51 protein-coding genes (1 of these 51 running past the window's edge) are annotated in these 57,671 nt (G+C 69.9%); 25 read left to right on the top strand and 26 right to left on the bottom strand.

Features of this window, described 5'->3' with window-relative positions:
* From glgB to sppA, 4 genes are all read left to right on the top strand, one after another.
* Positions 1–716 carry the 3' portion of a 1,4-alpha-glucan branching protein GlgB gene (glgB, locus tag ACFY3V_RS26700; RefSeq protein ID WP_362899296.1) on the top strand. Its footprint begins 1,585 nt before the window's first position, so only the last 716 of its 2,301 coding nucleotides appear in the window; its start codon lies beyond the left edge, outside the window; its stop codon occupies positions 714–716.
* Positions 717–1,139: 423 nt separating this feature from the next.
* On the top strand, positions 1,140–2,741 hold the full coding sequence (locus tag ACFY3V_RS26695; RefSeq protein WP_389777229.1) for a glycosyl hydrolase family 18 protein: 1,602 nt from the start codon (positions 1,140–1,142) through the stop codon (positions 2,739–2,741).
* A 229-nt stretch (positions 2,742–2,970) separates the two neighbouring features.
* Positions 2,971–5,061, top strand: a complete 2,091-nt coding sequence (locus tag ACFY3V_RS26690; RefSeq protein WP_389777226.1) for a S8 family serine peptidase — start codon at positions 2,971–2,973, stop codon at positions 5,059–5,061.
* A 135-nt stretch (positions 5,062–5,196) separates the two neighbouring features.
* A complete protein-coding gene (sppA, locus tag ACFY3V_RS26685) occupies positions 5,197–6,900 on the top strand; it encodes a signal peptide peptidase SppA (protein WP_362899290.1) in 1,704 nt (567 codons plus the stop codon).
* A gap of 231 nt (positions 6,901–7,131) precedes the next feature.
* Here the strand turns inward: sppA and ACFY3V_RS26680 are convergent, their stop codons facing one another.
* On the bottom strand, positions 7,132–7,602 hold the full coding sequence (locus tag ACFY3V_RS26680; RefSeq protein WP_389777222.1) for a flavin reductase family protein: 471 nt from the start codon (positions 7,600–7,602) through the stop codon (positions 7,132–7,134).
* Between the two features lie 244 nt (positions 7,603–7,846).
* On the opposite strand from ACFY3V_RS26680, the gene ACFY3V_RS26675 reads away from it, so the two are divergent.
* The gene (locus ACFY3V_RS26675; RefSeq protein WP_389777219.1) at positions 7,847–8,581 is read left to right on the top strand and encodes an alpha/beta fold hydrolase; all 735 of its coding nucleotides are present in this window, start codon (positions 7,847–7,849) and stop codon (positions 8,579–8,581) included.
* Positions 8,582–9,094: 513 nt separating this feature from the next.
* Positions 9,095–9,400 (top strand): hypothetical protein, encoded by a 306-nt coding sequence (locus ACFY3V_RS26670; protein WP_389777216.1) that lies wholly within the window; start codon positions 9,095–9,097, stop codon positions 9,398–9,400.
* A 264-nt stretch (positions 9,401–9,664) separates the two neighbouring features.
* Here the strand turns inward: ACFY3V_RS26670 and ACFY3V_RS26665 are convergent, their stop codons facing one another.
* From ACFY3V_RS26665 to ACFY3V_RS26635, 7 genes are all read right to left on the bottom strand, one after another.
* The gene (locus ACFY3V_RS26665) at positions 9,665–10,888 is read right to left on the bottom strand and encodes a helix-turn-helix domain-containing protein (RefSeq protein WP_389777213.1); all 1,224 of its coding nucleotides are present in this window, start codon (positions 10,886–10,888) and stop codon (positions 9,665–9,667) included.
* Between the two features lie 264 nt (positions 10,889–11,152).
* Positions 11,153–12,178, bottom strand: coding sequence for a peptidase (locus ACFY3V_RS26660; RefSeq protein WP_389777209.1), 1,026 nt, complete (start codon positions 12,176–12,178; stop codon positions 11,153–11,155).
* Between the two features lie 18 nt (positions 12,179–12,196).
* A complete protein-coding gene (locus tag ACFY3V_RS26655) occupies positions 12,197–12,727 on the bottom strand; it encodes a hypothetical protein (protein ID WP_389777206.1) in 531 nt (176 codons plus the stop codon).
* A 370-nt stretch (positions 12,728–13,097) separates the two neighbouring features.
* Entirely contained in the window at positions 13,098–14,021 is a 924-nt protein-coding gene (locus tag ACFY3V_RS26650; RefSeq protein WP_389777203.1) for a glycine betaine ABC transporter substrate-binding protein, read from the bottom strand.
* 36 nt (positions 14,022–14,057) lie between these two features.
* Positions 14,058–14,729 (bottom strand): ABC transporter permease, encoded by a 672-nt coding sequence (locus ACFY3V_RS26645; RefSeq protein ID WP_350947516.1) that lies wholly within the window; start codon positions 14,727–14,729, stop codon positions 14,058–14,060.
* A 145-nt stretch (positions 14,730–14,874) separates the two neighbouring features.
* Positions 14,875–15,537 carry an ABC transporter permease gene (locus ACFY3V_RS26640; protein WP_350947515.1) on the bottom strand — a complete coding sequence of 221 codons (663 nt, stop codon included), beginning with the start codon at positions 15,535–15,537 and terminating at the stop codon, positions 14,875–14,877.
* Complete coding sequence (locus tag ACFY3V_RS26635; RefSeq protein ID WP_389777199.1) at positions 15,530–16,735, bottom strand: ABC transporter ATP-binding protein; 1,206 nt, start codon at positions 16,733–16,735, stop codon at positions 15,530–15,532. The genes ACFY3V_RS26640 and ACFY3V_RS26635 overlap by 8 nt, the downstream gene beginning before the upstream one ends.
* A 300-nt stretch (positions 16,736–17,035) precedes the next feature.
* Here ACFY3V_RS26635 and ACFY3V_RS26630 point away from each other — a divergent pair, with 300 nt between their 5' ends.
* The gene (locus ACFY3V_RS26630) at positions 17,036–19,492 is read left to right on the top strand and encodes an RNA polymerase sigma factor (protein ID WP_389777196.1); all 2,457 of its coding nucleotides are present in this window, start codon (positions 17,036–17,038) and stop codon (positions 19,490–19,492) included.
* 96 nt (positions 19,493–19,588) lie between these two features.
* On the opposite strand, the gene ACFY3V_RS26625 is transcribed toward ACFY3V_RS26630, so the two are convergent.
* On the bottom strand, positions 19,589–21,106 hold the full coding sequence (locus tag ACFY3V_RS26625) for an MFS transporter (protein WP_389777193.1): 1,518 nt from the start codon (positions 21,104–21,106) through the stop codon (positions 19,589–19,591).
* A gap of 238 nt (positions 21,107–21,344) precedes the next feature.
* On the opposite strand from ACFY3V_RS26625, the gene ACFY3V_RS26620 reads away from it, so the two are divergent.
* Together ACFY3V_RS26620 and ACFY3V_RS26615 are read left to right on the top strand one after the other, a co-directional pair.
* Positions 21,345–22,178 (top strand): hypothetical protein, encoded by an 834-nt coding sequence (locus tag ACFY3V_RS26620; protein WP_362899263.1) that lies wholly within the window; start codon positions 21,345–21,347, stop codon positions 22,176–22,178.
* Entirely contained in the window at positions 22,175–22,549 is a 375-nt protein-coding gene (locus tag ACFY3V_RS26615) for a GntR family transcriptional regulator (RefSeq protein WP_389777189.1), read from the top strand. Before ACFY3V_RS26620 ends, ACFY3V_RS26615 begins: the two co-directional genes overlap by 4 nt.
* Positions 22,550–22,792: 243 nt before the next feature.
* Here the strand turns inward: ACFY3V_RS26615 and ACFY3V_RS26610 are convergent, their stop codons facing one another.
* Positions 22,793–23,776, bottom strand: a complete 984-nt coding sequence (locus tag ACFY3V_RS26610) for a helix-turn-helix domain-containing protein (protein ID WP_362899259.1) — start codon at positions 23,774–23,776, stop codon at positions 22,793–22,795.
* Positions 23,777–24,256: 480 nt separating this feature from the next.
* Between ACFY3V_RS26610 and ACFY3V_RS26605 the strand changes: the two genes are divergently transcribed.
* Complete coding sequence (locus ACFY3V_RS26605) at positions 24,257–25,345, top strand: glycoside hydrolase family 19 protein (RefSeq protein WP_362899257.1); 1,089 nt, start codon at positions 24,257–24,259, stop codon at positions 25,343–25,345.
* 251 nt (positions 25,346–25,596) lie between these two features.
* Here the strand turns inward: ACFY3V_RS26605 and ACFY3V_RS26600 are convergent, their stop codons facing one another.
* From ACFY3V_RS26600 to ACFY3V_RS26565, 8 genes are all read right to left on the bottom strand, one after another.
* Positions 25,597–26,577, bottom strand: a complete 981-nt coding sequence (locus ACFY3V_RS26600) for an NAD(P)-dependent alcohol dehydrogenase (RefSeq protein ID WP_362899255.1) — start codon at positions 26,575–26,577, stop codon at positions 25,597–25,599.
* Positions 26,578–26,590: 13 nt separating this feature from the next.
* A complete protein-coding gene (locus ACFY3V_RS26595; protein ID WP_350950230.1) occupies positions 26,591–26,827 on the bottom strand; it encodes a helix-turn-helix transcriptional regulator in 237 nt (78 codons plus the stop codon).
* Between the two features lie 2 nt (positions 26,828–26,829).
* Positions 26,830–27,246: a hypothetical protein gene (locus ACFY3V_RS26590; RefSeq protein WP_362899253.1), complete on the bottom strand. Its 417-nt coding sequence runs from the start codon at positions 27,244–27,246 to the stop codon at positions 26,830–26,832.
* 121 nt (positions 27,247–27,367) lie between these two features.
* Positions 27,368–28,540, bottom strand: coding sequence for a lipid-transfer protein (locus ACFY3V_RS26585; RefSeq protein ID WP_362899251.1), 1,173 nt, complete (start codon positions 28,538–28,540; stop codon positions 27,368–27,370).
* A 149-nt stretch (positions 28,541–28,689) separates the two neighbouring features.
* Entirely contained in the window at positions 28,690–29,100 is a 411-nt protein-coding gene (locus ACFY3V_RS26580) for a MaoC/PaaZ C-terminal domain-containing protein (protein ID WP_362899248.1), read from the bottom strand.
* Positions 29,100–30,410, bottom strand: a complete 1,311-nt coding sequence (locus ACFY3V_RS26575) for a bifunctional MaoC family dehydratase N-terminal/OB-fold nucleic acid binding domain-containing protein (RefSeq protein WP_362899246.1) — start codon at positions 30,408–30,410, stop codon at positions 29,100–29,102. Before ACFY3V_RS26575 ends, ACFY3V_RS26580 begins: the two co-directional genes overlap by 1 nt.
* 113 nt (positions 30,411–30,523) lie before the next feature.
* Entirely contained in the window at positions 30,524–31,678 is a 1,155-nt protein-coding gene (locus ACFY3V_RS26570) for an acyl-CoA dehydrogenase family protein (RefSeq protein WP_362899244.1), read from the bottom strand.
* Positions 31,678–32,772 (bottom strand): acyl-CoA dehydrogenase family protein, encoded by a 1,095-nt coding sequence (locus tag ACFY3V_RS26565; protein ID WP_362899242.1) that lies wholly within the window; start codon positions 32,770–32,772, stop codon positions 31,678–31,680. Before ACFY3V_RS26565 ends, ACFY3V_RS26570 begins: the two co-directional genes overlap by 1 nt.
* A 298-nt stretch (positions 32,773–33,070) precedes the next feature.
* On the opposite strand from ACFY3V_RS26565, the gene ACFY3V_RS26560 reads away from it, so the two are divergent.
* The 4 genes from ACFY3V_RS26560 to ACFY3V_RS26545 all read left to right on the top strand — a co-directional run bounded on the left by ACFY3V_RS26560 (position 33,071) and on the right by ACFY3V_RS26545 (position 36,883).
* Complete coding sequence (locus tag ACFY3V_RS26560; protein ID WP_362508246.1) at positions 33,071–33,679, top strand: TetR family transcriptional regulator; 609 nt, start codon at positions 33,071–33,073, stop codon at positions 33,677–33,679.
* A 171-nt stretch (positions 33,680–33,850) separates the two neighbouring features.
* Complete coding sequence (locus tag ACFY3V_RS26555) at positions 33,851–35,008, top strand: steroid 3-ketoacyl-CoA thiolase (RefSeq protein WP_362899239.1); 1,158 nt, start codon at positions 33,851–33,853, stop codon at positions 35,006–35,008.
* A gap of 143 nt (positions 35,009–35,151) precedes the next feature.
* Positions 35,152–36,171 (top strand): MBL fold metallo-hydrolase, encoded by a 1,020-nt coding sequence (locus ACFY3V_RS26550; RefSeq protein WP_389777178.1) that lies wholly within the window; start codon positions 35,152–35,154, stop codon positions 36,169–36,171.
* A 37-nt stretch (positions 36,172–36,208) separates the two neighbouring features.
* Entirely contained in the window at positions 36,209–36,883 is a 675-nt protein-coding gene (locus ACFY3V_RS26545) for a FadR/GntR family transcriptional regulator (RefSeq protein WP_362920910.1), read from the top strand.
* Positions 36,884–37,016: 133 nt separating this feature from the next.
* Here the strand turns inward: ACFY3V_RS26545 and ACFY3V_RS26540 are convergent, their stop codons facing one another.
* The 5 genes from ACFY3V_RS26540 to ACFY3V_RS26520 all read right to left on the bottom strand — a co-directional run bounded on the left by ACFY3V_RS26540 (position 37,017) and on the right by ACFY3V_RS26520 (position 41,312).
* Positions 37,017–38,234, bottom strand: coding sequence for an RNA polymerase sigma factor (locus tag ACFY3V_RS26540; RefSeq protein WP_389777175.1), 1,218 nt, complete (start codon positions 38,232–38,234; stop codon positions 37,017–37,019).
* Positions 38,235–38,242: 8 nt separating this feature from the next.
* Positions 38,243–38,596 carry a YciI family protein gene (locus ACFY3V_RS26535; RefSeq protein WP_350950241.1) on the bottom strand — a complete coding sequence of 118 codons (354 nt, stop codon included), beginning with the start codon at positions 38,594–38,596 and terminating at the stop codon, positions 38,243–38,245.
* A gap of 118 nt (positions 38,597–38,714) precedes the next feature.
* The gene (locus ACFY3V_RS26530) at positions 38,715–39,650 is read right to left on the bottom strand and encodes an aldo/keto reductase (protein WP_362899232.1); all 936 of its coding nucleotides are present in this window, start codon (positions 39,648–39,650) and stop codon (positions 38,715–38,717) included.
* Between the two features lie 42 nt (positions 39,651–39,692).
* Positions 39,693–40,439 carry an SDR family oxidoreductase gene (locus tag ACFY3V_RS26525; protein ID WP_362899230.1) on the bottom strand — a complete coding sequence of 249 codons (747 nt, stop codon included), beginning with the start codon at positions 40,437–40,439 and terminating at the stop codon, positions 39,693–39,695.
* A 27-nt stretch (positions 40,440–40,466) separates the two neighbouring features.
* Positions 40,467–41,312 (bottom strand): fumarylacetoacetate hydrolase family protein, encoded by an 846-nt coding sequence (locus tag ACFY3V_RS26520; protein WP_362899228.1) that lies wholly within the window; start codon positions 41,310–41,312, stop codon positions 40,467–40,469.
* A gap of 159 nt (positions 41,313–41,471) precedes the next feature.
* Here ACFY3V_RS26520 and ACFY3V_RS26515 point away from each other — a divergent pair, with 159 nt between their 5' ends.
* From ACFY3V_RS26515 to ACFY3V_RS26505, 3 genes are all read left to right on the top strand, one after another.
* Positions 41,472–43,772: a glycoside hydrolase N-terminal domain-containing protein gene (locus ACFY3V_RS26515; protein ID WP_389777170.1), complete on the top strand. Its 2,301-nt coding sequence runs from the start codon at positions 41,472–41,474 to the stop codon at positions 43,770–43,772.
* 268 nt (positions 43,773–44,040) lie between these two features.
* Positions 44,041–45,246 carry a cytochrome P450 gene (locus ACFY3V_RS26510; RefSeq protein WP_362899224.1) on the top strand — a complete coding sequence of 402 codons (1,206 nt, stop codon included), beginning with the start codon at positions 44,041–44,043 and terminating at the stop codon, positions 45,244–45,246.
* Between the two features lie 375 nt (positions 45,247–45,621).
* Complete coding sequence (locus tag ACFY3V_RS26505; protein ID WP_350950247.1) at positions 45,622–46,062, top strand: DNA-binding protein; 441 nt, start codon at positions 45,622–45,624, stop codon at positions 46,060–46,062.
* Positions 46,063–46,141: 79 nt separating this feature from the next.
* Here ACFY3V_RS26505 and ACFY3V_RS26500 read toward each other — a convergent pair whose 3' ends face one another.
* Positions 46,142–47,323 (bottom strand): macrolide family glycosyltransferase, encoded by a 1,182-nt coding sequence (locus ACFY3V_RS26500; RefSeq protein WP_362899221.1) that lies wholly within the window; start codon positions 47,321–47,323, stop codon positions 46,142–46,144.
* A gap of 191 nt (positions 47,324–47,514) precedes the next feature.
* On the bottom strand, positions 47,515–48,543 hold the full coding sequence (locus tag ACFY3V_RS26495) for a GDP-mannose 4,6-dehydratase (RefSeq protein ID WP_350950249.1): 1,029 nt from the start codon (positions 48,541–48,543) through the stop codon (positions 47,515–47,517).
* Between the two features lie 296 nt (positions 48,544–48,839).
* Between ACFY3V_RS26495 and ACFY3V_RS26490 the strand changes: the two genes are divergently transcribed.
* The 5 genes from ACFY3V_RS26490 to ACFY3V_RS26470 all read left to right on the top strand — a co-directional run bounded on the left by ACFY3V_RS26490 (position 48,840) and on the right by ACFY3V_RS26470 (position 55,016).
* Complete coding sequence (locus ACFY3V_RS26490; protein ID WP_362899219.1) at positions 48,840–50,084, top strand: glycosyltransferase family 4 protein; 1,245 nt, start codon at positions 48,840–48,842, stop codon at positions 50,082–50,084.
* 66 nt (positions 50,085–50,150) lie between these two features.
* Positions 50,151–50,864 carry a methyltransferase domain-containing protein gene (locus tag ACFY3V_RS26485; RefSeq protein WP_350950251.1) on the top strand — a complete coding sequence of 238 codons (714 nt, stop codon included), beginning with the start codon at positions 50,151–50,153 and terminating at the stop codon, positions 50,862–50,864.
* A 29-nt stretch (positions 50,865–50,893) separates the two neighbouring features.
* Entirely contained in the window at positions 50,894–51,934 is a 1,041-nt protein-coding gene (locus tag ACFY3V_RS26480) for a prenyltransferase (RefSeq protein WP_389777594.1), read from the top strand.
* A 77-nt stretch (positions 51,935–52,011) separates the two neighbouring features.
* Complete coding sequence (locus tag ACFY3V_RS26475) at positions 52,012–54,027, top strand: CRTAC1 family protein (protein WP_389777163.1); 2,016 nt, start codon at positions 52,012–52,014, stop codon at positions 54,025–54,027.
* On the top strand, positions 54,024–55,016 hold the full coding sequence (locus tag ACFY3V_RS26470) for an enediyne biosynthesis protein UnbU (protein WP_389777160.1): 993 nt from the start codon (positions 54,024–54,026) through the stop codon (positions 55,014–55,016). The genes ACFY3V_RS26475 and ACFY3V_RS26470 overlap by 4 nt, the downstream gene beginning before the upstream one ends.
* On the opposite strand, the gene ACFY3V_RS26465 is transcribed toward ACFY3V_RS26470, so the two are convergent.
* Positions 54,952–55,599: a class I SAM-dependent methyltransferase gene (locus ACFY3V_RS26465; RefSeq protein WP_350950255.1), complete on the bottom strand. Its 648-nt coding sequence runs from the start codon at positions 55,597–55,599 to the stop codon at positions 54,952–54,954. The two genes, ACFY3V_RS26470 and ACFY3V_RS26465, sit on opposite strands and share 65 nt — an antisense overlap.
* Before the next feature lie 76 nt (positions 55,600–55,675).
* On the opposite strand from ACFY3V_RS26465, the gene ACFY3V_RS26460 reads away from it, so the two are divergent.
* From ACFY3V_RS26460 to ACFY3V_RS26450, 3 genes are read left to right on the top strand one after another with little or no spacing between them, the layout of a single operon-like run.
* Positions 55,676–56,140 carry a pyridoxamine 5'-phosphate oxidase family protein gene (locus ACFY3V_RS26460; RefSeq protein ID WP_350950256.1) on the top strand — a complete coding sequence of 155 codons (465 nt, stop codon included), beginning with the start codon at positions 55,676–55,678 and terminating at the stop codon, positions 56,138–56,140.
* Between the two features lie 9 nt (positions 56,141–56,149).
* Positions 56,150–56,344 (top strand): ferredoxin, encoded by a 195-nt coding sequence (locus ACFY3V_RS26455; RefSeq protein ID WP_350950257.1) that lies wholly within the window; start codon positions 56,150–56,152, stop codon positions 56,342–56,344.
* A gap of 11 nt (positions 56,345–56,355) precedes the next feature.
* Complete coding sequence (locus ACFY3V_RS26450; RefSeq protein WP_389777155.1) at positions 56,356–57,441, top strand: alcohol dehydrogenase catalytic domain-containing protein; 1,086 nt, start codon at positions 56,356–56,358, stop codon at positions 57,439–57,441.
* Positions 57,442–57,671 lie beyond the last annotated feature (230 nt).

Genomic DNA, 57,671 nt, shown 5'->3' with positions numbered 1-57,671 from the left:
AGATGCCCGGCGACGAGTGGCAGCGGTTCGCGAACCTGCGGGCGATGTTCGCCTTCATGTGGGCCCATCCCGGCAAGCAGCTGCTGTTCATGGGCGGCGAGTTCGGCCAGGGGTCGGAGTGGTCGGAGGAGCGCGGGCTCGACTGGTGGGTGCTCGACTTCGACGGGCACAAGGGGGTGCAGCGGCTGGTGCGCGACCTGAACCGGGTCTACAAGGAGTCTCCGGCCCTGTGGAGCGTGGACGCCTCCCCCGACGGCTTCCGCTGGATCGACGCCGACGACGCGCTGGGCAACGTCTTCTCCTTCCTGCGCTACGCCGAGGACGGCTCGGTGGTGGCGTGCGTGGCCAACTTCTCCGGCGCGCCGCACGACGACTACCGCCTCGGGCTGCCCTTCCCCGGCGCGTGGGAGGAGGTGCTCAACACCGACGCCTACGACTACGCGGGCAGCGGCGTGGGCAACCTCGGCGCCGTCCAGGCCACCGAGGAGCCGCGCCACGGTCTCCCGTACTCGGCCACGATGCGCGTCCCGCCGCTGGGTGCCCTCTGGCTGCGCCACCCCGGCGCGCTCGAACCCGCCGCGGACCAGCGCGCGGAGGAGATCGTCCAGGCCGCCGAGGAGGAGATCACGCGGGAGCGGCTTGAGGTCGTACGGGAGGCGGCCGAGGCCACCGAGCCCGAGGGACCCGAGGAGCGCCGGGAGGCCGAACCGGCCTGACCGGACCACTCCCCGGGCTCATCCGGAGCTCCCAGACTCCCCCGGGTTTCCCGGCGCACTCATCAGGAGTTCCCGGAACCCTCCGGGGTCTCCCCTGCGGACTCGTGCGGGAGCTTCCGGGGCTCTCCCCCATGGAACGGAGCCGCCAGGCTCCCCCGGTACAGAGCCGTCGGACTCCCCCTCCGCAGAGCCCAACAGACCAGGTGAGAACGGGCCGGTCGCGCGATTCGCGCGACCGGCCCGTTTTCGCGCTCTATGCTTCCGGCACCCTCGCCACGGCCCGTTCGGCCGAAAACCTTAAATCGGCCTTATATCAACGAACAAGGCATTGACCGTCGGCGTACGAGAACCTACGCTCTGGTAATTAATAGGAAACTTTCCTATGAATACGGGGACTCGGCACTCTCTGACCTGGAGCGACCCTTGCGACGAATTACCATCGGCTCCTTCATCGCGGCGGCGGCGCTGCTGGTTCCCCTGGGGATCGGCACCGCGACGGCCGCCACACCCGCCACCGCCACCTACACGACGACCTCGAACTGGGGATCAGGCTTCGAGGGCAAGGTCGTCGTGCAAGCCGGGACCAGTGCGCTGACCAGTTGGAAGGTCGAGTTCGACCTCCCCGCCGGGACCTCGATCACCACGTCCTGGGACGCCGACCTGACGAAGAGCGGCAACCACTACACCTTCGTCAACAAGTCGTGGAACGGCGCGCTCGCCGCGGGCGCCTCGACGAGCTTCGGTTTCAACGGCGCGCCCGGCGGGATCACCAGCGTACTGAACTGCAAGCTCAACGGCGCCGCCTGCAACGGCACCGGCCCCTCGCCGACCCCCACCCCGACGCCGACGGTCACCCCCACGCCGACCCCGACCCCCACCCCGACGGTCACCCCCACCCCGCCTCCCCCCGGCGGCAAGAAGATCGTCGGATACTTCACCCAGTGGGGCGTCTACGCCCGCAACTACCACGTGAAGAACCTGGTCACGAGCGGCTCCGCGTCGAAGCTCACCCACATCCTGTACGCCTTCGGCAACACCACCGGCGGCCGGTGCACCATCGGTGACTCCTACGCCGACTACGAGAAGGCCTATACCGCGGCCGACAGCGTCGACGGCGTCGCCGACACCTGGGACCAGCCGCTGCGCGGCAGCTTCAACCAGCTCCGCAAGCTGAAGAAGGCGTACCCGAACATCAAGGTCATTTGGTCCTTCGGCGGCTGGACCTGGTCCGGCGGCTTCACCCAGGCCGCGCAGAACCCGGCCGCGTTCGCCGACTCCTGCTACAACCTGGTCGAGGACCCGCGCTGGGCCGACGTGTTCGACGGCATCGACATCGACTGGGAGTACCCCAACGCCTGCGGCCTCACCTGTGACAACAGCGGCCCGAACGCCTTCAAGAACATCATCTCCGCACTGCGCACCAAGTTCGGCGCCAACGCCCTCGTCACCGCGGCGACCACGGCCGACGGCTCCAACGGCGGCAAGATCGACGCCGCCGACTACGCCGGCGCGATCAACAACCTGAACTGGCTCATGCCGATGACGTACGACTACTTCGGCGCGTTCAACCCGCAGGGCCCGACGGCTCCGCACTCGCCGCTCACCTCCTACACCGGCATCCCGCAGGCCGGGTTCAACTCCGACGCGGCGATCCAGAAGTTCAAGGCCAAGGGCATCCCGGCGAGCAAGCTGCTGCTGGGCATCGGCTTCTACGGCCGCGGCTGGACCGGCGTGACCCAGGCGGCTCCCGGCGGCTCCGCCACCGGCGCGGCCCAGGGCACCTACGAGGCGGGGATCGAGGACTACAAGGTCCTCAAGACCAAGTGCCCGCCCACCGGCACCGTCGGCGGCACCGCCTACGCCTACTGCAACGGCAACTGGTGGAGCTACGACACCCCCTCCACCATCACCGGGAAGATGACCTACGCCAAGAACCAGGGTCTGGGCGGGGCGTTCTTCTGGGAGACCAGCGGCGACACCACCAACGGTGAGCTGATCACCGCGATCTCCAACGGCCTCAAGTAATATTTCGACCACTCGGCCCTCCGAGCGCGTTACGCCGCGGGGGGCCGAGCTTTTCTCCACTCGGTCCCCCGGCGCGTCACGCCGCAGGGACCGATCGGCCTTCCGTGCGCGTCACGCCGCGGGGGCAGAGCTTTTCTCCGAAGATCCTCCAAATCTGGGGCAAAGTATTCACTTGGCGCATACGGCTGCTTAGACTCCGAAACGCCCTTTTGATCCCCCCGGAGGACGCGTGCGACTTCGAGCTGTCGTGGCCATGGCGTTGGTCTTCACCCTCTCGCCCGCCATACCCACCCTCGCCGAAGAAGTACCGGCGCCCCCGACGGCCTCCGCGAGCGAGAGCCCACCCGTGGCCCCGGGCGACGGATCCGGAGCCGGAGCCGAGGCCGGAGCAGGGGAGACGCGCGACGGAGCCGAGGGGACGGGCGGTCAGGAGACCCCCGCAGACACACCGATCTCACCCCCCGCCGACGCGACGCCCCCGCAGCCGAAACTGGAGGAGGGACTCGCCTCCGACACCGACGGCGCCCGGGTCATCGTCGAGCTGGCGGCCCCCGCCGAGGCGGCCCCGGTCGCCGGGGAGGCACGGCAGCTGCCCGACGCCGAGGTCGTCCTCGAACCCGCGGACACCTCGTTCATCGTGGTCGAGGGCACCGGCGAGTCGCTCGCGAAGCTCGCCGAGGACCCGCGCGTCCTCTCCATCCGCCGCGACCGCGTCTACTCCCCCACCGCGCTGGGCTCGCTGAGTTCCGGCTCGCTCGCCACGAGTCTGCAGGTGATCGGCGCGGACAAGGCGCACGCCACCGGGACCAAGGGCGCGGGCCAGACGATCGCGATCATCGACACCGGGATCGACGCCGGCCACCCCGACTTCGGGGGCAAGGTCGTGGAGCAGGCGTGCTTCTCCGCGACGGACGAGGGCGCGCAGTCCCTGTGCCCCAACGGGCAGACGAACGACCCCGGATCCGCCGACGCGAACACCCCCGCCTGCGTCCACGAGGGCGTCAACCTGTGCGACCACGGCACCCACGTGGCGGGGATCGCCCACGCCGTCGCGCCCGAGGCGGACATCGTGGCGATCCAGGTCTTCAGCAGGTTCAACGACTGCGACGACGAGGGCGGGGTCTGCCTGAGCGCGTTCGAGTCCACGCTCCTGCTCGCCCTGGAGCACGTCGCGAAGCTCAAGGACGGCGGCAGGAACATCGCCGCGGTGAACCTCAGCCTCGGCGGCGGCCTGTACGAGGGAACCTGCGACACCGAACCGGACCTGGCGGCGATGAAGAGCCGCGTCGACGACCTGCGCGCCAAGGGCGTGGCCGTCGTGGCCGCCGCCGGCAACGAGGGCGTGCCCGGCGCCGGGGCTCCCGGCTGCTTCTCCGCCCCGGTGACGGTCGGCGCGACGGGCGACGACGACACCGTCCCCTACTGGTCCAACTACGGTTCCGTACTCGACCTCTTCGCCCCCGGCCTGGAGATCGAGTCCGCGGTGCCGGGCGGCGGCCACCAGGTCTACAGCGGGACCTCGATGTCCACCCCGTTCGTCACCGGCGCCATGGCGCTGATGGCCCAGAAGACCCCCGGTACCCCGGACGCGCTGGAGGCAGCGCTGAAGACCGCGGGCCGGCAGGTCACCTACGGCGGCGTGACCACCCCCCGCCTCGACCTGAACGCCGCGATCGCCGGAGGCACCCCGGGTGACCCCGTCACTCCCCCCGGCCCCGAGGTTCCCAGCGACGATTCCGGCCCGGAGACCGGCACCGACCCGAGCCCGGACCCCAGCCCCGAACCCAGTCCCGGGCCCAGCTCCGCTCCCCCTCCGCCGGCCCCGCCGAACGACCCGGTGCCGACGCCGGTCCCGCTGCCCACGGTGACGGTCACCGTCACCGTGACCGTCCCCCCGCCGGCGACGGCCACGGTGTGCACGCGCGGCAAGTCCACCAAGACGCTGAGCGCCGCGCAGTGGGCGGTTGAGGTCACCCGGGGCAAGGGCACGATCAAGGACGCGACGGTGAGCTGCTACCTCGGCCTGGTGGCCAAGGCGAGCAAGGTCTTCTCCGAGGTCACGCCCGCCTCCACCCTGGGCGGCGCGTACAAGGTGCTCAAGCCCGCCAAGAAGACGGCGAGGGCCAAGCTGGAGAGCGAACTGCTCGCCGCCTGGCTGAACTGGGCGAACGGCGGCGTGAACTTCACCGCGAAGATCAAGGAGACGGCCACGCTGAAGACGGTCCTCACCTCGGTCGAGAAGGCACGCCTGAAGGGCTCCTCCCCCGCCGCGTCCACCACGATGCTCAAGAAGCAGGTGAACGCCCGCCGAGCCGCGTAGCCCCGCAGGCCGTGTAGCCCCGTAGCCCGCGCAGAGCCGGAAGGCACGCGGTCTACGGGGCTCGCTTGTGCCAGAAAACGGGCGAGAACCTGCCGAGCCGCATAAGCCCGGTATGTGTCGCTTAGGGTGAAGGACATGGACGCGACCAAGGTGATCATCGATAGTGTCGAACGGTTCAAGCAGCGGCGTACCGCTCCCCTGATCCTTGAGCTCGACCTCACCGAGGGCCTGACAGACGGCAGTCCTCCGGCCGACCCGCTGAGCGCCATCATGGCGATGCGCAAGACGAGCCTCACCGACGTGCTCGCCGGGCTCAAGCGCGCCAGGAAGGACGACCGGGTCAGGGCACTGATCGTCAAGATCGGCACCCAGCCGCTGGGCCTCGCGATCGTCCAGGAGCTCCGCCAGGCTGTGATCCACTTCCGGGCCTCGGGCAAACTGACCGTCGCGTTCGCCGAGACCTTCGGCGAGATCGGCGGGGGCACCGTCCCCTACTACCTGGGCAGCGCCTTCGAGCGGGTCTACCTCCAGCCCTCCGGCGACGTCGGCCTGACCGGTGTCGCGATGGAGCAGCGCTTCCTGCGGGGCGCCCTGGGCAAGATCGGCGTGGAGTACCAGATCGGCCAGCGGCACGAGTACAAGACGGCCGCCAACACCTTCACCCAGGACCACATGACCGAGGCCCACCGCGAGTCGATGAGCCGCATCACCGAATCGATCACCGAACAGGTCGTGGCGGGCATCGCCGAAGGACGCGGCCTGGAGCCGGCCAAGGTACGCGAGCTGATCGACCAGGGCCCGTTCATCGGCGCCGAGGCCGTCGAGGCCAAGCTCGTCGACCGGCTCGCCTACCGCGACGAGGTCTACGACGAGGTCAAGCAGTCCGTCGGCGACGGCGCGCTCCTGCTGTACGTCGGCCGCTACGCCAAGTCGCTGTCCGCGAAGAAGCTCCCGCACCCCGGCGAGCAGGTCGTCGCGCTCGTCCGCGGCAACGGCGCGATCCGGCTCGGCCGCAGCGGTCGCAGCCCGCTGGGCGGCGGTGGCGCGATGGGCTCCGACACCATCTGCGCCGCCCTGCGCGCGGCCCGCAACGACGACCATGTCAAGGCCGTCGTCTTCAGGGTCGACAGCCCCGGCGGCTCGTACACCGCCTCCGACGCCATCTGGCGCGAGGTCGTGCTCACCCGCAAGGCGGGCAAGCCCATCATCATCTCGATGGGCGATCTGGCCGCCTCCGGCGGCTACATGGTCTCGATGGCCGCCGACGTCATCGTGGCCCAGCCGGGCACGCTCACCGGCTCCATCGGCGTGTTCGGCGGCAAGGCGGTCATCGGCGGGCTGCTGGAGAAGATCGGCGTCACCTCCGAGACCGTCGGCGAGGGCGCCAACTCCGGGATGTTCTCCCCCACCAACGCCTTCTCCGAGGCGCAGTGGGCGCGGATCAACGCCTGGCTCGACCGCGTCTACGACGACTTCGTGAACAAGGTCGCCGAAGGCCGCGGCCTGTCGCGCGAGCGCGCCCACGAGCTGGCCAAGGGCCGGGTCTGGACCGGCGCCGACGCCCTGGAGGGCGGTCTCGTCGACGAACTCGGCGGCCTGGAGGACGCCCTCGCCATCGCCCGCAAGAAGGCGGGCCTCGCCGTCGACGCCCCCGTACGCGTCTACCCCAAGCTCAACCCCCTGGAGCGGCTGCGCCCCGCGGAGTCCAGCGAGGACAAGGCCGCCGCCCTGGCCAAGGTCCGCCTGGAGTCGTGGGGCCCCCTCGCCCACCTCGCCGGCGAGCTGGGCCTGCCCTCGTACGGCCCGCTCATCCTGCCGGGCACCTGGACGATCCGCTGACCTTCGTCGTACATCGCCGTGAGAGCCGTCCCGGTCGACCGGGGCGGCTCTCACGCCGTCCGGCGCCGAACGAACGGTCGCCCGGTGCGGCGTCCCTCGCGGCGTACGGAAAGGACAGGCCGCGCCCGCTGAGCGTCGAGCCGGACACGCCTCCCGTCGCGGCGACTCTCGCGCCCGCACGAAACCCGCAGGAGCGCCCGTACGGAACCCCTGAGAAAGGGTGAGCGGGATTCAGCGATAGCGGCTCCGGTAGCGCGCCAGCGGCAGCACCGACGCGTCGACGTACTCGACCCCCAGGACCTTCGCGATGAACAGCGTGTGATCCCCGGCCGGGACCACCTTGACAGTCTCGGCCTCCAACGCGGTGACACCACCGTCCACCACGAGGGCCTCGCTCAGCGCACCCCGGTGGTGCGGAGTCCCCGCGAGCAGCAACCTCGCCCCCGGACGGCCCGCCGTGGCGAACCGGCTCGCGATCGCCTTCTGCCCGGCCGACAGCACACTCGCGGCCCATCGGTCCTGCCTGAGCAGCAGCTCGTTGAGATATCCGGTGTTGTCCAGGCTCACCATCACCAGCCGAGGATCCAGCGACAGCGAGGTGAAGGTGGAGACCGTCACCCCCACGTCGTCACGATCGTCCTTCACGGTGACGATCGTCACCCCGGTCACCACCTGGGCCATCGCCTCGACGAACTCGTTCATCCGGCCATCATCCCGGACCCGAGCCGACCGCTTGGTCCGGCCCCGTGTCCTCCGAATCACCTCACCCCACGCCCTCGCCCCCGGCCCTCTCCAACCGCGAGACACCGACTGAACCGGCTGGGCCGAAGATGATGCCGCCACCCGGTACGAGAGCACCGGGCGGGCGCCTGATCGCCGCCGAGTCGGCCGGACGGCCACCCCCTGGCATCATGGTCATCGGCCGACGCGACGGGAGCAGCTTCACATGCATGTCGAGACACACGGTCCTGCCGACGCCCCGCCCGTGCTCCTGCTGCACGGTGGCGGTGTCGCCGGTTGGATGTGGGAGCCGGTGCGTGAGCGTCTCGCGCGCGACCACCGGCTGATCGTCCCGGACCTGCCCGGCCACGACCGCAGCGCGGACGAGACGTATCACTCCCATGCCCAGACCGCAGAAGCCCTGACGAAGCTCCTCCACGACGCGGGCGGTCGCGTCTCCGTCGTCGGATTCTCCCTGGGCGCGCAACTGGCGGTCCTGCTCGCCGCGCACCGGCCTGAGCTCGTAGAACGTGTGGTCGTGGTCAGCGCGCAGGCCAAGCCCATCGCGGCCACCGGCTTCACCCTCGGCCTGCTCGGCGCCACCGCCGGGCTCGCCCGGCAGCGGTGGTTCGCCAAACTGCAGGCCAAGCAGCTGTTCATCCCCGATCCGCTGCTCGATGACTACGTCCGCACGTCCGCGAGCATCTCGAAGCAGACCTTGCTCGCCGCGGTCGGCGAGAACCTGCGCTTCACGCCGCCGCCCGAGTGGTCGCGTTTCCCCCGCGAGGCGCTGATCCTCGCCGGCGAACGTGAACGGGCCCTGATGCGGGATTCGGCTCGCGTGCTGCACGAGGCCCTGCCGGGCAGCGAGCTGGAAATCGTGGCGGACTGCGGGCACGGCATCCCGCTACAACGACCCGACTGGTTCGCGGACCGCGTACGCGATCGGCTCGGCGCCTGACCCCTGCCGCGCCCGGCCTGATGTGCTCCGAATCACATCGCTCCACGACCTCCCCATCGCCGCCTCCCATCCGCGAGGAATCACCTCCAGCCACTCCAGCACCACCTTCGGCCCGCCCCAAAACCACGAATTCAAGCCCTCCCCTCCCCTCCCCTCCCCTCCCCTCGTGAGCATCGCGAGGACCGCGATATCCCGCCGCTCGTGAACCACGTTTTCTCAAAACTCAAATCCGGCAAGAAAGCTGTCTACTATCAATATTCAAATGACGAACACGGGAATCGGCATTGGAGTGGAAGCTCTAATGGTGTCGACAATCGGGGCAATCCTGTAGAGATTCCCTTGAATCATATCCCTATTCAGATCCGATAGAGGTAATGGTTGAGGTTCCTGGACGATAGTGGTCAATTTGGGTTGCTCGTAAGCCCCGCTCTTGGCCACCGCATGTTCCGGTTCCAACTGGTCGTAGACGGCCAACTGGTGGGCGATCAGGATGGATGCATCCTAGGATCGGTGATGACGCAGCTCAAAAATCGACCGAATATAGACGATAAAAGGCTCGATCTACTGGATGTCGATCCCGCCAAATTCATGGAGCTGCTTGCCGTCGACGAATTTCTCCACGACTCGACCATTATGTCGAGCGTAGAGTCACTGGACCGGTGGACAGTATACAGTTATGTGCGCGCTGGGCGGTTTATCATCGTGGCACAGGAAGTCACGAAAGAGAATGTTAGTCCAATTTTCGTCGCAGACGCCGATGAAGTCGAGTTCAACTCGATCGTTGACGCAGCTCGAAGGTATTGGCTGGAGTCTCAGTGACGCAGGAGGGGCTTTCGTCGATTCGGGTGGGTCGAGCAAACCGAGGATGGGAACCACTTCAGGCGCTGACGTACGCCCCCGTTACCGTCAAGCTGTAGGGCCTGCTGCAGGAAACCTACAACTGCTTTGAGATAGACAAATGCAAGGTGTCGTCGGTCGGGCATGCTGGTCTAATCGATGGTTTTCGCGAGGGTTAAGGCAAGCTTTCGCAGTGGCCGTTGAGACGATGTTGGCCTCCTGAGTGGATCACCCAACTCGCATGTTTCAAAGGATGTGCATGCGTACGCCGAGGCGGCGGATGCGTTCGCGGTAGCTGTAGCGCTCCAGGTCCAGAAGGGTCCGTACGGCCTGCTGGGCCATGGGGTGGTTGCGGATGAGCATGGGGGCGGACTTCTCGGCGCGTTCGAGTGCAGCCAGGGCGTCGTCGCGCTTGCCGCACCACAGCAGCCCTCGCGCATGGTCGAGGTGGTGGTAGCCGACACGGCTGGCCTGTAGGTCCTTGGGAAGGTGGACCGCCTGTGCTCGTTTCACGGCCTGTGGTCCGTCACCGAGTTCGACAGCGATGGCGACGCCGTGGATGTCGATGTTGGGCTGGTTGGTGGACAGCTCGTAGTAGTTGGTGCGCTGGCGTGAACCGAGCCGGGTGACCGCTTCGGCGGCGAGCCGGTGGCGTGACCACGCTTCCTCGGCGTCGTTCTTGCGGGCGGCCGTGATCGCGGCCCTCAGTTGGAGACCTCCCCAGAGTGCCAGCGCTTCGGGATGACCTGCGGTGTACTCGTCCTCGATGTTCGCGCAGGCCGTGTCGAGCACGGCGAGCGCGTCGTTCCACGAGGTGCTCGCCCACAGGTTCCGGCTGCGCAGATAGGCGAACAAGACTTCGTGATAAACGTCCCCCGCTCGTTCCCCTGCCCAGCGAATTCGGCTGGTGGCGATCACAGAGAGGTCGGCGTAGCCAAGGTTGTAGGCAACGGCGTCGGCAGCCCGGTAGGCGATCGCGAGCAGGCCGAATGCCGCACTTCGATCAGAGGCCGGGCAGAGATGGGTCGCCGCCTGAAGTTCGGCGATCAGTGACGGAGTCTCGTCGGCCAACTCGGCGTAGCGCGTCTCTCGCCGTAGCCACATCAGGCGCTCGGTCGCGGCCCGAAGCTCGGGGAGCAGACGTACCGCTCCGGTCCATTCGGGATCGAGGTCGTAGCGCTCCAACTGGCGGCGGATCTCAGGGATGGCCGAGTGTCCACGATCCTGGCTCGGGTTGTCACCTCGGTAGGGGCGCGCGGTGAGCTCGTTGGGGTGCATGCGCAGAGCGCGGGCGAGGACGTTGATCAGCGCGATGGAGTCCAGGGGAAGGCTGTCGTTCTCGACTCCCGACACCCAGGACTGGGCGCGACCGACGCGCCGCGCCAGTTCAGCCTGAGTGATGCCCGCGCGCTTACGAGCACGCCGTACACGGGTTCCCACACTCTCCGCCGCCGGGTCCAAGTAGGCCATGGGCTCACGGTAACCCGCCGTGACCTGCTTGACCTCCCCGCGCGCCAAAGTATCAGCGGCACTGATGTCAGCATCTCTCTGCGTTCATAGCGTCACCTTTCGTGAGAGACGACGGATGTGGGAGCGACAGGAGACACCCCTGCCCGCTGAGCACGCCGTTCACGACCTCGGCGGTCTTCAGGCAGGCGGCCCCCACCCACATCAGGGAAGCCGCCTTGGCCTGGAGGGCCTGCGGACATCAGGGCACACCTGCCGAAGGACGTGTCAAGCGTTGCTCGGCTCCCTGCGTGAACGGCGTTTCCGCTGGATCAGCAGGAACATGATCGCCGCGAGTACGGCGAGGAGGACACCGACGGCGAGTGCCACCATGAGGTAGGAGTCCGTGTCCATCTCCGCCTTGACCGCTCGCGCCGCGCCTGCGGCGGGAAACCGGATGGTCGCTTCGGCTGCGCGTTTCGTCAGCCCGCTCTCCAGGCGCATGCGGGCACGCCACGGGCCATCGGGCACCTGCTCGGTGAGGGTGGCGGTGACGGTTCCTGTGTCACCGGGAGCGAGCGTCGTGCCCGTTTGGACCTTGTACGGACCCGCGCTGTGGTGCTGGCTTCCGGAGCTGCTGGTCAGTTTCAGGTCGCCGCTCAGGTCGAGGGCGCGGCCTCCGGTGTTGTGCACCTGCGCCAGGACGGCCTGCTGACCGTCCGGTGAGCGCTGGGCCGTCAGCGAGTCGATGGTGAAGTCCGATGCCGGCGGGTTGCCGCGGCCGACGTCCAGGTAGAGCCGGATACCGACGCGGTTGATCTGGGCGACGCCTCCGGCGGGCGGCGCGGCCTTGGCCGTCTCGGCCCAGATCATGGCGTAGCGCTCTCCGGGGGCGGCGTCACCGGGCACGGCGATGGTCACGGTGACCGGCGCGCGGCCCTCTGGGGGCAAGATCACCTCATGCCGGTCCATGCTGGTCCAGGTGGACAGCTCATTGGCGGTGTGATCGGCGGCGAACTGGAATTTCCGGTCGCGGATCTGTGCCGCGGCCGGGTAGATCGAGAGCTGCTTGGGCGAACGGGTCGTGTTGAACACCTCGACCCGCCGGTGGATGACGGTACCCGGCGCGAGGTGGTCGACGATGTAGGCCCATGCCCGCTTGTCGGCTCGGGCCGCGACCGGCGCTTCGAGCAGGCGGATCCCGATGCCGCTCGTCGATGATCGGGCCGCCTGCGCAGGCGTGTCGAGCGTGCCGACGGCCGGGATGAGAATCCCGGCCACCAGCAGCCCCGCAACGAGAGTAGGCAGACGCACGATTGCCGCCGACTCCGCTCAGCCGACCGAGTGGGTGACGGTGCCGGAGTATGTTCCTCCGACGGCCGCGGACGGGATCGTCACGGTGACCGTGGGATTCCAGGTGGCGGTGTTGTCGCCGACGAGGTTGGTACCGGTGAACGCGACGCGCGGCACGTTGATGATGCCGCCGGGACCGGGTGTGAAGGTTCCCTGGCCCGTCGTGGCGGTGGCCGGTCCGGGGGAATAGGTGACATTGATGTTTCCGATGGTCTCGGGCCCTGTACCCCCACCGGTGGTGAAGTCGGTGGAGATGGCGGTCGCGTTCCAGGAACCGTTCAGGGTGGCACGGTCGTCGGTCACCGTGACCGGGCCGATCTGCCCTGAGACGCTGGTGGCGCCGGCGGTCACCGAGCCGAGGTTCGCCGTCGACGGCGCGCTGATCGTCAGACCGGCGGTCGTGATCGAGAACGTGACGACGGTGTCCACGGCCAGGGCGGGCAGGGAGGTCGCCGCGACCATGCCGAGGCCGGCGACCGCGGTAGCGATCGCCAAAAGCGTTTTACGCATCTTTTGGTCCAATGTTCAAACGGATGTGAAAGGTGACGCGCGGCTCGGACGCCTGCCTCAAGAGGTCAAGCCCGCAGACATGTCGCCACGCCTCGCAGCAGACGATAACTCTCCGTAGTCTCCGTAGGACGAAGAGGCGCGACGCGCATATTCACCGCAATACCGTTTCCTGACGATGAAATGCCGAAAGGCGCAGAATCCGGGTATCCGTTCATGGGGTGAGCGCGCCTCCATGACCATGGGGGCCGATCGATTCTCCGCCCCGCGTTCTCGCGGGTGTTCCACAGGGATACCGCGCGACATCGCCACCTTCGAAACAGCGAACCGGCCCCGGACGAGGCGTCCGGGGCCGGTTCGGAGGAGTGGATCGTTAGAGCAGGCCGTTCTGGGTGAGCCAGTCCTTGGCGACCGCCTCGGCGTCGTCCTTGTCGACCGCGACGCGCTTCATCAGCGCAACCAGACCGGCGGTGTCCAGCTTGGCGGAGACCGCGTCGAGGGTCGTCCGCACCGTGTCGTTCACGCCGGCCTTGTTGACCAGGGGGGCGATGTTCTCCGCGGCGAAGGCGCTCTTGTTGTCCTCAAGGGAAACCAGGTCGTTCACGATGATCTTCGGGTCGGTGGTGAAGACGTTGCCGACCTGGACGGTGCCGTCCTTGATGGCGTCGGCGGTGGCGTCGCCGGTCTTCTTCCACTCCTTGAACTCCAGGCCGTAGGTGTCCTTGAAGTTCTTCTCCTGGCGGGTCTGGAACTCCGGCGGGCCGCCCACCGAGTAGTTCTTGGCGACCTTGACCAGGTCCTCGATCGTGGTGAGGCCGCCGGAGGTGGCGGTCTCCTTGGTGACGGTCAGCGAGTTGTTGTCCTCGGCCGCGGCGGGGGTGAGGATCTCCAGTTCGGCGGGGAGCTTCTCCTTGAGGCCGGCGACGACGTCGTCCTTCGACTTCGCCGTGGTCGTGTTGTCGACGAAGGCGAGCAGGGAGCCGATGTACTCCGGCAGGATGGTGAGGCCGCCGCTCTTGATCTGGTCGTACAGGACCTCGCGGCTGCCGATGTTGAACTTCTCCTCGACCTCGACGCCCTTCGCCGCCAGGGCCTGGGAGTAGATCTCGCCGAGCAGGACGTTCTCCGGGAAGTTGGCCGACCCGATGACGACCTTCCCCCCTTCGGCGGGAGCGGCGGCGGACCCGGACTCGGCGGGGGCCGGGGAGGCGCTGGTGAGCGGATCTCCGCCACCGCATCCGGTAAGTGTGAGCGCCGCGGACAGGAGGATCGCCGCGGTGCTGATCAGGCGCTTCATGGTGCTATTCCCTTCCAAAACGGGGGGTAATGAAGACTATCTGATGGCCTGGCGCTCGCTCACCCCCGGGGAGACCGTTGCGCGCTGTACCAGGGTGAACCCGAGCTGAACGATCAGCGCGAGCAGTGCTACGAGAACCGCTCCGCCGATCGTGCTCGGGAAATTCTTGGTCGCGAGACCGTCGATGATGAAACGGCCAAGACCGCCCAAGCCTACGTACGCGGCCACCGTCGCGGTCGCCACCACCTGGATCGCCGCCAGGCGCAGACCCAGCAGGATGAGCGGCAGCGCGACCGGCACCAGCACCCGGCCCAGGACCTGCCCGCCCCGCAGGCCCATACCGTACGCGGCGTCGCGCAGGTCGGGATCGACCCCTCGGATGCCCTCGTAGGTGTTGACCAGGATGGGCGGCACGGCGAGCGCCACCAGCGGGATGAGCACCGGCAGGCTCGTGCCGACGCCCAGGAACAGGACGATGAGGACGAGCAGGCCGAGCGTCGGCAGGGCGCGGGCCGCATTGGCGGTGAGGATGACGAACAGGGCGCCCCTGCCGGTGTGGCCGATCAGCAGCCCCAGCGGCAGCGCGATCAGCATGGCGAGGAGCAGCGAGAGACCGGCGAACTCCAGGTGTTCGAGCAGCCTGTTGGGGATCCCGTCGGGTCCCGACCAGTTGGCCGGGTCGCCGAAGAAGTCGAGCAGCCAGTTCACGCGGCACCCCTTACCCGCGACGCCTGCGACACCCGCGTCATCAACGACGTCGGCGACATCCACCACCTGATCGGTCGAGCCGCAAGGACCGCGCGGGCCCCGATCGGCCGAGCCGCACGGGCCGTACGAGACACGATCAACCGTTTCACGCGGACCCCCTCGCCCTCGACCACGGGGTGAGCAGGCGCTGCGCCAGGATGAGCAGCAGGTCGGCGATCCCCGCGAGCACCACGACCAGCACGATGCCGACGACGATCGGGGTGTAGAACTGCCGCTGCCAGCCGTCGATGAACAGGTAGCCGAGCCCGCCCCTGCCGACCAGCGCGCCGACGCTGACCAGGCTGACGCTCGCGACCGTGGCCACCCTGAGCCCGGCGAGCACGACCGGTACCGCGATCGGCAGCTCGACCTGGAGCAGTCTGCGCAGCGGGGTGAAGCCCATCGCCACCGCGGACTGGCGCACGTGGTCGGGGACCGAGCGCAGTCCGTCGACGACCGCGGGGATCAGCACCGCCATCGCGTAGAAGGTGAGCGGGACCATCACGGTCATCCGGGTGGCGAGGCCGGTGATCGGGATGAGCACGATGAAGACCGCGAGCGAGGGCAGCGAGTAGATCACGTTCATCACGCCGACGGTCGGCTGGTAGAGCCAGCGCCAGCGGACCCCTGCCAGCCCGAGCGGGAGCGCGATGATCAGCCCGACGAGGATCGGCACCAGCGCCATCACGATGTGGTCTTCGAGCAGGCCCTGGATCGTGGGCCAGTTACGCCCGATCCAGTCCCAGCGAACCAGGGGCTCGTCACCCATCGACGCCTCCCGCGAGCCCGTCGGCGCCTCGCCCGGCGGCGTCGGCGTCGGTGGCGGGAGCGGCGGTGGGCGCGGGAGCGGCCGCGCCTCGCGACGGGCCGCCGATGCTGCTCGCCACCGTGGCCAGCGCCTCGTCCAGCGCCTCGCGGGTGGCGGCGCCCACGGCCTTGCCCGTCTCGTCCACCGCGACGGCGCTGCCCGACGGGGTCAGCAGCGTCGCGTCCAGCGCGGCGCGCAGCGAGTCGCGTCCGCTGACGAAGGTCCCGTACGGCGCGAGCTCGGCGTCGGCGAGGGTGCCCGACTCGGGCAGGTCCTTGACGGCGGCCCAGCCCAGCGGCCGGTTCTCCCCGTCCACCACGGCGAGCCACGGCTCTCCGGTGGCACGCGCCGTGGCGGTGTCGGTGGAGGCCGGTACGAGCAGGTCGGTGCGGAGCCGTACTCCCTCGTCCGAGACGAACGACAGCCGCCGGATGCCCCGGTCGCGGCCCAGGAACTCGCGGACGAAGTCGTCGGCGGGCCTGGCCAGTAGCGTCGCGGGGTCGTCGAGCTGGGCGAGGTGGCCTCCGACGCGGAGCACGGCGACCCGGTCACCGAGCTTGACGGCCTCGTCGATGTCGTGGGTGACGAACACGATGGTCTTGTTCAGCTCGGCCTGGAGCCGCAGGAGCTCCTCCTGAAGGCTCGTACGGACGATCGGGTCGACCGCGCTGAACGGCTCGTCCATCAGCAGTACGGGCGGGTCGGCGGCGAGCGCGCGGGCCACGCCGACGCGCTGCTGCTGCCCGCCGGAGAGCTGGAAGGGGTAGCGGCCGGCCATCTTGGGGTCGAGTCCGACCCGTTCGAGGAGTTCCATCGCGCGGTCGCGCGCCTTCTTCTTGTCCCAGCCGAGCAGCAGGGGCACCGTCGCCACGTTGTCGACGATCTTGCGGTGTGGGAAGAGCCCGGCCTGCTGGATGACGTAGCCGATGCCCCTGCGCAGGGTCGGCGGGTCGATGGTCTTGACGTCGACGCCGTCGAGGAGGATCTGTCCCTCCGAGGCGTCGATCATTCTGTTGATCATGCGGAGGGACGTCGTCTTACCGCATCCCGAAGGGCCGACGAAGACGGTTATCTCCCCGGTCGGCACCTCAAGGCTCAGGTTGTCCACGGCGACGGTCCCGTCGGCGTAGCGCTTGGTGACACCGTTGAATGTGATCATGCGCAACCTCTTGTTTTCGCAGGGTTACGGCTCCCCTGCCACAACCGTCCCCATGATCCAGCACAGGTCAGCCTATGCCCCTCATCTCCGATCTGTCTTCCAGGCTTTCCCCAACCAGCTCCGAAGCAGATCCACAAGTGTATTTCTCAACAAAAGGGCATTGAGTAGTGCGGGAGGTGCCCATGACTTGACATGATTACCCACATTGCCGGAGTCCATCCCTCTGGCACCGTATGTCCCAGGACTCACATCCGCCCCGCCCCTCCACCACGCTCGCCGAAACACCAGAGGAACCGGTCCATGACCCAACCGCTCCTCGGTCAACGCTCGCGCGTCGAACTGATCGCCGAGCTCTACGACCGCCACGCAGCAGGGCTGTTCGCCTACTCCCACGACCAGTTGGGCGACGCGGACTCGGCTTCCGACGTCCTGGTGGCCGTCCTCTCCGGTGTCTCGGACACGGAACCGCCGCGCGCCGCGCTGTACGCGCTCGCCCGCCGCGAGATCTTCTTGCGCGACATCGTCTACTCGCCCCCCGCCATCGGCCTCGACCCGGCCGCCGCCCTCGTCGACCGCGTCCTGAGCGACCTGCGTACGCACCAGCGTGAGGTGCTGTACCTCTCGGGCGTGTGCGAGATGGACGCCTCCGAGCTGTCCTGGGTGCTCGACGTGGCCGTCGACACCGCCGACGAGCTGACGGTGAGCGCCTGCCGCCGCTTCGCCCAGTCGCTGGGCCGTGCCCTCGCCTCGGCCAAGGTTCCCGAGCACATGACGGAGGTGTTCGGCGCCCTCGCCGTCGCCCCGGTCCGCGACGTCCTCAACCTCGCCCCCTGGGCGACTCCCCCGGCGAGACTGCGCGCCGCCGTGCTCGGGCCGAAGGCGCCGCCCGCCGCCTCCGCCGGACGGTCGACGTCGCCGCTGTTCAGGCAGCTGTGGCCGACGACGCCCGCGTGGCCGCTGCCGCTCGCGCAGACCGGTCCCCCGATCGGCGCCTCGGACTTCCCCGTGCCGGACCACATGGCGGAGGACCGCTTCCCCGATCCTTTCGCGCCGAGGGATCCCGACGCCGTCTCCACGCACGAGGCCACCACGGAGCCGATGCCCAGGCTCGGTAATGCCGTGCTCACCGCCCTGGACACCGCGGCCCTGCGGCCTCGCCGCCGCCTCCAGCGTCCCCGGCCGCGCCGGGCGGCGCCTCCGGCACCGGTTTCCGGGGACGTGCTGGACGAGCCTCCCGCGCGGGGAGATCTCTTCCGCCCGCTCAGCCCCGAGGCACGGGCGGCCCGCGCCCGCACCGACAGGCTCGTCGCCGCCGCCCCCCGCACCGAGACCTCTCCCACCGAGACGCCTCAGGCTCCACACCAGGAAACGTCCCGGGCTCCGCACGCCGAGACCTCCCAGTCCTCGTTCGCCGAGACCTCCCTGGCTCCGCACCCCGAGGCATCCCAGACCCCGCCCCCGGCCCCGGCTCCGCACGCCGAGGTCTCCCACCCTCCGCTCGGGGCTCCCTACCTCGAGACACCCCAGCTCTCGTTCGCCGAGATCTCCCTGCTCTTTCCCCCGAGGACCCCTCGCGCGCCGTTCACCAGGAGCGGCAAGAGCACCGAAAGCACCGAGGCGTCTCCGGTACCCTCCGCGGAATCCCTCAGGACTCCTTCCGCCGAGACCTTGCGGGCTCCGTTCGTCGAGTCTCCCCGGCGACCGGAGGCCACGCCGCTCACCGGCTTCCCGCCGCACGGAACCGGCGACGTACTGGACGACGTACTGGACGATGGTCCCGGCGACGTGCTGGGCGGCCACCTCGGGGACGTGCTGGACGACACGCCTCCCCTGCCCGGCTGGCCCCTGCAGACCGACCAGCTCGACGCCCTCGCCGACCGCGAGCGCCGGTCCTCCGCTTCAGCGCACGCGCGAGAAGCCGATTCATCGTCCGTACGACAAACCGGTACTTCTCCCGCGCGAGGCGCCGATCCCTCTCCCGTGCGCGAGGCCACTCCTTCTTCCGTGTCTCCTGCGCGAGGAGGCGGGCGGCACGCGCTCGCCGGTGACGACGACCGCTCCCACTTCTCGCTCCCCGACTGGACCAGGCGCGCCGAGAGCGCCGAGAGCGCCGAGAGTTCCGTGCCCCCGGCCGGGCGCGCTCAGCCCTCGCTCCCCGCCTGGGCCACGCGGAACGCCGATCCCGTCCGGTCCTCCGCCGTCGACTGGTTCGCGGACGCCGATCCCGCCAAGCCCGCTCCTTCCGACGCCACGACCGCCGCGACCGCCGCATCCTTCGACGCCCCGACCCCTGAGGCTCCGACCGCCCTGCCCGCCTGGACCCCACGGACCGACCACCTCCGCACCCCCAGCGGTCGCGCCCAGCTGCGCCTGCCCCGCTGGGTCATGCGCGAGAACCAGCAGCCCGACGACGCCCCCCTGCCCTCCGCCCCCCCGAACCACGCCCTCACGCCGTACGAGACGGCACGGGCCGACACCGCGCGGGACGACGCGGCGACGACCATGCCGGGGAACGGGTTCGCGGCGATACCTCCGATGCCCTCAACACGCGTGGAGACCGGCGCGGACGAGGCGGCCCCCTCTCTTTCCGACCGGGCCGCGACCCTCGAACGCAGGAACGGCCGGGCACCGCGCAGTCACAAGGCGACGAAGAGCGCGGCCCACCACGACTGGGCCTGGGAAGTGATCGGCTTCGTCATCGCGGTGACGATCGCGATGATCGTCTTCTTCGCGGTACCGATGATGACCACTCCCTGACGTCCTCCCCGCTCTCCCGGCTTTCTCCGATCGTGTGTACGCGTTGACCGCCGTCCTCCGTAGCCAGGAGGGCGGCGGTCAGCGGAGAACGGCGACTCAGACAGGTCGCTCCTCGGCCACCGGCGTCTCGGTGGCGGCGGGGGTTCGAAGGGTGATCGCGGCGACCAGCGCCAGCGTGATGAAGATGACGGCACCGGTCGCGCCGACCGCGTTGAGCCCGCTGGTGAACGCGCCCCGGGCCGCGTCGAGCAGCCCGGGTACGTCTCCGGCGACCGACAGCGCCCCGACCAGGCTCGATGTGGCGGTCTCCACGACCTCGGCGGGTGTGCCGACGGGCAGGTCATCGGCGAGAACGGACCGGTAGACCACGGTCCCGAGGCTGCCGAGCGTCGCGATGCCCATCGCGATGCCGAACTCGGCGCTGGTCTCCGAGACCGACGCGGCCGAGCCGGCCTTCTCCGGCGGTGCGGCGGCGAGCATCAGGTTCATGGTGAGCGCCATCGGGAACGAGATCCCGCCCGAGGCGAGCACCAGCCCGACGACGAGCAGGCCGGAACCGGTGGTGGTGACCTGCGTGACGACGAGCAGCCCGACGCCGGCGAGCGCGAGGCCCAGCGCGGTGACGACGCCCGCCGGCAGCTTGCGGGCCAGGGCCGGTGCGACCATCGAGCCGACGACCATGGCGATGTTCTGCGGGATGAGCCACATGCCGGTCGAGAGCGGCGAGAGGCCCGCGACGTTCTGCAGATACAGCGAGGCGAGCAGGGAGAGCCCTGCCATCACGACCCCGCCCAGAAGCATGATCCCCAAGGCCGTGCTGAACGTGCGGTTGGCGAACAGGCCCAGGTCGAGCAGCGGCTCGGCCAGGATCCGCTGGCGGCGGACGAAGAGCACGCCGATCGCGACACCGGCGACGATCGCCGCGAGCGCGGCGGGCTGCCAGCCGTCGCGGGCGAGGGACTTGAGGCCGTAGATGACGGGCAGGATCGCGGCGAGTGACAGGGCGACGCTGAGGAGGTCGATCGGGTGTTCGGGCCGTTCCGCCTTGAACTCGGGAAGCAGGAACGGGCCCGCGATCAGCAGCAGCACCATGAACGGCACGCCGAGCAGGAAGACCGAGCCCCACCAGAAGTGCTGGAGCAGCAGGCCGCCGACGAGCGGGCCGAGCGTCGCCCCGCCCATGAAGCAGCTGAACCAGACACCGATGGCCATGCCCATCTGCTTGGGGTCGGGGAACATGTTGCGGATCAACGCCATCGTCGAGGGCATGAGCGTGGCACCGGCGATGCCGAGCAGCGCCCGCGCCGCGATCAGTGTCTCGGCGCTGGTGGCGTAGGCCGCCACGATCGAGGCCACCCCGAACGCGGCGGCACCGATCAGCAGCAGCCTGCGCCGGCCGATCCGGTCGCCGAGGGCGCCCATGGTGACGAGGAACCCAGCGATCATGAACGAGTAGATGTCAAGGATCCACAGCTGTTGGGTGGCGTCGGCGTGCAGACCGGCGCCGAGCTGTGGCAGGGCCAGGTAGAGCACGCTGACGTCGAGCGAGATCAGCAGGGTCGGCAGGGCGAGGACGGCGAGGCCGATCCACGGGCGGCTCATAGGAATCTCCATGTCGGGCGGACCGGCTCTGGCACGGCGGCGAACATGCCCCGACGGTACTGGCCGACGATTCACATAGTCAATACAAAAAAATTTGTCGGTGACGGATTCGGCTCGCCACCGTGGTCACCTCGGGCGACGCGATGCCGCGCTCGGCGGCGGGAGCGAGACCGAGAGCCCACGGGGCATTGACTTTGTCGCAAGGTATGACGCACCATGTTGCTACAAAGCTTGCGACAAAGGAGGCGTTATGACCCGTGAACCGTTACCGGACGCCGGCCCGCCGGTGCGTGCGGCCGATCTGCGACTGGCGGGCGAGTGGCTGGCCCGGCACGACCTGGCCGACGCCCGCCCGACCCCGCTACTGGCCGGCCGGCTGGCGGTCCGCAGACGCGCCGGCCTCGCCGCCAACGTCGTCTTGGCCGTGCTGATCCTCGCGAGCGCGCTCGCCGCGGCCTACGACCGGCTGGCCACCTCCGCCTTCGGCGGCTTCCAGCCGCATCGCCCGCTGCCGCTGCTGGCCCTGACCGTGTTGGTGGCCGGGCTGCTGCTGGCACAGGCGCTGCTCGACTGGTGGGTGCGACGCGTCGACCAGCGGGCGGGCGCGACGCTGTCCCGCAGGGCCGCCCATCTGATCCAGCCCGGCTGGCGGGTCGTGCTCGGCCGGCCGTACGCCGTCTTCGCGGTCACCACGTTCGCCGGTGCGATGGCGCTGGCCGGGAGCGCCCTGGCCGTTCCCGACTCAACCGTGCGGCAGTTGGCCGTCATCGTGCTGATCGGCCTGCTCGGCGTGACTGCCATCACCGTCATGCAGCTGCGCCACCTGCTCAGGCGCCCGGTCGTGGCGGAGGACGAGGAGTCGCTGACCGCCGACGTCATCATGCGCGTCGAGGACGCCCGCGCCGTCACCACGCCGAATGTGCAGTGGTCACTGCCCATAGTGCTGCTGTTCGGCACCGCGCCCGGCTGGTGGAACGCCGCTTCGGCCGCCTACCTGGTCCTGGGCCTGGCCGCGTGCATCGCGCTCCATGCCAGGACGCCGTCGAGCGCGGCGGTGGGCAGGCGGGCCATGAGCGTCCGATGATCGTCATCGATGCGGCCTCGCCGGTTCCTCCGTTCGAGCAGCTACGGGTCCAGCTCGCCCGGCAGATCCAGGATCGCACGCTGGCCGTGGGCGCCCGGCTGCCGACCATCCGCCACCTCGCGGCCGACCTCGGCCTGGCCGTCAACACGGTCGGCCGGACTTACCGGGAGCTGGAGGAGGCGGGGCTGATCGAGACGCGCGGGCGGGCGGGCTCGTTCGTGTCGGCCGCCGGCGAGGAGGGCCGGGAGCGGGCCCGCCGGGCCGCCGCCGACTACGCGGCTCTGATCGCCAGCGTCGGCATCGACACGGGCGAGGCGATCCGCATCGTCCAGGCGGCTCTGACATCCGGCGCGGCACCGGCCGCGTCATGACGGCGACCCGGCCTCGGGATCACGTCGCCGGCGAAGCGGCCGATCAGACGGCGTCCGAACCAACCGGCCGGAGATGCGCTGGGTGCGGTATTCCGGTGGCACCCCGAGCACTCACGACCCGCGCTCGACGGCCCGGCCGAGCGTTCACCGGCGGCGTGCGGCGGCGCGGCCCAGCACTCACAGGCGACACGCGATGGCGCGGCCCAGCGCTCGGAATCGAGGTACGGCCGCGCGGCCGAGCGCTCACAGCCAGTGTTCGGTGGCGGCGCGCCAGGCCAGCTGGGTGCGCGTCTGCGCGCCGGTGACGTCCAGGATGTTCGAAATGCGCCGCTGCACGGTCCGCTGGCTGACTCCCAGCTGGGTGGCGATCGACGTGTCCGACGCGCCGCCGACCAGCAGCGAGACCAGGTAGAGGTCGTCGGGACCGAGCGGGCAGGGCGTCGTCCCCTCGGTGAGCGCTCCGTCCTCGGCGATCCGCAGCAGGGTCGCCCGTTCCCAGTAGCACTCGAAGAGGGCGATCAGCGCCTCCAGCAGCTGGCCGCCGCGGATCAGTGCCGCCGTCTGCTCGGAGATCCCGTCCCCCTGGACGAGCGGCAGTACGGCGGTCTCGTGGTCGACGATCGTCAGTCGCACCGGCAGCCAGGACATGACCCTGGCCTGCTCGCCCAGCTTCACCCCGTACGCGATGTCGGCCGGCATCCCCTCCTCCGCCAGCAGGGGCTTCTCGTAGATCACCCGGTACTCGACCCCGCGGCGCAGCGCGGCGAACTCGGCGTGGTTCTCCTCCGAGGGCAGCACGGTCTCGTGGTCCCGGCAGAAGTGGAGGACCTCGTGGCGGGCCGTCTCCTGCAGGTGGTCGAGGCACCCCTGGAGCGCGGTGCGGTTCGGCAGGACCTCGACCAGCCGACCGGCGTCGCGGCGGCGGACGCTGTCGCGGTACTCCTCGGAGAGCTGGTCCACCTCGCGCCGCGCCCAGTCGATCGCCTGCTGGTGGCGCAGGAGTTGCGAGCCCAGCACGATGTCGGGGGCCACCGCGGCGAAACGCCGCCTGCCGGGACCGATCGTCCTGATCAGCCCTCTGACCCGCATGGATATCAGTATCGTCTCGACCGTCTGGGCGTCGATGCCCAGGTTCCCTATGAGGTCGGCGATGTCCGCCTCCGCCGTGGCCACCAGGAACCGGTAGACGCGCTCCTCCATTGGATCGAGCCCGAGGGATTCCAACATGACGCACATGATGACATCCGAAACGCCTATAAAAGTTACATCTATTGTCTAACCGGACTTACACCATTGATGTGAATTAACCGGACGCGGGCCATATCGGATTCGGGGCGCATTCTTCCCGCGACAGCGGCGATCAGGTGTCATCGGGTTGTGACAGCGACCTGTCAGGACTAGTATCACGGAAACTCTTAGGAAAGTTTCTTAAGAGAAACTTAAGGCGGGGGCCTAGCAGGCCCCCGGCAACCGTTCGACCCGAACCAAGAGCTGCGCGAACCTCGATGGCGCGGATCGTCATCGCACGGGAGTCCGACCGTCCGGACGTCCCACACCCCCGGTTTCCCCCCACGGGAGCGATCATGCGGCGCACCCCCTCCTTACTCGCCCTGACCGGGCCTGCAAGGTTCTCGGGTGAGCCGCTCGCGCCCCGGTCGCGCGGCGCCTCGAACCTCTGCGGCCCCCACCGCACGAAGGAGTGATCAAGTGTTGAGACAGCGAATCATGGCCGCCCTCGCCGCCCTGGCGGTCACGGGCGTGCTGGCGGTCGCCCTCCCCGCGGCCTCCGCCTCCTCGGCGTCTGCCCCTGCCTGCGTCGCCGCGTGGAAGTCCTCGGCGGTCTACACCGGCGGCATGACCGCCTCCCACAACGGCCGCAACTGGTCGGCGAAGTGGTGGACCCAGAACGAGACCCCCGGCAGCGCCGACGTGTGGGCCGACCAGGGCGCCTGCGGCGGTGGCGGCACGACGCCTCCCCCCTCGGGCAACTGCAACCACCCGAACTGGGTCGCGGGCACCTGGTACGCCGCCGGGAGCATCGTCAAATACACCAACGGCCAGTTCTACCGCGCCAAGAACGAGAACCCCGGCTACGACCCGGTGATCAGCACCTGGTACTGGGAGCCGTACACCTGCGGCACGACGCCCACCACCCCTCCCACGAACCCGCCCACCTCGGGCTTCGTCGTGAGCCAGGCCCAGTTCAACCAGATGTTCCCGAACCGGAACTCGTTCTACACCTACAGCGGCCTCACCGCGGCGCTGAGCGCCTACCCGGGCTTCGCGAAGACCGGCAGTGACACCGTCAGGAAGCAGGAGGCCGCCGCCTTCCTCGCCAACGCCAGCCACGAGACCGGCGGCCTGGTCCACATCGTCGAGCAGAACACCGCCAACTACTCGCACTACTGCGACACGAGCCGGTCGTACGGCTGCCCCGCGGGACAGTCGGCCTACTACGGGCGCGGCCCGATCCAGCTGAGCTGGAACTTCAACTACAAGGCGGCGGGCGACGCGCTCGGCATCAACCTGCTCGGCAACCCGTACCTGGTGCAGAACGACGCGTCGGTGGCCTGGAAGACCGCCCTGTGGTACTGGAACACCCAGAGCGGTCCCGGCACGATGACGCCGCACAACGCGATGGTCAACGGCCGCGGCTTCGGCGAGACGATCCGCAGCATCAACGGCAGCCTGGAGTGCAACGGCAGAAACCCGGCGCAGGTGCAGAGCCGGATCAGCACCTACCAGCGCTTCGTGCAGATCCTCGGCACCACCCCCGGTGGCAACCTGAGCTGCTGAATCCCCCGACTCCCGAGCCGCCGAACGAACCGAACAGCCGGTTCCCCGACGGCCCGGCCCCGAACGAACCGAACACCGGTTCTCCGACGGCCACCGCGCGCCCTGTCTCCGACCGGGCGCGCGGTTTCCGGGAAACGTCCCGCCGAGCGTGCGAACCCGTGAGGCGGTGGCTGCACGCGTACGATCCACGCGCGTGACACGAAGGGCGCGGCCCACCGGCCGCGCCCTTCTCGTCCTCTCCCCGACCCGCCTCACACGGTGATGACGACCTTGCCTTTCGGCTGGCCGCCCCGGAGATACCGGATGGCCTCGGGAAGCTCGCCCAGCGGGTACGTCCGGTCGACGACCGGCGTGACCTTGCCCTCCTCGACGGCCTTCCCCAGGAACCGGAGGTCCTCCTCACTCTCCTGCAGCATCAGCGCGCACAGCTTCTGCCCCACGAACGGCGAGAGCAGCATCGCCCGGAGCTGGCGGTCGGTGCCCTGCAGCCACCGCCCCTTCCTCTCGCCGCCGACGATGACGAGCGTTCCCCGAGGGGTGAGTGCGCGGCGCAGGTGGGACAGCGAGCGGTTGCCCCCCGTGTCGAGGATGAGGTCGTAGCGGCGTCTCCCGTCCGCGAAGTCCTCACGGGTGTAGTCGACGACCTCGTCCGCGCCGATCGACCGGACCAGTTCCGTCTTCGCCGTGCCGCACACCCCGGTGACGTCGGCGCCGAACGCCTTGGCCAACTGCACCGCGAACGTCCCGACGCCGCCGCCCGCGCCGATGACCAGCACCTTCGACCCCGGCTTCACCTCTCCTCCGCCGCGAAGCCCCTGCAGGGCCGTGTAGGCGGAGCCGGGGGTCGCCGCGGCCTGCTCGAAGGTGATGTTCGCGGGTTTGGGAACCAGCCTGTCCTGCCTGGCGCACGCGTACTCGGCGAAGGCGCCCTCGCAGGTGCCGAACACCTCGTCACCGACCCCGAACCGGGTCACGCCCTCGCCGACCGCCTCGACGCGGCCGGCGACGTCCATGCCGAGGAGGCGGTTCTTCGGCCTGAGCAGCCCGAAGCCCGCGGCGCGGACGACGTAGGGCAGGCCCGTCGTGACGTGCCAGACGCCGTGGTCGAGGCCGGCCGCGTGGACGCGTACGAGCACCTCGCCCTCCCCCGCGACCGGCCGGTCGACGTCGCCGAGTCGCAGCAGGTCGGTCGAGCAGTAGGCGTCTCTGGCCATGGCCTTCATCGTCTTCATGGTCTTCATCGTTTTACGTCCCCTTCGGCGAGTCGGTGTCCGGATACTGGAAGACCTCGTCGAGCGGGACGCCGAACACACGGGCGATCCTGAAGGCCATCTCCAGCGAGGGCGAGTAGCGCCCCTGTTCTATGGCGATCACGGTCTGACGGGTCACGCCGACGCGTTCCGCCAGCTCCGCCTGCGTCATCTCCCCGGTGGCGAACCGCAGGGAGCGGATCGCGTTGGTGATCTTGGTGGGCTTGACCATGCTCAGAACCCCCGGCGGTACGCGACGATCTTCACGACCGACGAGGAGAGGGCCGAGAGGACGAACGCCAGGTAGAGCGCGTGGGCGATCCAGAAGTGCTCGAACTCCGCCATCGTCAGGCCGAGGGCCCCCACGACGCCGACGGCGAGGACGTAGAACTCGGCCCGCATGCCGTGCCGATGGATGTCGTCGTCGCGCTCGTCCTTCTCCACCTCACCGCGCGGGGCGGTCCCGGCGAACATGTTGCCGACCATGTTCGCGACCATCGCGGCGCCGATGGCCGTGATCATCGGCCACACGTAGTCGACCTCGGCGACACCGACCTCCCGGACCCTCCCGAGGATGATCGTGGCGTAGACCGCGAGCACGCCGATCGCGACCACGGCGTAGACCCACACGCGTTTCTCTTCCGTTGACATGCCCGCTCCCCATGTAAAACAAAGTAGACATGATGAAACGTAAAACAGAGCAGACATGATGTCAAGAATTATTAACTTCCCGTTGGTCGGAGGACCCCCGACCTCTCCACAGAGCCTCAGGTCACCCCGACGACAGGACGAGCCCGCTCGTCGGCACCCCCGTGCCCGCGGTGACCAGCACGTTCCGCACCCCGGCGACCTGGTTGGCCGAGGTGCCCCTGATCTGCCTGACGGCCTCGGCGATCCCGTTCATGCCATGGATGTACGCCTCACCGAGCTGGCCGCCGTGTGGGTTGACCGGGAGGTGTCCGTCGATCTCGATACCGCCCCCGGCCACGTAGTCGCGGGCCTCGCCGCGCCCGCAGAAGCCCAGCTCCTCCAGCTGGGTGAGGACGAACGGGGTGAAGTGGTCGTACAGGATCGCCGTCTGCACGTCCGAGGGCCCGAGCCCCGACTGCTTCCAGAGCTGACGACCGACCACCCCCATCTCCGGCAGGCCGGTCATGTCGTCGCGGTAGTAGCTGGTCATCATCATCTGGTCGGCGCCGGAACCCTGGGCGGCGGCGGTGATCACGGCGGGTGCCTCGCGCAGGTCCCTCGCCCGCTCGGCGGAGGTGACCACCAGCGCCACCGCGCCGTCGCTCTCCTGACAGCAGTCGAGCAGGTGCAGCGGCTCCACGATCCACTTGGACGCCTGGTGCTCCTCCAGGGTGATCGGGCGGCCGTGGAACCACGCGGCGGGATTGGTGGAGGCGTGCCTGCGCATCGCGACCGCCACCCGGCCGAAGTCCTCTGAGGTGGCGCCGTAGGTGTGCATGTAGCGTCGGGCGAACATCGCGACCCAGGCCGCGGGGGTCATCAGCCCGTACGGCACGTGCCAGCTCATCTCCAGGCCCTGCGACGAAGGCTCACCGGCGACGCGGGCGTCGGGCTGGCCGTACCTGTTCCCCGAGCGCTCGTTGAACGCCCGGTAGCAGACCACGGTCTCGGCGACCCCGGTGGCGACGGCCATCGCCGCGTGCAGCACGGTCCCGCACGCCGCGCCGCCGCCGTAGTGGACGCGGGAGAAGAACGACAGGTCGCCGATGCCCACCTCGCGGGCCACGGCGATCTCCTGGTTGGCGTCCTGGGTGTAGGTGACGAGGCCGTCCACGTCCGAGGGCGCGAGGCCCGCGTCGTCGAGCGCCGCGAACACCGCCTCGGCGGCGAGCTGGAGCTCGGACCTGCCTGACCGCTTGGAGAACTCGGTCGCGCCGATCCCGGCGACGGCCGTACTCCCTGAGAAGGAGACCACGGTGGTGAGGGCCTTTCTGTGTTTTCGCCGTTCCCTGCCGTTCTCGCCGTTTTCCGCCGTTCCGACCGCTTACGCCGCTCCCGGCCGTTTCCATCGTTTCGGTTGTTCTCGCCTCCCGGTCTCCGCCCTCGGCAGCCGCCGGGGCGCGGTCAGCGGGCGGGGAGGACGAACCTGACGGTGCCCGAGACGTGGGCGCCGAGGCTGACCCCGCCCCGGACCTCGACGGTGAACTCGCCGTCCTCGCAGGCGACCACGCTGCCGGTGAAGGACAGCCGGTCGCCCGCGTACGCGGGGACGCCGAGCTTGACGTTGATGCCGCGGATGATGGCCTCGGGTCCCGCCCAGTCGGTGACGTAGCGCTCGACGAGACCCATCGTGGTCAGGATGTTGAGGAAGATGTCCTTCGATCCCTGCGCCCGCGCGACCTCGACGTCGTGGTGAACGGGGGTGAAGTCCATGGTCGCGAGTGCGGTCGACACGACCACGGTGGGGCTCAGGTCGATCGCGAGCTCGGGAAGCGGAGCTCCGACCCGCACCTCGTCGTCGGTAAGTGTCCGCATCACGCCTCCTGGGGGACCCACATGGGCAGGATCAGCTCGTCGTCCATCCGGCGGTACGTCAGGCGCACCGGCATACCGATACCCACCCGCGAAGCGGCGCAGTCCACCACGTTGCCCACGATCCGCACGCCTTCCGGTAGTTCCACCACGGCGACCACGAAAGGCGTACGAAGCCCCGGGACCTGCGGGTTGTGGTGGACGACGTAGCTGTAGACCTCCCCCTCGCCGCTCGCCGTCACGAACGTGCGGGCGGTCGAACGGCACGAGGGGCAGACCGGCCCCGGCGGGTGGCGGAGCTCGCCGCAGTCGGCGCACTTCTGGATCCGCAGCTCGCCGGCGGCGACACCCTCCCAGAAGAAGGCGGTGTCGGCGTTGACCGCGGGTCTCAGCGGATACGGCGGCCGGGGGGACACGTCCTCCCGTGTCTCCGGCATGTCCTTCGTGAGCACGTCTCTCGCGAGCGCCTCCTCGGCGGGCACGTTCTTGGGCGCGTCCTGCACGGGCACGTCTCTCGCGAGCGCGTCCTCGGCGGACATGTTCGCGGGCATGTCCTTCGTGAGCACGTCTCTCGCGAGCGTGTCCTCGGCGGGCACGTTCGCGGGCGTGTCCTTCGCGGGTCGGATCCGAGTGGGCGGGGCCTCGGAGGTGCCGTTCTCCGTGGGCGCGGATCCGTTCCCGCTCGGTGCGGCTTCGTTCTCGCCGGTGGTGTGCGTGTTCTCGTCCGGCCCTTCGGCACGTTGCCAGGGCCGGAACTTCAGCACCCGGAACAGCATGTCGGCCACGGCCTCGCCGTCGGCGTACCAGGTGATGTTCCAGGTGACGAAGTAGCCCTTGCCGAGCGCCGTCCGCTTCGGGCCGGTGATGCCGGTCAACCGGGTGGCCGGGACCAGAAACTCGCCGAGCCGCACGTAGCGGTGGTAGGTCTGCTCGCAGTTGGTGGCGACCACCCCGGTGTAGCCGTTCTCGTCCAGCATCGCGAGAACCGCGTCGATCGGGGTACCCGCCCGCTTCCTCCTGTTCCCGGCCACGCCGGGCATCGTCCAGACCTGGATCATCGCCGGTGGGGCCACGATCCCCCCGTGCACTCCCGCCGCGGCGGCCTCGGGGTCGGTGTAGAGCGGATTGGTGTCGCCGATGGCGTCGGTCCAGTGCCGGATCATCGGGAGGTTCACCGGGTCCGCCTCCGCGACACCGAGCACCTCCCCCTCGGCGATCTGCCGCTCCGCCAGGGCGGTGAGCCGTTCGTGCAGGGTGGCGGACTGCCCCCCGGTCTCCGGACCCGTCGCGAACACCGAACTTGTCGCGGACACCGGTCCTGTTGGGGCAGGCTCGGGCGCCGGGAGTGCCGGAGCCGTCGCGGCCGTCGGGACGGGCTGGGGCGTCGGGGCGGGCTCGGGTGCCGGGGGCCCCGGCGGTGTCCCGGTCATCGGGGCGGCCTCGGCAGGCTCAGGCCGAGCATCGCGATGAGCTCGCGCTGGACCTCGTTGACGCCGCCGCCGAAGGTGAGCACGAGCGCGCCCTTCGCGCCGCGGTCCACGCGTCTCATCAGGTCCGCCGTCTCCGGGTCGGACGGGTCACCGAAGCGCGCCAGGACCTCGCCGACGATCCTGCCGACGTCCTGCAGCCGCTCCGAGCCGTACACCTTGGTGGCCGAGGCGTCGGGGGCGCCCAGCCAGCCGAGGTCCATGTTGGCCGCGACCTGCCAGTTCAGCAGCTCGTTGGTCCTGAAGTAGGCGTAGACCTGGCCGAGCGCCCTGCGTACCGCGGGTTCCTCGATCGTGCCGGTACGGCGGGCCCAGGCGAGGAACCGGTCGTAGGTGTGGGCGATGTTGCCCGCGGGGCCGAGCGTGACCCGCTCGTGGTTGAGCTGGTTGACGATCAGGTCCCAGCCCTTGTTCTCCTCCCCCACGACCATGTCCACCGGCACCCGCACGTCGGAGTAGTAGGTGGAGTTGGTGTGGTGGTTCCCGTCCATCGTGACGATCGGGGTCCACGAGTAGCCGGGATCGGCGCAGTCGACGATCATCATCGTGATCCCACGGTGCTTCTTCGCGTCCGGGTCGGTACGGGCGGCGAGCCAGATGTAGTGGGAGTAGTGGCCGCCCGAGGTGAAGATCTTCTGCCCGTTCACGACGTAGTGGTCGCCGTCGCGGACCGCGGCGGTGCGCAGCGAGGCGAGGTCGGTGCCCGCCCCCGGCTCGCTGTAGCCGATCGCGAAGTGACACTCTCCCGCCAGGATGCGCGGCAGGAAGAACTCCTTCTGCGCCGCCGTCCCGTACTGCATCAGGGTCGGACCGACGGTCTGCACGGTGATGATCGGGTACGGCACCTCGGCGCGGGCGATCTCGTTCGCGAAGATCTGCTGCTCCAGCGGGCCGTATCCGCCGCCGCCGTACTCCTTGGGCCAGCCGAGTCCGAGCTTGCCGTCGCGGCCGAGGGCGCGGCAGTGCTCCATGTAGGCGTGGCCGAACGGGTCGGCGGAGATCCGCGCTCGTTCCTCCGCGCTGAGGCACGACCGGAAGTACTCGCGCAGTTCGTCGCGGAGCCTCTTCTGGTCGGGGGTGAGGTCGATCAGCATCAGACGAGCGCTCCGATCGTGTCGAGCCGGGCCTCCACCCCGCCCAGCAGGTGGGCGTGGTGCTTGCCCCAGGCGAAGTAGCGGTGCAGCGGATAGGTCACGTCCACCCCGATGCCGCCGTGCAGGTGCTGGCAGGTGTAGAGCGCCCGCAGCGCCTGGTCGGTCACGGTGAGGGCGCCGACGGCCAGGTCCGTCTCGGCCTCCTCGTCCGCCCCCTCGGCGAGCCGCCACGCCCCGGACCACACGGCCACGTCCAGCGCCCGCCCCGCGATGTAGACGTCGGCGATCTGCACGGTGACCGCCTGGAACTCGGCCAGCGCCCGGCCGAACTGCTTGCGCGTCCTGATGTACTCGGTGGTGAGCGCGAGCGCGCCGGCCAGCACCCCGGAGGTGACGGCGATGTTCCCGGCCAGCGCGAGTCTTCGCAGGCCGGCGGACGCCGCACCGTCCCGCGCCCCGACGGGCTCACCGGGGGTGCCCTCCAGGACTAGCGTGGCGGCGGGCTCGCCGGTGGAGGTCGGCACCGGCCGCAGGTCCGCCTCGGCGGGATCGACCAGGAACAGGCCGACCCCGGTGGCGGTGGCGGCGGGGACGAGGATCCTCGCGGCCTGGGCGGCGTACGGCGTCGTGCCCTTGGCGCCGTCCAGCACCCATCCGGCGCCGTCCTCGCGGGCGGTCGTGAGCGGCGGGGCACCGAGGTCGCCGAAGGCACGCCCCGGCTCGGAGGGGGCGACGGCCAGGGAGATCTCGCCGGCGACCAGCGGGGCGAGTGCCTGGCGCTGCTCCCCGGAGCCGTACCTGGTGATCACCTGCGCCGCGACCAGGCTCTGCTCGGCGGGGACCGGGGCCACGTGGGCGCCGATCTCCCGCAGGACGACCGCCATCTCCACCGGCCCGAGCCCCGCGCCTCCGGCCTCCTCCGGCAGGCAGGCGCCGAGCAGTCCCGCCTGGGCGAGGGAGCGCCAGAGTGCGGCGTCGTAGGGCGCGTCCCCCTTCTCATGGGCTTCGAGCCTGGCCGGGGTCACCTCCTTGCCGAGGAGGTCGACCGCGAGTCCGCGCAGGTCGGTCTGTGTCTCGTCGAGATTGAAGTCCACTGGCGCTCCAGGGTCTCTGTCGGCCGCGTCACCCTTCCGGAAAGTAGAACAGATTCTATTCTGTGTCCATAGTCGGCCTATGGCAACAAGTCACCGCATAACCGCCGCACCGCATATGCCATGTAAGCGCGGGCCATCTTTGTGACCGGCGAGTAACCCATCGGAGTATCCCTAAATCAGATAACGTGTTCTCATGCCCAGCCCGCATGTGACCACCGACACACCGGTCACCCCGCGCCGGACCGGCAGGCACGCCCCGAGCGGCGCCGATCCGGCCGTCACCGAGGGGGCACCCGGCATGCAGAGTGAGTCGGCACCCACGAGCGTCCGCACCAGGAGCCAGCACCAGCGGCGCAAGCGCATCGTCCAGGCGGCCGCCGCCCTCGCCTCACGAGGTGGCGTCGAGGCGATGCAGATGCGGACCGTCGCCGAGCGCGCCGGGGTAGCGCTCGGAACGCTCTACCGATACTTCCCCTCCAAGATGGATCTCGTCGTCGCCGTCGTCGGCGAGGAGATCGACCTGCTGGAGACCAGCATCGAGCGTCGCCCGCCCAGCGCCACGACGGCCTCAGGGCGGGCCGTCGACGTGCTGATGCGCGCCACTCGGGGCCTGATGCGCGAGCCGGAGCTCGCCGACGCGCTCATCCGCTCGCTGATCATGGCCGATGTCGACATACCGTTCGGCGACCGGATGGCGGGGTTGCTGCTCCGCGTCGCCGGAGCCGACCTCACCGCCGAGACCGCCACCGAGGAGCAGTTCGCCCTCGCGGGCTCACTGTCCAGCGTCTGGGTGCACGAACTCATGGAGATGCTCAGGGGCCGGCGCACGTACGAGCAGATCCAGCGCCGCATCGAGATCGCCGCCGGACGCCTGTTCGCCGACTTCCAGCCCTCCGCCTCCGGCTGAGAGGCGTTCCGTGAGAAACCCCACCCCGCCTTCCACCTGAAATTAGAACCCGTTACAGTCGCTACCGAAGGCGACTAGAGCGACGTTCTGGAGTGACGCGCGGGCGGGCGGATCGGCGGGGACGGCCGTCCGGTGCGCGCGAGCTCCCGGCCGGATGGCGAGGAGATCGTTATGGGTGCGGTGATCGTCGAGGCAGTGAGAACCCCGATCGGCAGGCGCAACGGATGGCTCGCCGGGCTGAAGCCGCAGGCGGTCCTCGCCGCCGCGCTCACCGGTCTGATCGGCAGGTCGGGCATCGACCCCGCCGCCGTGGAACAGGTTTTCGCCGGGTGCGTCACGCAGGCGGGAGAGCAGGGCGGCCACGTCGGACGGCACTCCTGGCTCTACGCCGGGCTGCCCTACCAGACGGGGGTGACCACGATCGACGCGCAGTGCGGCTCCTCGCAGCAGGCGGTGCACCTGGTCGCGGCGCTCATCCAGGCCGGGGTGATCGACGTCGGCGTGGCCTGCGGCGTCGAGGTGATGAGCCGGGCTCCGCTCGGTTCCAACGTGCTGCCCGCCGACCCCCGGCCCGACGACTGGGACCTCGACCTGCCCGACCAGTTCACCGCCGCGGAGCGGATCGCGCGGCGGCGCGGGCTCACCCGCGAGTCGCTCGACCGGTTCGGCGCCAGGTCCCAGCGCCTCGCCGCGGAGGCGTGGGCCCAGGGCCGCTTCGACCGGGAGGTCGTCGCGGTGACCGCGCCGGTCCTCGACCGTGAAGGTGCGCCCACCGGCGAGACCCGTGTCGTCGACAGGGACCAGGGGTTGCGCGAGACCACCGTCGAAGGGCTCGCCGGGCTCAGGCCCGTCATGGGCGAGGGCGGCCTGCACACGGCGGGCACCTCCTCGCAGATCTCCGACGGCGCGGCGGCGGTGCTGCTGATGAGCGAGGAGGCCGCCGCCCGGCACGGCCTGCGGCCCCGGGCCCGCGTCCTCGCCCAGGCGCTCGTCGGCTCCGAGCCGTACTACCACCTGGACGGACCGGTGGACGCGACCGCCAAGGTCCTGTCCTCGACCGGGATGAGCACGGCCGACATCGATAGGTTCGAGGTGAACGAGGCTTTCGCCTCGGTGGTCTTATCCTGGTCATCGGTGCACAAGCCAGACATGGAACGGGTCAATGTCAACGGCGGCGCCATCGCGCTCGGCCATCCGGTCGGAGCGACCGGTTCCCGACTGATCACCACCGCCCTGCACGAGCTTGAGCGGTCCGACTCCTCGACCGCGCTGGTGGCGATGTGCGCGGGCGGGGCGCTCGCGACCGCGACCATCCTGGAGCGCCTCTGAGCGGCGCCGATACCCTGAGGCGTCTCGCGTGGCGCCGGCCACCCGAGGCGCACCTGAGGCGCCGCCGACCCGAGACGCCCCGCGTGGCGCCGGTGAGGAGCACCACCGTTGACCCCCCGCAGGTCGTACAAGGAGCACCAGCGTTGAAATCCCTCCGCAGGCCGTACAGCGAACAGCGTCCGTTCGACACCGGGGGCGGGGTGTGGAGCGTGCCCGTCCCGATCCCCGGCAACCCGCTCGGCTACACGCTGGTCTACGCGATCGAGTCCCCGGCGGGCCCCGTCCTGGTCGACGCGGGCTGGAACGCCCCCGAGGCGTGGCTGGCGCTGCGCGACGGGCTGGGGGCGGTCGGCATCGACGTCCGCGACGTGCGCGGGGTGGTCGTGACCCATTTCCACCCCGACCACGCCGGGCTGGCCGGCCAGGTGAGGGAGGAGTCCGGTGCGTGGATCGCGATGCACGAGGCCGACGCCGCGTTGATCGACTTCATGCGGCGGTTCGAGGGCGACGCGCAGCGCGACTTCCAGGCCGACATGCTGCGCCGGGCGGGAGCGGGAGCCGTCGAGGTGGAGGAGGTGAGGGGGAACCGGCCGCGGCCGCCCGCGCTCCCCGACCGCGTTCTCACCGACGGCGACCTGATCGACCTGCCGGGGCGCAGGCTCCGGACGATCTGGACGCCCGGTCACACTCCCGGCCACATCTGCCTGCACCTGGAGGACGCCGACCGGATCTTCACCGGGGACCACGTGCTGCCGGCGATCACGCCGCACATCGGGATCTACCCGTACGACCGCGCGGACGTGGATCCGCTCAGCGACTTCCTGGAGTCGCTGGAGAAGGTGAAGGGGATGGGACAGCTCGAGGCCCTGCCAGCCCATGAATGGATATTTCAGGACACGGCGGCTCGGGCGACGGAGATCCACATCCACCACGAGGAGAAGCTCCGCCGGCTCGCCGCCCTGCTCGGTGAGGAGAAGGAGCCCCTGACCATCTGGGAGATCGCCGAACGCATGACCTGGAACCGCCCCTGGAAGGACTTCCCCGCCGTACTGCGCGGGATGGCGGCCGGCGAGGCCGCGGCCCACCTGCGCACGCTGGAGGTACGCGGAGTCGTCCGCCGCGTGACGGGGGTGGATCCGGTGCGGTTCGCCATACACTCATAGACATCGGATGTCTGGCGCGACCTGAGGACGGTGCGGAGTGGCGGTCACCGACGCCGCTATCGACAAGATCAAAGAAATGATCCTGTCTGGCGATCTCGCCCCGGGCAGCAAACTGCCCAAGGAGTCCGACCTCGCCGATCGGCTCGGCCTGTCACGCAACTCCCTGCGCGAGGCCGTCAGGGCCCTGGCCCTGATCAAGGTGCTGGACGTGCGCCAGGGCGACGGCACGTACGTGACCAGCCTGGAGCCCAGGCTCCTGCTCGACGCGATGTCGTTCGTGGTCGACTTCCACCAGGACGACACCGTGCTGCAGTTCTTCCAGGTGCGGCGGATCCTGGAGCCCGCGGCGACCGCGATGGCGGCGGAGCACATGTCCGAGTCCGACATCACCGAGCTGCGCAAGATCCTCGACGGACTGCCTCCCAATCCGAGCGTCGAGCAGATGGTGTCCAACGACCTGGAGTTCCACCAGCGCATCGCGGCGGGCTCCGGCAACACGGTGCTGTGCTCCCTCATCGAGAGTCTCTCCGGCCCCACCACCAAGGCCAGGATCTGGCGGGGCCTCACCCAGGAGAACGCCCAGGAGAAGACCCTGGAGCAGCACGCCGCGATCTGCGACGCCATCGCCGCCCGCCAGCCCGAGGTGGCGCGGGCCTGGGCCACGGTCCACATCGCCGGGGTCGAGGAGTGGCTCCGCAAGACCCTCACCTGACGATCCCCGCGGCCGTCTCGCGCGCTTCGGTGGTCCCCATCCGCACCGGTACAGGTCGACCGGGACCGGCAGAGCAGGCGAAGCACGACAAACGCCCGACCCGGACAAGCACGAGCACGAACAGGCGCCGGACTCAGGCGAGTGCCTCGCGGTTGCGCCGCAGGAAATCGCGCTCGGCCTCGTTGTGGGTGAGGGCGATCGCCGCCTCGTAGGCCCGCGCCGCCTCGGTGGTGCGGCCCAGCCGCCTGAGCAGGTCGGCGCGGACGGCGTGGAACAGATGGTAGTCATCGAGGTCGAGGTCCTCGACCAGGATGAGCGCCGCCTGCGGCCCGTCGACCTCGGCCACCGCGACGGCGCGGTTGAGCGCCACGACCGGGTTGGGGACGAGGGCCAGGAGCCGGTCGTACAGCGCCAGGATCTGCCACCAGTCGGTGAGGGCCGCGTTCGGCGCGTCGCTGTGCACGGCGTTGATCGCGGCCTGGATCTGGTAGGGGCCCGGCCGGTCGCGCCGCAGGCAGCGGCGCACGATGGCCTGGCCCTCGGTGATCAGGTCGCGATCCCATCGGCTCCGGTCCTGGTCCGCCAGCAGCACCAGGTCGCCGTCCGGCGTGGTGCGGGCGGCCCGGCGGGACTCGACGAGCAGCATGAGCCCGAGCAGCCCCATGACCTCGGGTTCGTCGGGCATGAGCTCGGCCAGAAGCCTTCCCAGCCGGACGGCCTCCGCGCAGAGCTCGTCGCGGACCAGCCGCTCGCCCGAGCTCGCCGTGTGCCCCTCGTTGAAGATGAGGTAGATCACGGCCAGGACGGACCTGAGCCGGTCCGGGAGATCGGCCTCGGCCGGGACCCGGTACGGGATCCCCGCGGCGCGGATCTTGTTCTTCGCCCGGACGATCCGCTGGGCCATGGTCGCCTCGGGGACCAGGAAGGACCGGGCGATCTCAGCGGTGGTGAGCCCGCCCAGCAGCCTCAGCGTCAGCGCGACCCTGGCGTTGGCCGAGAGCGCGGGATGACAGCAGGTGAAGATCAGGCGGAGCCGGTCGTCGCGCACCGCGCCCTCCTCCCATGGCTCGTCACCGGCGTACAGCAGGGCCGCCTGGGCATGGCGGTCCTGGCGGGTCGCCTCCCGCCGGAACCGGTCGATCGCCCTGTTGCGGGCGGTCGTGATGATCCACCCCGCCGGGTTCGGCGGCAGGCCGGTGGAGGGCCACAGCCGTACCGCCACGGTGAAGGCGTCCTGGACCGCCTCCTCGGCGAGGTCGATGTCACCGAGGAGGCGGACCAGGACCGCGACCGCGCGCCCGTACTCCGCGCGGAACACCCGGTCGATCTCCGAGGCCGGAACGCCCTCCATCCTGGACGTCAGCCCGCCTCACCCTGGAACGGCCGCACCTCGACGGGGAGAAGACCGATCGCCAGGGCGAGCCTGCGTCCCCATTCGAGCGCCTCGTCGAGGTCCGGCGCCCTGATGACGGTGAACCCGCCGAGGTGTTCCTTGCCCTCGGTGTACGGGCCGTCGGTCATGAGCGTGTCACCGTCCTTGACGCGGATCACGGTCGCCGTGTCCGGGGGGTGCAGTCCACCGGAGAAGACCCACACGCCGGCGGCCCGCATCTCCTCTTCCAGTGCGCCCAGGTTTCTTACGATCGGTTCCAGCACCTCGGGCGCGGGAACGCCTCCGTCGGGCTGATAGATGCTGAGCAGATACTGTTTCATCGCGCCTCCTGGGCCGGTGCGGCACCATCGCCGCCTTCCTACCCTTCACACGAACGGCGTCCGACGAAATCGACACCGGGCGCGACGGTCCCGCGAAATTCAACGGAGACCGGGCGGCTCAGGAGATGAGGCCCTCGGCGGTGAGGTCGGTCCAGAGGGCTTCCGGGACAGGTCTGGCGGCCAGTTCCGCGTTGCGGACGACCTCGGCGGCGGAGCGGGCGCCGATCACGACGCTCGCGACGGCCGGGTGGCGCAGGGGGAAGGCGAGGGCCGCCTGGGGGAGGGTGACGTCGTGGCGTTCGCAGACGGCGGCGATGCGGCGGGCGCGCTCCAGGAGCGGTCCGGAGGCGGGGGCGTAGTCGTAGGTGCCCGACGGGTCGTGGGTGGCGAGCAGTCCGCTGTTGAAGACCCCGGCGGCGAGCACCGAGACGCCGCGCTCGGCGCACAGGGGCAGCAACTCCTCCTCCCCCGACCGGTCAAGGAGGGTGTAGCGCCCGGCGAGCATGACCGTGTCGACGCCGGTCTCGCGGACGAACGCGGCGAGCATCCCCGTCTGGTTCATGCCGACCCCGACGGACTTCACGACGCCCTGGTCGCGCAGTTCGGCGAGGACCGGGTACGCCTCGGAGACGGCCTGCTCCCAGTGGTCGTCCGGGTCGTGGATCAGGGCGATGTCGACCGCGTCGAGGCCGAGCCGCTCCAGGCTCTCCTCCAGCGACCGCAGGATCCCGTCGCGGGAGAAGTCCCACACCCGGCGCATGTCCGCGGGGACGTCGAAGCCCTGGTCGTCCCGGCCGAAGGGGCCTTCGCCGGCGGCGGGCACGAGCAGACGTCCGACCTTGGTGGACAGGGTGTAGGAGTCGCGGGGCCTTTCCGCCAGGGCGGCGCCGAGTCGTCGTTCCGACAGGCCGAGCCCGTAGTGGGGCGCGGTGTCGAACAGGCGGACGCCCGCCTCGTAGGCCGCGTCCACCGCCGCGCGCGCCACGTCCTCACCGACCGCCGAGAACAGGTTCCCGATCGGCGCCGCGCCGAAGCCGTACCTGCTAACCCGCACCGCCTGCTCCGTTCCGTTTCTGCGATCCCGCCGGAATCCCTGTCACGACTTCGGCCGGAGCCTGAGCCCCTGCATCCCGCCGTCCACGGCCAGGATCGTGCCGGTGGTGGCCGAGGCGAGCGGGCTCGCGAGGTAGGCGATCGCGGCGGCGACCTCCGGGGCGCTCACCAGGCGGCCCATCGGCTGGCGGGCCTCCAGCGCCGCCCGCTCGGCCTCCGGGTCCTGCGCCGCGTCCAGCAGGCGCTGCACCCAGGGGGTGTCGGCGGTGCCCGGGTTGACGCAGTTGACCCGGATGCCCTCGCGCACGTGGTCGGCCGCCATCGCCAGCGTCAACGACTGGATCGCCCCCTTGGACGCGCTGTAGAGCGCCCGCTGGGGCAGTCCCGCCGTCGCCGCGATCGAGCAGGTGTTGACGATCACGGCGTGCTCCGAGCGGCGCAGGTGCGGCAGGCTCGCCCGGGTGACCCGGACGATGCCCAGGACGTTGACGTCCATCACCCTGGCCCACTCCTCGTAGGGGTTGTCCTCGATCGTCCCTGCGGCGCCGATCCCGGCGTTGTTCACCAGGATGTCCAGGCCACCGAGCCGCTCGACGGCCTCGGCGACGGCCGCACGGACCGCCTCCTCGTCGGTGACGTCGGCCCTCACCTCGACGAACGGGCCACCGGAGGCGTTGATGTCGAGGGAGGCCACCCTCGCCCCGCGTTCGGCCAGCAGGGTGGCGGTGGCCAGCCCGATGCCGGATCCGCCGCCGGTGACCAGGGCGCGCATGCCGTCGAACTCACCCATTGAGAGACCTCCGTACCGTTTCGTCGCTCACGCCTGTCCCATGGTCTGCCGCTGGCGCCCGAGTCCGTCGATCTCCAGCTCCACGACCTGCCCCGCGCGCAGGTACGGTGTGCCGGGCAGGCCGAGCGCGACGCCCGCCGGGGTGCCGGTGTTGATCAGGTCACCGGGTTCGAGGACCATGAACCGGCTGAGGTAGCGGATCACCTCCGCCACGGTGAAGATCATGTTCTTGGTGTCGCCGTTCTGGAACCGCTCCCCGTCCACCCACAGGCGCAGGCCAAGGGCCTGCGGGTCGGGGATCTCGTCGGGGGTGACCAGCCAGGGACCGAGCGGGTTGAAGGTCTCGCAGGACTTGCCCTTGTCCCACTGGCCGCCGCGCTCCAGCTGGAACTCGCGCTCGGAGACGTCGTTGGAGATGGTGTAGCCCGCGACCTTGGACAGCGCCTCCTCGTGTGTCTCGACGTAGCGGGCCGTCTCGCCGATGACGACGGCCAGCTCGACCTCCCAGTCGGTCTTCACGCTGTCCCTGGGGATGAGCACCTCGTCGTCGGGCCCGACGATCGTGTTGGGCGCCTTCATGAAGACGATCGGCTCGGCCGGGGTGGCGGCGTTCGTCTCCGTCGCGTGGTCGATGTAGTTGAGGCCGATGCACACGATCTTCCCGGGCCGCGCGATCGGGGCGCCGATCCGCAGTCCTTCGGCGTCCAGCACGGGAAGATCGTCCCGCTCCAGTGCCTCGCGGACCCGAGCCACGCCTCCCGAAGCGAAGAAAGCCCCGTCGATCTCGGTTTCCGAGATTGCACGGAGGTTACCGGCCTCGTCCAGGACGGCCGGGCGCTCCTGGCCCACGGGTCCCACTCGCAGTAGCTTCACGCCGTACCCTTCACTGATACATCGGATGTCTTGTTCCGTGATGTTTAACGACACCAAACCTCGGTGTCAACCCTCACCGATCGAAACATCTCCTCCACCATCGAGGGGGAACCGCGGCCGGAAGGGTTGAACGTGACACGCTCGGATACACCCGATGACTTGACGCTCTGGTACGACAGACCGGCCGCCGACTGGGAAACCCAGGCGTTACCGATCGGCAACGGCGCGCTGGGTGCCACGGTGTTCGGCGGCGTCGGCGGCGAGCGGATCCAGTTCAACGAGAAGTCGCTGTGGACCGGCGGCCCCGGAGCGAACGGCTACGACTTCGGCAACTGGACCTCCCCGAGGCCGGACGCGATCGCCGAGATCAGGGCGCGGATCGACCGCGACGGCGCGATGTCCCCCGAGGCGGTGGCGGCGAGGCTCGGGCAACCCAGGAGCGGATTCGGTGCCTACCAGGCTTTCGGGGACCTCTGGCTGGACATGCACGACGGCCCCGAGTTCCCCGAGGGCGCCGTCACCGGTTACCGCAGGGAGCTGGACCTGCGCGAGGCGGTCGCCAGGGTCGGTTACACCGCGAACGGGGTGACCCACTCCCGCGAGTACTTCGCCAGCCACCCGGGAAACGTCGTCGTCGGCAGGCTCTCCGCCGACAGGGGCGGCGAGGTCTCCTTCACGCTGCGCACCTCCTCTCCCCGCGACGACGGGCAGGTCTCGGTCTCCGAGGGCCGCCTCACCGTGAGGGGCGTCCTCGCCGACAACGGCATGAGGTTCGAGGCGCAGGTCCAGGTGATCGCCCGGGGCGGCACCCGCACCGACGGCACCGACGAGATCACCGTCACGGGCGCGGACAGCGCGGTGTTCGTCCTGTCTGCGGGCACCGACTACTCCGACGTCTACCCGGCCTACCGGACCGCGGACCCGCACGCCACGGTGACCGAGGCGGTCGACGGGGCCTCCCGCAGGTCGTACGAGGAGCTCAGGGCCGAGCACCGGGCCGACCACCGCAGGCTGTTCGACCGGGTCGGGCTCGACCTCGGGCAGAGGACCCCGGCCGTCCCGACCGACAGGCTGCGCGCGGCCTACACCGGCGGCGCCTCGGCCGACGACCGGGCGCTGGAGGCGATGTTCTTCGCCTACGGCCGCTACCTGCTGATCGCCTCCTCCAGGGAGGGGTCGCTCCCGGCGAACCTGCAGGGCGTGTGGAACGATTCCATCGATCCTCCCTGGGCGGCCGACTACCACGTCAACATCAACCTGCAGATGAACTACTGGCTCGCCGAGCAGACCAACCTCGCCGAGACGACCGAGCCGTACGACCGCTACATCCGGTCGCTGGTCGCTCCCGGTGAGAGGACCGCGCGGGAGATGTTCGGGGCGCGCGGCTGGGTGGTGCACAACGAGACCAACCCGTTCGGCTTCACCGGCGTGCACGACTGGGCCACCGCGTTCTGGTTCCCCGAGGCGGCGGCGTGGCTCACCCTGCGGATGTACGACCGCTACCGTTTCAGCGGCGACATCGAGTATCTGCGCGAGACCGCGTACCCGGTGATGAAGGGCGCGGCCGAGTTCTGGCTGGACACCCTCCACACCGACCCGCGCGACGGTGGGCTGGTGGTCTCCCCCGGCTACTCCCCCGAGCACGGCGACTTCACGGCGGGCGCCTCGATGTCCCAGCAGATCGTCTTCCAACTGCTGACCGACACCCTGGAGGCGGCGAAGACACTGAGGACCGACACGGCCTTCCAGGCCGAGGTGACGGCCGCGCTGGCCACGCTCGACCCGGGGATCCGCATCGGGTGCCGGGGACAGCTCCAGGAGTGGAAGGAGGACCTCGACGACCCGGGTGACACCCACCGGCACGTCTCCCACCTGTTCGCACTGCACCCCGGACGGCAGATCATCGCCGGCACCCCGGAGGCCGAGGCGGCCAGAATCTCGCTCACCGCGCGGGGCGACGGCGGCACCGGCTGGAGCAAGGCGTGGAAGATCAACTTTTGGGCCCGCCTGCTGGACGGTGACCGCGCGCACAGGATGCTCGTCGAACAGCTCGGCGGCTCCACTCTGGACAACCTGTGGGACACCCACCCGCCGTTCCAGATCGACGGCAACTTCGGCGCCACCTCCGGCATGGCCGAGATGCTGCTGCAGAGCGGACACGGCACGGTCCACGTGCTGCCCGCGCTGCCGTCCGCCTGGCCCACCGGTTCGGTGACCGGCCTGCGCGCCCGGGGCGACGTGACCGTGGACGTCTCGTGGCGGGACGGCGACGCCGACAGGGTCACCGTGCACGCCGGGACGTCGGGCCCCCTCAGGGTCCGCGCCGCCATGGTCGGTGGCCGACACCACGTCGAGGACGAGCGCGGCGGGATCGTCACCCCGCGTCGCGACGGTGACGTCATCACCATCGACGCCGAGGCCGGCGGGTCCTACACGATCGTCAAGCTCGCCGTCCCCTGATCGCGGCCGCCGTGCGGGCTCCGACTTGACGAGACCCCCTTACCGTAATAGAACACGTTCCAGAAAGAAGAATCGCCGAGCGCCCGCTCAGGCACTCGGTAACTCGGCGTGCCCGGAGCGGAAGGCGGGAGCAGCAAAAAGTCCCGCGATCGCCACGTTCGCGATGGATTTTCGGCGAACGCGTGAGGGTACGCCGCTGACCGCACCCCCAAAATCGCGCCGATATGAACCGTGTCACGAAAACGCCGACCGGTTCGCAGGAGGACCATTGGATATCGATCTGGTCGACCAGGACTTCTACTGGCAGAACGGCGCACCCTACGAACAGCTGGCCTGGCTGCGGGCGAACGCGCCGGTCTACGCGCACCCGGGCGACGCCGAGCGGGGATGGCCGGGCTTCTGGGCGGTCACCAAGCACGCCGACGTGGTGCAGGTATCCCGCCGCTCCGACCTGTTCTCGTCGAGCAGGAAGCTCGCGCTCTTCAACGAGATCCCCGAGGACCAGAGGGCCCTCCAGCGGCTGATGATGCTCAACCAGGACCCACCGGAGCACACCCGGCGGCGCTCCCTGGTCAACCGGGGCTTCACCCCGCGCATGATGAACGCCCTGGAGGGGCACATCCGCGACATCTGCCACGAGTTGGTGGACGAGGCGAAGGGGCGCGGCTCGGTCGACTTCGTCAGGGACATCGCCGCCCCGCTCCCGCTGTACGTGATCTGCGAGCTGCTCGGCGCCCCCGTCGAGGATCGCGACAAGATCTTCAACTGGTCCAACCAGATGATCGGGGCCGAGGACCCCGACTACGCGGCCGATCCCGAAGAGGGCACGAACGCGGCGATGGAGGTCTACGCCTACGCCAACACCCTCGCCGCCGAGCGGCGCGCACAGCCCCGCGAGGACATCGTCACCAAGCTGATCATGCCCGACGCCGCCGGGGAGACCCTCACCGAGGAGGAGTTCGACCTGTTCGTGCTGCTGCTCGTGGTGGCGGGCAACGAGACCACCCGTAACGCCGCCTCGGGCGGCATGCTCGCCTTCTTCGAGAACCCCGAGCAGTGGCGGCGCCTCGTCGCCGACCGCTCTCTCGCCCGCACCGCCGCCGACGAGATCGTCCGCTGGGTCGCCCCGGTGAACCTCTTCCGCCGTACGGCCACCGCCGACACGACGATCGGCGGGCAGGAGGTGAAGGAGGACGACAAGGTCGTGATCTTCTACAGCTCCGCCAACCGGGACGAGGAGGTGTTCGCCGACCCCGGCGTCTTCGACATCGGCCGCGACCCCAACCCGCACATCGGCTTCGGCGGCGGCGGCGCGCACTTCTGCCTGGGCAACCACCTCGCCAAGCTGGAGCTGCGGGTGCTGTTCGAGGTGCTGGCCGAGCGGCTGCCCAACCTGGAGCAGGCGGGCGAGGCCCGCCGCCTGCGGTCCAACTTCATCAACGGCATCAAGGACCTGCCGGTCACCGTCGGCTGAGGTCGGGCGACACCGGACACGACATGGGAGGGCCGCCCTCCCATGTCGGAGGCACCGGAGAATCCGGCTCACACCGGCGGCTCACGGTGGTGCCGTCGGAGCATCCGGCTCGCGGTGGCGCCACTGTGGCGCCACTAAAGAAACCGGGCGAATCTCCCCGCGTCCCATCGAGTCCCCCCGCGTCCTCCCGTGTTTTCCCATGGCCCTCGATGGACCTCGCGGCCCTCGTCCGTGTCTCCCGTGTCTCCCGTGTCTCCCCCTACGCCTCCCCGCCCCGGTCGACGGGTCGCCGGGGTGGCACCACACCCATCGTTTAAACATTCTGTTGAACTTAGATTGTTGACAATAGATTGTGCTTTGGATCATCCTGGTCGCATGCCCGCTCATCACGACGGATCATCCGACCCCTTCACCGCTCCCGACCCCGCCCTGACCCGGACGCACCGCGAGTACGCCTCCCTCTCGCGCATCGCCGAGCGCCACGCGACCGACGAGTCCCAGCGCCTCCGGCAGGTCCACCCCACGGTGCTCGGAGCCCACGAGGCCGTCAGGCTCGTGACGTTCCTGCTGAGCGGCAGCGCCCACCCCGAGGAGGGTGAGCCGGAGGTGGATCACGCCGACATCACCGCCGCCCTCACCCTTCTGCCCAGGGCCCGCGCGGAGATGGACGAGCTTGAGGCCGCGCTCCTCCTCATGGCGCGGGGCCGCGGCCTCACCTGGCAGGAGATCGCGTTCGGCCTCGGCCTCGCCACCCCCCAGGCGGCCAAGCAACGCCACGAACGCCTGGCGGGCCGCACCGCCGCACCGCCGGCCTGAGGGCTGCGCGTCAACCCCCACGCGCCGCTCAGCCGCGACGCGACGGGAGAATCCCCGGCCCTTCAGGCCGGGGAGGAGGTCAAAGCAGTTCCTCGATCAGGTCGGCCGCGCGGACGGTGCCGCCCTCACCCCGGACCTCGTCCCTGAGCTTCGCCAGCCGAGCCGCCACCTCAGGGTCGGAGGTGAGGTCGAGCAGGGCGGCGCGCAACGCCTCCGGGGTGGCGTCCTCGGTGTCGATCCTGCGGCCGACCCCGAGTTCCACGAGCCTGTCGGCGTTGCCGAACTGGTCGACGGCCTGCGGGACGGCGATCATCGGGACGCCGCAGTACAGGCCCTCCTGGCTGCCGCCCATGCCCGCGTGGGTGACGAACGCGTCGGCCCGCTCCAGGATCGAGAGCTGCGAGACCCAGGAGTGCACCTCGACGTTGGCGGGGATCGCGCCGAGTTCCGCCCGGTCCACGAACCTCCCGACCTGCAGGACGACGTGCCAGCCGGGCAGGTCCCCGAAGGCGGCCAGGCAGGAGCGGTAGAAGTCCGGCAGGTTGGTGAAGGCCGACCCCAGGGAGACGAGCAGCACCTTCTCCGCACCCTCGGGCCGGACCCAGGGCTCCTGGTGGGTGCGGGTGGCGAAGCAGGGCCCGGTGAAGGTGATCCTGGCGGGGTCGACCCGGTCGGCGTTGGGCTGCATGATCTTCGGGATGAGCGCGAGCGCCCGTGGCGGACGGCCTCCGAAGTCGTGGGAGTCGGTGTCGCGGATGCCGTTGTCGTGCAGCCACTCGTCGAACCGCCGGTAGTGCTCGGCCCCGCCGGGAGCCTTCTTCAGCTCCTCGACCATCGGCGCCATCTCCTCCCGGTAGCCCTCCCAGGCCACGTACGTCGGCGAGAGCTGCATCAGGGGGATGTCCCAGTTCTCCGCGAGCACCCGGGCGGTGTAGCCGCCGATGTCGTAGAGGAACAGGTCGGGCCGGTCGTTCTCGTACGCGGCGCGGAGCTGCGGCAGCATCGAGATCGCGTCGCCGAGGAAGACGTCGAGCTGCGCGACCGTGTCCTCCGGCCACTTGGCGCTGTCTCCCATGGGCAGGGTCGAGGTGTACGGGACGAGTTCGGCCCCGGCGCCGGTGATCACGTCTGCGTAGGAGGGGTCGTTGGCGTAGGTCACCCGGTGCCCTCGCGCCACCAGCTCCCTGATCACTTCGATGCTCGGGTTCACGTGGCCCGGCGCGGGGATGCTGACCATCGCGATGTGCGCGCGTCGGGGCATGGTTTCTCCTCTGTCGGAATTCGGAATTCTGTCGGGATGCCCTCGGGGGTCCGTCGAGACCTCTGGCGAGGGTCCGACGGAGTCGCGTGAGTGACGAGACGTCTCGTCTCGCTTATGGCACAGCATTCCCCCTGCCGCGCACACTGTCAAGACGAGACGCTACGACTCGTCTACTGAATACCCGGACCGGCTCAGGGCCAGGAGGAGTCCTGGTCGGGGTCGCCGCCCTCGGAGAGCAGCTTCACGTCCGACTCGACCATCATCGCCACGAGCTCCTCGAAGCCGACCGTGGGCTCCCAGCCGAGCTGGACGCGGGCCTTCTTCGGGTCCGCGCACAGCAGGTCGACCTCGGCCGGGCGGTGCAGGGTCTGGTCGGTGACGACGTACCGCTCCCAGTCGAGCCCGGCGGCGGTGAAGGCCGCCTCCACGAGGTCGCGGACGGTCTGGGTGCGACCGGTGCCGATCACGTAGTCCTCCGGCGTGTCCGCCTGGAGCATCAGGTGCATCGCGCGGACGTAGTCGCCGGCGAATCCCCAGTCGCGGCGCGCCTCCATGTTGCCCAGGCGCAGCTCGGAGGCGAGGCCGAGCTTGATCCTGGCCACACCGAGCGACACCTTCCTGGTGACGAACTCGGCCCCCCTGCGCGGGGACTCGTGGTTGAACAGGATCCCCGACACCGCGTACATGCCGTACGACTCGCGGTAGTTCTGCGTCAGGAAGTGCCCGTACGCCTTGGCCACACCGTACGGCGAGCGGGGGTGGAAGGGGGTGATCTCGGTCTGCGGGGTCTCGCGGACCTGGCCGAACATCTCCGAGGAGGACGCCTGGTAGAAGCGGATCTGACCCGATCCCGCCGCCGTACGCGAGGAGGAGATGCCCGAGCAGACCCGGATCGCCTCAAGCATGCGCAGCACACCCATGCCGGTCACCTCGGCGGTGAGCTCGGCCTGCTCCCACGACATGGGGACGAACGAGATCGCGCCCAGGTTGTAGACCTCGTCGGGCTGGACCTTCTCGACGGCGGAGATCAGCGAACCCTGGTCGAGCAGGTCGCCTCGGACGAGCTGGACGTCCTGCAGGAGCTTGCGGAAACGTGGAACTCGGGGGTTGGCCTGCCCGCGGACGAGACCGGAGACCTCGTAGCCCTGACCGAGCAGGCACTCGGCCAGATAGGAACCGTCCTGCCCGGTGATACCGGTGATCAGCGCGCGCCTGGCCAACGCGTCCTCCTCGCTTGCGGGGGCGGCAACCTATGCCGGTTCTTGTGCCGTTTGATGGCGAATGTACCCGCAGAGCATCCGGCAGGCACCATCACCCTGAGACACAACTCACCTAGAACGCGTTACACCGAATCACGCTCGATAAGGCTAACTTCCCAGTTCGCACGCAGTGAAGCGCGATCTAGGGACAATTCCACATCAGGTACAACAGGGCTCGTGAATGGTAGGGTCCGAGGACAAAGGTCATCTTTCACGGTACCTGTCCCCTTTTCGGACAGGTTGAGAAGGGGGTTGCCGTGCCGGGTGCTGAATCACTGCGGGTCGCACTGCTGTCGTACCGCAGCAAACCGACCTGCGGTGGGCAGGGCGTCTACCTGCGCCATCTCAGTCGCGAGCTGGTCGCCCTCGGGCACAGCGTGGAGGTCTTCTCCGGCCAGCCCTACCCGGAGCTCGACGAGGGCGTCGTCCTCACCAAGATCCCCAGCCTTGACCTGTACCGCGACGAGGACCCCTTTCGCACCCCCGGGCTGAGTGAGTACCGCGACTGGATCGACCTGCTCGAAGTCGGCACCATGTGGACCGCCGGGTTCCCCGAGCCGCTCACCTTCAGCATGCGGGCGTACCGCGAGCTGAAGAAGCGCGTCGGCGACTTCGACGTCGTGCAGGACAACCAGACCCTCGGCTACGGCGTGCTCGGCATCCAGAAGCTGTTCCCCGTGGTCGGCACCATCCACCACCCGATCAGCGTGGACCGGCGCATCGAGATCAAGGCCGCGACACTGCGCAAGAAGCTCCCGATGCGGCGCTGGTACGGCTTCGTGCGGATGCAGGCCAAGGTCGCGCCCCGGCTCAGCCCGATCCTCACCGTGAGCGAGTCGTCCCTCGCCGACATCCACCGTGACTTCAACGTGCCGCAGAAGAACATGCGGCTCATCCCGCTGGGCGTCGACACCCGCTACTTCCACCCGCGCCCGGAGCTTCCCAAGCGGCCCGGGTCCATCGTCGCGGTCGCCAGCGCCGACTCCCCGATGAAGGGCGTCGCGACGCTGCTGAGGGCCGTGGCGAAGCTCGCCACCGAACGCGACGTCAACCTGACCGTGGTGAGCAAACCCACCCCCGGCGGCCCGACCGAGAAGCTCGTCGGCGAGCTGGCGCTGCACGACCGGGTCAGGTTCGTGCACGGCATCTCCGACGCCGAACTGGGCGAGCTCATCGCCACCTCGGAGATCTCGGTCGTCCCCTCCCTCTACGAGGGCTTCTCGCTGCCCGCCGTCGAGCACATGGCCTGCGGCACCCCGCTCGTCGCGAGCCGCACCGGGGCGCTGCCCGAGGTCGTCGGCGACGCCGCCGTACAGGTGGCCCCCGGCGACCCCGAGGAGCTCGCCGCGGTGCTGCGCCGCCTGCACGACTCCCCCGAGGAGCGTGCCGCGGTCGGCAAGAAGGGCTACGACCGGGTCATGGAGCGCTTCACCTGGAACGTCGTCGCCCAGCGGACCGTGGAGGCCTACCACGAGGCCATCCAGGCCCGCCGGGCGAAGTGAACGACCCCCTGAGACGACCGAAGTGAGCGACACCCTGAAACGACCACCTCTCACAAGGAGCGGCGAGTGCTGACTGTCGACTTCGACCGGTTGCCCGTGGGTCCGGGGACCCGAGTCCTGGACCTGGGCTGTGGCGGCGGACGGCACGCCTTCGAAGTACTGCGGCGCGGCGCCGACGTGGTGGCCTTCGACATGGACGCCAGGGAGCTGGAGGGCGTGGCGAGCATGTTCTCCGCGATGGACAAGGCCGGGGAGGTGCCGCCGGGCGCGACGGCGGAGACCGTGACCGGCGACGCGCTCGACATGCCGTTCGAGGACGGCGGCTTCGACCGGGTGATCGCCGCGGAGGTGCTGGAGCACATCCCCGACGACATGGCCGCGATGCGCGAGATCTTCCGGGTGCTCAAGCCGGGCGGCCAGGCGGCCGTCACCGTGCCGAGCTTCCTGCCCGAACGCATCTGCTGGGCACTCGACGAGGCGTACCACACCGCTCCCGGCGGGCACGTCCGCATCTACACGCTCGCCGAGCTGAGCGCGAAGCTCAAGTCGACGGGCTTCGTCATCGGCCCGCACCACCACGCCCACGGCCTGCACGCGCCCTACTGGTGGATCAAGTGCGCGGTCGGCGTCGACAACGACGACCACCCGCTCGCCAAGGCGTACCACGAGCTGCTGGTCTGGGACATCATGAAGCGCCCCGCCGCCACCAGGATCGCCGAGGCCGTACTCAACCCGCTCATCGGCAAGAGCGTGGTGCTCTACGTCCGCAAGCCCGCGTGACCTCCGAAGGAGGGGCAGTGAGCGGCTGCATGGAGTGGGAAGAGGTCGTCCTCACCGCCCGGAGCATCGCGGCGGTGCAGGAGGCCGACGGCGGCGTCCCGTGGCCCGAGGGACACGTGGACGCCTGGAACCACGTCGAGTGCCTGATGGCGATGAGCGTGGCGGGGCTGACCGGCCCGGTACGCCACGGGTACGACTGGCTCGTCCGCACCCAGCGGGCCGACGGTTCCTGGCCGATGAAACTCGTCGGCGGCGAGGCCGTCGAGCAGGGCGGGGAGTCCAACCACGCCGCCTACGTCGCGGTCGGCGTCTGGCACGAACTCCTGGTGACCGGGGACGAGGACTTCGCCCGGCGGATGTGGCCGGTCGTCCGGACGGCGCTGGACTTCGTGGTCGGCCTGCAGACCACCCGGGGTGAGATCGTCTGGGAGCGCGCGGCCGACGGCAGGCCCGCCGCGTACGCCCTGCTGACCGGTTGCGCCTCCATCCACCAGGCTCTGCGCTGCGGTGTGCTGCTCGGCGAGCACCTGGGTGACCCGCAGCCCGACTGGGAGCTCGCCGCCGACCAGCTCGGCCACGTGCTGGCCGCCCACCCCGAGGCGTTCGCCGACAAGAGCCGCTTCTCGATGGACTGGTACTACCCGATCCTGGGCGGCGCGGTGCGCGGCCAGGCCGCGGAGACACGGCTCGCCGAGGAGTGGGACACGTTCGTGGAGGCGGGGCTCGGCATCCGCTGCGTCTCCGACCAGCCGTGGGTGACCGGCGCGGAGACGTGCGAGCTGGTGCTCGCCCTCGACGCCCTGGGCGACCGGGGACGGGCGCTGCGGCTCTTCTCCGACATGCAGCACCTGCGGCACGAGGACGGTTCGTACTGGACCGGCTGGCAGTTCGTGAACGGCAAGCACTTTCCGCACGAGCGCTCGGCCTACACCGCGGCCGCGGTCGTGCTCGCCGCCGACGCGCTGGACGGGCACACCCCCGCCTCGGGCATCTTCCGCGACGCGGGCGGGTACGTGACCGACCGTCCCACCGCCGCGTGCGGCTGCAGCCACGCCCGCTCCAGGAGCTGAACCTCCGGCGGTTTCTTTGCACGGAACCAGAAACGCGGTGCTTGAAGGGCTGAATGCGGCTCACTACGTTCGGGTCCGTGACTCGGAGGGGCGGTGGGGTTCGCAGATGCGCGGCGGGATTCCTCGCCCTGGTGTCCGCGACCGCCGGGTGGAGGCTGACCGCCCTGCCGGACACCTCGGCCGTGGAGGCGTCCGCCGCCTTCTCCTTCCACGCGAGACCGCTGAACCCTCCCTCGCGGGCCGGTGACCGTCTCCTGCGGCCGGTCGCGCCGGGGTACGCGCGCCTCGGGAGCCCGGCGTCGTCGCTGGGCGCCGGGGTGGCCCTGTTCGACGTGGACGGCGAGGTCGTCGCCGACGACCTGTGCCTGGTCGATCCCCGCCGCGACACGGTGACCGTCAGGCCCGCGCCGGGGACCCCGCGCCGCTACCGGCCGTTCACACTGGTCCCCCCGGAGCGCAGACGGTACGAGGCGCCGACCGGGTGCCTGCCCGCCGATCTCGACCAGGACGGCTGGGAGGACCTGGTCGTCTACTACTGGGGCCGCTCCCCCTCCCTGTTCCTGCGCGTCCCCGGCGAGCCCCCGTCCGGTGCGGCCTTCCGTCACCGTTCGCTCACCGCCGAGCCGGAGATCTGGAACACCAGCGCCGCCACGGCCGGAGACTTCGACGGGGACGGCCGCCTCGACCTCGTCTTCGGCAACTACTTCCCCGACGGGGTCAGGGTGCTGGGCGGCGACCACGGCGACAGCGGCGACCACGACGACCGTGACGACAGCGGCGACAGCGGCGACAGCGGCGACAGCGGCGACGCCGTGATGCCCGACTCGCCGTCCGCCGCGGCCAACGGGGGCGGCGACCGGCTCTACCGGGCGACGGGACCCGCGCTGTTCACCGAGGAGAAGGGGGTGTTCGACGAGGTCGCGGGTGAGGGCCGGGGCTGGACCCTCGCGCTGGGCACCCAGGACCTGGACGGCGACGGACGGCCCGAACTGTACGTGGCCAACGACTTCGGCCCCGACCACCTGCTGGTCAACGAGTCGGCGCCCGGCAGGGTCCGGTTCACCGAGGCGAGCGGCACCCGGCATCTGGCGACTCCCTCCTCGCGGGTCCTCGGCCGCGACTCGTTCAGGGGGATGGGGGTCGCCTTCACCGACCTCAACGCCGACGGCAGGCCGGACATCCTGGTGAGCAACCTCAGCGGGGACCCCGCGCCGCGCGAGGGCGACTTCGCCTTCGTGTCACGGCGAGGAGGGCTGCACGAGGGTCACGCGCCGTACGACGACCTCGGCGAGGAGCTGGGGCTGAGCCGCAGCGGCTGGTCCTGGGACGTCAAGGCCGCGGATTTCGACAACGACGGCATCGACGAGATCATGCACGCGACCGGGTTTGTCAGGGGTGAGGCCGACCGGTGGGCGCGGCTGCGGGAGGCGGAGGCGGCCAACGACCTGTTCCTCTCCCGTCCCTCGCTGTGGCCGGATCTGAAGGTCGGCGACGACCTGTCGGGTCGCGAGACCAACACCTTCTTCACCAGGGGGCCGGACGGCCGCTACGTGGACGTGGCGCGGCGAGCCGGGGTCGACGGCGCCGGCGCCGGTGGGGACAGGGACAGCGAGGACGGCGGGGACGGCGGGGGTGCGGTCAGCCGGGCCTTCGCCGTGGGCGACGTCGACGACGACGGGCGGCTGGACTTCGCGGTCGCCAACCAGTGGTCCGCGTCGGTGCTCTACAGCAACCACGGGCCGACGGCCCCGTTCGTGGGCCTGCGGCTCCGCCTCCCCGCCGGTGCCTGCGGCGCGGCCGGAGCGGCCCACCCCGGACCGACGCGGCCCGCCATCGGTGCCGTCGCCGCGGTGCGCCTGCCCGGCGGGATCACGCGGAGCAGGCAGCTCTACCCCGCCAACGGCCACAACGGCGTCTCCGCACCCGAACTGCTCTTCGGCCTGGGCGACGACCTGCCGACCCCCACCGCCCCCGTCGAGATCTCTTGGAGAAACGCCTGCGGCGGCACGCGTACCGCGTCGGTGTCCCTGGAGCCCGGCTGGCATCAAATCCTGCTCGCCGGCGACCGTGCCTCGGAGATCCGGCGGCCATGAACGCCAACCGGAGGCGAGAGACGGCGTTCCGGCGGCTGGCGGGGTCCCTCACCCTGATCACCGTGCTCGGACACACCGTGCTCGGGTTCGAACAGTCCTGCCTGGCACCGGTGGTCGGCGTGCTCACCGGCGTGACCGCCGAACTCGCGCTGGAGACCGTGGAGGCGTGGTCGCGGCGACGCCGGCCCCGCTATCTCGGGGTGTCCCGCGCCCGGGTCGCCGGCTTCCTCCTGCCGTCCTACGTGTGCGGCCTGCTCTGCGCGATGCTGCTGTACGGCAACGGACACCTGATGCCGATCGCGCTCGCCGTCCTCATCGGCGTTGGCGGCACGTACGTCTTCCGCATGAAAGCACCGGAGACCTTGGAGCAGGGGCGAAGGGCCGAGGACGCGGCGGGGAGCCCGTTCCTGAACCCGGCTGCCTTCGGGATCGTCGCCGTGCTGCTGCTGTTCCCATGGGTCGGCCTCGCTCCGGCGTACCAGTTCACCGCGTGGGTCTCGGGGCCGTTCGACCTGATCGTGCCGCTCACCGTACTCGTCTGGGGCACGGTGATGAACGCCAGGCTCGCGGGTAGGCTGCCGCTGCTCATGGGCTGGACGGGCGGGTTCGCCCTGCAGGCGCTCGTCAGGGGCGCGCTGACCGAGGTGTCGACGGTGAGCGCGCTGCTGCCGATGACCGGGACGGCCTTCGCCCTCTACGCCGGATACGTGATCGTCGAACCGGGCACCTCCCCCGCCAGGCCGCGTGAGCAGGTCGTGTTCGGTCTCGCCACGGCGACGGTCTACGGGCTGCTGGTCCACCTTTCTGTCGTCTTCGGGCTGTTCTTCGCCCTGGTGATCGTCGGCGCGGGCCGGGGTCTGCACGCGGCGCTTCCGCCCCACCTCCGCCGCACGCTCGCGGCACACCTCCACGCGACGCTTTCCGTCAGCCGATGCCGGATCCGACCCGTTCGAGCACCCGCAGCGAGCCCTCCTGCCGGACCTCCTTGAACGCGCCGGAGGCGAGGGCCCGCTGGTGGACGCGGTACGGAGCCTGCCCGCCCTGGGCCGGGTCCGGGTAGATGTCGTGAAAGACCAGGGCGCCGCCCGGCATGACGTGCGGGGCCCACCCCTCGTAGTCCTTGGTCACCGGATCCTCGGAGTGGCCGCCGTCGATGAAGAGCATCGCGAGCGGTGTGTTCCACAGCGCGGCGACGCGCTCGGAGCTGCCGACGATCGCGACGACCTCGTCCTCCAGCCCCGCGGAGGCGATGGTGGTGCGGAAGGTGGGCAGCGAGTCCATCTTGCCGAAGCGGAGGTCCATCAGCGTGGGGTCGTGGTGGGCCCAGCCCGGCTGGATCTCCTCGGAGCCCCGGTGGTGGTCCACGGTGAAGACGACGGACCCCGCCTGCCGCGCCCCCGCCCCGAGGTAGACGGCGGACTTCCCGCAGTAGCTGCCGATCTCGCAGATCGGGCCCCGTGGGCCGTACTCGGCGGCGGTCTCGAACAGCGCGATTCCTTCCTCGGGTGGCATGAAACCCTTGGCGCGCTGGGCGACGTACAGCAGGTCGGCCGGCATGGTGGCGATGCTCATCGCAGCAGACTACCGAGACCGAACAACATTCCGACTCCCCTTGCCCGACCTTGTGGAACGTGTTCTACTTTGCACCGTGAACCAGCGCGCCCGCATTGTGATGACCGACGACGAGGTGACGGCCTTCATCGCCGAGTCTCGGAAGCTGCAACTCGGCACGATCAACCCCGACGGAACACCGCACATGGTGACCATGTTCTACGGGCTGACCGAGGGCAGGATCTCGTTCTGGACCTACGGCAAGGCGCAGAAGACGCTCAACATCCAGCGCGACGCCCGGGTGAGCTGCCTGATCGAGGCCGGAGACGAATACTCCGACCTGCGCGGTGTCCTCGTCTACGGCGTGGCGCGCAGGATCGACGACCTCGACGGCGTCCTCGGCATCGGCATGGACGTGACCAGACGGATGGCCGGGATGCCCGACGCGGAGGAGTCACTCACCGAGTACGTGGCCCACACCGGCCGTAAAAGGGTCGCCTTCGTGGTCGAGCCGAGTCGAGTGATCTCCTGGGATCACCGTAAGCTCGCCATTCCCGGTTAGGAGGCCCATATGAAAATCAAAGTCGACTATCTGGTCTGCGAGGCCAATGCGATCTGCACGGGACTCGCCCCGGAGGTCTTCGAGCTCGACGACGACGACCAGCTGCACGTGCTGCTGCCTGAGCCGCCGCCGGAGATGCTGGACCGCGTCCGGCACGCGGTCCGGTCCTGCCCCAAAGCCGCACTCTCCCTTGAGGAGAACTAGGAGGACCCCCCATGCGTGGTGCGCTTCTACATGCCGTCGGCGACGACAAGCTCGACATCCGCGACGACCTCACCCTCGCGCCGATGGGCCCGACGGATGTCCGTGTCAAGATCAGGGCCACCGGTGTCTGCCACTCGGACCTGTCGGTGATCAGCGGCGTGCTGCCCATGCCGTTGCCGGTCGTCCCCGGCCACGAGGGGGCGGGAGAGGTCGTCGAGGTCGGTGACCACGTGACCTCGGTGCAACCCGGCGACCACGTCATCGTCAACTGGACCCCGGCCTGCGGCAGCTGCGCGAACTGCCTGGTGAACCAGCCTTTCCTGTGCATGACGTACGTGATGGACAGCTTCGTCAACGCCCGTTTCCGCTACGGCGGCGACACCCCGGCGTTCGGCATGGCCGGGTGCGGCACCTGGTCCGAGGAGATCGTCGTGCCCTGGCAGGGGGCGATCAAGGTCGATTCCGACGTACCGTTCGAGGCCGCGGCCCTCATCGGCTGCGGGATCACCACCGGCGTCGGCGCGGCGCTGAACACGGCCAAGGTGAGGGCGGGCTCGACCGTCGCCGTGGTCGGCGCGGGCGGTATCGGCCTGTCGGTGATCCAGGGCGCCCGTATCTCCGGCGCCACCACGATCCTCGCGATCGACCCCCTGGAGTCCAAGCACGCCCTCGCCAAGAAGGTCGGCGCGACCCACGCCATCACCCCCGACCAGCTCATGGACGCGGTCGGCACGCTCACCGGCGGGGCCGGGTTCGACTACGGTTTCGAGGCCGTCGGCAAGTCCGCCGCCATCATGACGGCGTGGCAGGCGACCCGCCGGGGTGGTGACACGATCGTGGTGGGCGCGGGCGCGATGGACGACAACGTCCCGCTGAACGCCTTCAACCTATTGTTCGAGGGCAAGAACATTCTCAGCTCGCTGTACGGCGGCTCGGACGTCCGGCGCGACTTCCCGTTCTTCGCCGGGCTCTACAAGGCGGGCAAGCTCGACCTGGAGAGCATGATCAGCTCCCGTATCAAGCTGGCCGACCTGAACGACGCCGTGGCGGCGCTCAGAGGCGGTGAGGTCCTGCGCCAGATCGTCGTCCTGGACTGAGAGCCGTCGTCGTCGGCCGCGTGGCGGGCGTGCGAACTCGGTTCGCACGCCCGCCACGCGGGTGACGGGGCCCGCTCACCGGGTGTGCACCCGGTGGGTGGCGGGCTCCGTCACACCTCCTCGATCGCCGTCATCCGGCTCTGGTCGTCGGCGCTGCGTTCGACCGCGGCCAGCACGCGCTGGACGTTCAACCCGTCGTCGAACGACGGAGCCGGAGCGACACCAGAGGT

This window comes from Streptosporangium sp. NPDC000095, assembly GCF_042899335.1.
In the GTDB taxonomy this organism is placed as follows: Bacteria; Actinomycetota; Actinomycetes; order Streptosporangiales; family Streptosporangiaceae; genus Streptosporangium.
Note: the sequence above shows the minus strand (reverse complement) of the source record. Positions and strands in the feature narration are given on the sequence as shown.

Bases quoted from the DNA above. Each gene is read 5' to 3' on its own strand.
- ACFY3V_RS26650 (WP_389777203.1), bottom strand. From the start codon at position 14,021: ATGAAGCGCCTGATCAGCACCGCGGCGATCCTCCTGTCCGCGGCGCTC.
- ACFY3V_RS26465 (WP_350950255.1), bottom strand. From the start codon at position 55,599: ATGAGCATCGCCACCATGCCGGCCGACCTGCTGTACGTCGCCCAGCGC.
- ACFY3V_RS26500 (WP_362899221.1), bottom strand. From the start codon at position 47,323: ATGCCCCGACGCGCGCACATCGCGATGGTCAGCATCCCCGCGCCGGGC.
- ACFY3V_RS26640 (WP_350947515.1), bottom strand. From the start codon at position 15,537: ATGGGTGACGAGCCCCTGGTTCGCTGGGACTGGATCGGGCGTAACTGG.
- ACFY3V_RS26630 (WP_389777196.1), top strand. From the start codon at position 17,036: ATGACCCAACCGCTCCTCGGTCAACGCTCGCGCGTCGAACTGATCGCC.
- ACFY3V_RS26595 (WP_350950230.1), bottom strand. From the start codon at position 26,827: ATGGTCAAGCCCACCAAGATCACCAACGCGATCCGCTCCCTGCGGTTC.
- ACFY3V_RS26540 (WP_389777175.1), bottom strand. From the start codon at position 38,234: ATGGAGGGCGTTCCGGCCTCGGAGATCGACCGGGTGTTCCGCGCGGAG.
- ACFY3V_RS26455 (WP_350950257.1), top strand. From the start codon at position 56,150: ATGAAAATCAAAGTCGACTATCTGGTCTGCGAGGCCAATGCGATCTGC.
- ACFY3V_RS26600 (WP_362899255.1), bottom strand. From the start codon at position 26,577: ATGAAGACGATGAAGGCCATGGCCAGAGACGCCTACTGCTCGACCGAC.
- ACFY3V_RS26665 (WP_389777213.1), bottom strand. From the start codon at position 10,888: ATGGCCTACTTGGACCCGGCGGCGGAGAGTGTGGGAACCCGTGTACGG.
- ACFY3V_RS26570 (WP_362899244.1), bottom strand. From the start codon at position 31,678: ATGCTGATCGACCTCACCCCCGACCAGAAGAGGCTCCGCGACGAACTG.
- ACFY3V_RS26535 (WP_350950241.1), bottom strand. From the start codon at position 38,596: ATGAAACAGTATCTGCTCAGCATCTATCAGCCCGACGGAGGCGTTCCC.
- ACFY3V_RS26480 (WP_389777594.1), top strand. From the start codon at position 50,894: ATGGAGTGGGAAGAGGTCGTCCTCACCGCCCGGAGCATCGCGGCGGTG.
- ACFY3V_RS26470 (WP_389777160.1), top strand. From the start codon at position 54,024: ATGAACGCCAACCGGAGGCGAGAGACGGCGTTCCGGCGGCTGGCGGGG.
- ACFY3V_RS26625 (WP_389777193.1), bottom strand. From the start codon at position 21,106: ATGGAGATTCCTATGAGCCGCCCGTGGATCGGCCTCGCCGTCCTCGCC.
- ACFY3V_RS26450 (WP_389777155.1), top strand. From the start codon at position 56,356: ATGCGTGGTGCGCTTCTACATGCCGTCGGCGACGACAAGCTCGACATC.
- sppA (WP_362899290.1), top strand. From the start codon at position 5,197: ATGGACGCGACCAAGGTGATCATCGATAGTGTCGAACGGTTCAAGCAG.
- ACFY3V_RS26675 (WP_389777219.1), top strand. From the start codon at position 7,847: ATGCATGTCGAGACACACGGTCCTGCCGACGCCCCGCCCGTGCTCCTG.
- ACFY3V_RS26610 (WP_362899259.1), bottom strand. From the start codon at position 23,776: ATGTTGGAATCCCTCGGGCTCGATCCAATGGAGGAGCGCGTCTACCGG.
- ACFY3V_RS26580 (WP_362899248.1), bottom strand. From the start codon at position 29,100: ATGCGGACACTTACCGACGACGAGGTGCGGGTCGGAGCTCCGCTTCCC.
- ACFY3V_RS26620 (WP_362899263.1), top strand. From the start codon at position 21,345: ATGACCCGTGAACCGTTACCGGACGCCGGCCCGCCGGTGCGTGCGGCC.
- ACFY3V_RS26670 (WP_389777216.1), top strand. From the start codon at position 9,095: ATGACGCAGCTCAAAAATCGACCGAATATAGACGATAAAAGGCTCGAT.
- ACFY3V_RS26525 (WP_362899230.1), bottom strand. From the start codon at position 40,439: ATGGGTGAGTTCGACGGCATGCGCGCCCTGGTCACCGGCGGCGGATCC.
- ACFY3V_RS26635 (WP_389777199.1), bottom strand. From the start codon at position 16,735: ATGATCACATTCAACGGTGTCACCAAGCGCTACGCCGACGGGACCGTC.
- ACFY3V_RS26560 (WP_362508246.1), top strand. From the start codon at position 33,071: ATGCAGAGTGAGTCGGCACCCACGAGCGTCCGCACCAGGAGCCAGCAC.
- ACFY3V_RS26555 (WP_362899239.1), top strand. From the start codon at position 33,851: ATGGGTGCGGTGATCGTCGAGGCAGTGAGAACCCCGATCGGCAGGCGC.
- ACFY3V_RS26505 (WP_350950247.1), top strand. From the start codon at position 45,622: ATGCCCGCTCATCACGACGGATCATCCGACCCCTTCACCGCTCCCGAC.
- ACFY3V_RS26655 (WP_389777206.1), bottom strand. From the start codon at position 12,727: ATGCGTAAAACGCTTTTGGCGATCGCTACCGCGGTCGCCGGCCTCGGC.
- ACFY3V_RS26590 (WP_362899253.1), bottom strand. From the start codon at position 27,246: ATGTCAACGGAAGAGAAACGCGTGTGGGTCTACGCCGTGGTCGCGATC.
- ACFY3V_RS26615 (WP_389777189.1), top strand. From the start codon at position 22,175: ATGATCGTCATCGATGCGGCCTCGCCGGTTCCTCCGTTCGAGCAGCTA.
- ACFY3V_RS26680 (WP_389777222.1), bottom strand. From the start codon at position 7,602: ATGAACGAGTTCGTCGAGGCGATGGCCCAGGTGGTGACCGGGGTGACG.